Source organism: Pseudomonas sp. ENNP23 (assembly GCF_001728945.1).
Lineage (GTDB): Bacteria > Pseudomonadota > Gammaproteobacteria > Pseudomonadales > Pseudomonadaceae > Metapseudomonas > Metapseudomonas otitidis.
Genome location: NZ_LYSP01000023.1, coordinates 1 through 55,426, shown reverse-complemented (window position 1 = coordinate 55,426; position 55,426 = coordinate 1). Strand labels below are relative to the sequence as shown.

The 55,426-nt window shown below is 65.6% G+C and carries 51 protein-coding genes (1 of these 51 cut by a window edge); 24 read left to right on the top strand and 27 right to left on the bottom strand.

From position 1 onward, the window contains the following. From rpsO to A9G05_RS14350, 5 genes are all read left to right on the top strand, one after another. Window positions 1–171: the 3' portion of a 30S ribosomal protein S15 gene (gene rpsO, locus A9G05_RS14370; protein WP_044413751.1), read on the top strand. It extends 99 nt beyond the left edge of the window; 171 of the gene's 270 nt are visible here — the last part of the coding sequence; the start codon falls outside the window, past its left edge; its stop codon occupies window positions 169–171. A 164-nt stretch (window positions 172–335) separates the two neighbouring features. Beyond that, window positions 336–2,444 carry a polyribonucleotide nucleotidyltransferase gene (pnp, locus tag A9G05_RS14365; protein WP_069561628.1) on the top strand — a complete coding sequence of 703 codons (2,109 nt, stop codon included), beginning with the start codon at window positions 336–338 and terminating at the stop codon, window positions 2,442–2,444. Between the two features lie 95 nt (window positions 2,445–2,539). Next, the gene (locus tag A9G05_RS14360) at window positions 2,540–3,949 is read left to right on the top strand and encodes a DUF4013 domain-containing protein (protein WP_069561627.1); all 1,410 of its coding nucleotides are present in this window, start codon (window positions 2,540–2,542) and stop codon (window positions 3,947–3,949) included. 195 nt (window positions 3,950–4,144) lie between these two features. Next, complete coding sequence (locus A9G05_RS14355; protein WP_069561626.1) at window positions 4,145–4,501, top strand: BON domain-containing protein; 357 nt, start codon at window positions 4,145–4,147, stop codon at window positions 4,499–4,501. Between the two features lie 48 nt (window positions 4,502–4,549). Continuing rightward, window positions 4,550–4,747: a CsbD family protein gene (locus A9G05_RS14350; protein ID WP_069561625.1), complete on the top strand. Its 198-nt coding sequence runs from the start codon at window positions 4,550–4,552 to the stop codon at window positions 4,745–4,747. Between the two features lie 54 nt (window positions 4,748–4,801). On the opposite strand, the gene A9G05_RS14345 is transcribed toward A9G05_RS14350, so the two are convergent. The 19 genes from A9G05_RS14345 to dksA form a co-directional block, all read right to left on the bottom strand. Next, window positions 4,802–6,256, bottom strand: coding sequence for a rhomboid family intramembrane serine protease (locus A9G05_RS14345; protein WP_069561624.1), 1,455 nt, complete (start codon window positions 6,254–6,256; stop codon window positions 4,802–4,804). A 40-nt stretch (window positions 6,257–6,296) separates the two neighbouring features. Next, window positions 6,297–6,593, bottom strand: a complete 297-nt coding sequence (locus A9G05_RS14340) for a DUF2845 domain-containing protein (RefSeq protein WP_069561623.1) — start codon at window positions 6,591–6,593, stop codon at window positions 6,297–6,299. A gap of 61 nt (window positions 6,594–6,654) precedes the next feature. Next, complete coding sequence (locus A9G05_RS14335) at window positions 6,655–6,978, bottom strand: DUF2845 domain-containing protein (protein WP_083265604.1); 324 nt, start codon at window positions 6,976–6,978, stop codon at window positions 6,655–6,657. A 111-nt stretch (window positions 6,979–7,089) separates the two neighbouring features. Continuing rightward, on the bottom strand, window positions 7,090–10,014 hold the full coding sequence (locus A9G05_RS14330) for a DUF748 domain-containing protein (RefSeq protein ID WP_069561622.1): 2,925 nt from the start codon (window positions 10,012–10,014) through the stop codon (window positions 7,090–7,092). A 100-nt stretch (window positions 10,015–10,114) separates the two neighbouring features. After that, complete coding sequence (locus tag A9G05_RS14325; RefSeq protein WP_069561621.1) at window positions 10,115–11,134, bottom strand: class I SAM-dependent rRNA methyltransferase; 1,020 nt, start codon at window positions 11,132–11,134, stop codon at window positions 10,115–10,117. A 113-nt stretch (window positions 11,135–11,247) separates the two neighbouring features. Next, on the bottom strand, window positions 11,248–12,426 hold the full coding sequence (locus A9G05_RS14320; protein WP_069561620.1) for an acetyl-CoA C-acetyltransferase: 1,179 nt from the start codon (window positions 12,424–12,426) through the stop codon (window positions 11,248–11,250). Window positions 12,427–12,514: 88 nt separating this feature from the next. Further along, the gene (locus A9G05_RS14315) at window positions 12,515–13,390 is read right to left on the bottom strand and encodes an oxygenase MpaB family protein (protein ID WP_069561619.1); all 876 of its coding nucleotides are present in this window, start codon (window positions 13,388–13,390) and stop codon (window positions 12,515–12,517) included. 117 nt (window positions 13,391–13,507) lie between these two features. Then, the gene (acs, locus tag A9G05_RS14310) at window positions 13,508–15,445 is read right to left on the bottom strand and encodes an acetate--CoA ligase (protein WP_069561618.1); all 1,938 of its coding nucleotides are present in this window, start codon (window positions 15,443–15,445) and stop codon (window positions 13,508–13,510) included. A 356-nt stretch (window positions 15,446–15,801) separates the two neighbouring features. Then, window positions 15,802–17,466: a glucose-6-phosphate isomerase gene (gene pgi, locus A9G05_RS14305; RefSeq protein ID WP_069561617.1), complete on the bottom strand. Its 1,665-nt coding sequence runs from the start codon at window positions 17,464–17,466 to the stop codon at window positions 15,802–15,804. Window positions 17,467–17,548: 82 nt separating this feature from the next. Beyond that, window positions 17,549–17,929, bottom strand: coding sequence for an aspartate 1-decarboxylase (gene panD, locus A9G05_RS14300; protein ID WP_003457244.1), 381 nt, complete (start codon window positions 17,927–17,929; stop codon window positions 17,549–17,551). Between the two features lie 50 nt (window positions 17,930–17,979). Then, window positions 17,980–18,840, bottom strand: coding sequence for a pantoate--beta-alanine ligase (gene panC, locus A9G05_RS14295; RefSeq protein ID WP_044403341.1), 861 nt, complete (start codon window positions 18,838–18,840; stop codon window positions 17,980–17,982). After that, on the bottom strand, window positions 18,837–19,637 hold the full coding sequence (gene panB, locus A9G05_RS14290) for a 3-methyl-2-oxobutanoate hydroxymethyltransferase (protein WP_044403339.1): 801 nt from the start codon (window positions 19,635–19,637) through the stop codon (window positions 18,837–18,839). Before panB ends, panC begins: the two co-directional genes overlap by 4 nt. Window positions 19,638–19,740: 103 nt before the next feature. Continuing rightward, window positions 19,741–20,250, bottom strand: coding sequence for a 2-amino-4-hydroxy-6-hydroxymethyldihydropteridine diphosphokinase (gene folK / locus A9G05_RS14285; RefSeq protein ID WP_069561616.1), 510 nt, complete (start codon window positions 20,248–20,250; stop codon window positions 19,741–19,743). 1 nt (window position 20,251) lies between these two features. Further along, complete coding sequence (locus A9G05_RS14280; RefSeq protein ID WP_069561615.1) at window positions 20,252–21,652, bottom strand: polynucleotide adenylyltransferase PcnB; 1,401 nt, start codon at window positions 21,650–21,652, stop codon at window positions 20,252–20,254. Window positions 21,653–22,338: 686 nt separating this feature from the next. Further along, window positions 22,339–23,757 carry a sigma-54 dependent transcriptional regulator gene (locus tag A9G05_RS14275; protein ID WP_069561614.1) on the bottom strand — a complete coding sequence of 473 codons (1,419 nt, stop codon included), beginning with the start codon at window positions 23,755–23,757 and terminating at the stop codon, window positions 22,339–22,341. A gap of 23 nt (window positions 23,758–23,780) precedes the next feature. Continuing rightward, window positions 23,781–26,735, bottom strand: a complete 2,955-nt coding sequence (locus A9G05_RS14270) for a sensor histidine kinase (RefSeq protein ID WP_069561613.1) — start codon at window positions 26,733–26,735, stop codon at window positions 23,781–23,783. Continuing rightward, on the bottom strand, window positions 26,719–26,895 hold the full coding sequence (locus A9G05_RS27270; protein WP_139131162.1) for a hypothetical protein: 177 nt from the start codon (window positions 26,893–26,895) through the stop codon (window positions 26,719–26,721). Before A9G05_RS27270 ends, A9G05_RS14270 begins: the two co-directional genes overlap by 17 nt. 62 nt (window positions 26,896–26,957) lie before the next feature. Continuing rightward, the gene (gene gluQRS, locus A9G05_RS14265; protein ID WP_069561612.1) at window positions 26,958–27,845 is read right to left on the bottom strand and encodes a tRNA glutamyl-Q(34) synthetase GluQRS; all 888 of its coding nucleotides are present in this window, start codon (window positions 27,843–27,845) and stop codon (window positions 26,958–26,960) included. A 54-nt stretch (window positions 27,846–27,899) separates the two neighbouring features. Next, window positions 27,900–28,343 carry an RNA polymerase-binding protein DksA gene (dksA, locus tag A9G05_RS14260; RefSeq protein ID WP_069561611.1) on the bottom strand — a complete coding sequence of 148 codons (444 nt, stop codon included), beginning with the start codon at window positions 28,341–28,343 and terminating at the stop codon, window positions 27,900–27,902. A 194-nt stretch (window positions 28,344–28,537) separates the two neighbouring features. Here dksA and A9G05_RS14255 point away from each other — a divergent pair, with 194 nt between their 5' ends. Further along, entirely contained in the window at window positions 28,538–29,716 is a 1,179-nt protein-coding gene (locus A9G05_RS14255) for a pyridoxal phosphate-dependent aminotransferase (protein ID WP_069561610.1), read from the top strand. Continuing rightward, window positions 29,713–30,420 carry a DNA/RNA nuclease SfsA gene (gene sfsA / locus A9G05_RS14250; RefSeq protein WP_069561609.1) on the top strand — a complete coding sequence of 236 codons (708 nt, stop codon included), beginning with the start codon at window positions 29,713–29,715 and terminating at the stop codon, window positions 30,418–30,420. Before A9G05_RS14255 ends, sfsA begins: the two co-directional genes overlap by 4 nt. On the opposite strand, the gene A9G05_RS14245 is transcribed toward sfsA, so the two are convergent. Continuing rightward, complete coding sequence (locus A9G05_RS14245; RefSeq protein ID WP_069561608.1) at window positions 30,404–30,739, bottom strand: Rieske (2Fe-2S) protein; 336 nt, start codon at window positions 30,737–30,739, stop codon at window positions 30,404–30,406. The genes sfsA and A9G05_RS14245 overlap by 17 nt on opposite strands. Before the next feature lie 80 nt (window positions 30,740–30,819). Beyond that, window positions 30,820–33,012 carry a TonB-dependent hemoglobin/transferrin/lactoferrin family receptor gene (locus tag A9G05_RS14240; RefSeq protein ID WP_069561607.1) on the bottom strand — a complete coding sequence of 731 codons (2,193 nt, stop codon included), beginning with the start codon at window positions 33,010–33,012 and terminating at the stop codon, window positions 30,820–30,822. 351 nt (window positions 33,013–33,363) lie between these two features. On the opposite strand from A9G05_RS14240, the gene A9G05_RS14235 reads away from it, so the two are divergent. From A9G05_RS14235 to deoD, 8 genes are all read left to right on the top strand, one after another. Next, window positions 33,364–33,957 (top strand): energy transducer TonB, encoded by a 594-nt coding sequence (locus A9G05_RS14235; RefSeq protein ID WP_165670578.1) that lies wholly within the window; start codon window positions 33,364–33,366, stop codon window positions 33,955–33,957. Window positions 33,958–33,975: 18 nt separating this feature from the next. Further along, entirely contained in the window at window positions 33,976–35,040 is a 1,065-nt protein-coding gene (locus A9G05_RS14230; RefSeq protein ID WP_069561605.1) for a hemin-degrading factor, read from the top strand. Between the two features lie 85 nt (window positions 35,041–35,125). Beyond that, a complete protein-coding gene (locus A9G05_RS14225; RefSeq protein WP_069561604.1) occupies window positions 35,126–36,025 on the top strand; it encodes a hemin ABC transporter substrate-binding protein in 900 nt (299 codons plus the stop codon). Next, the gene (locus A9G05_RS14220; RefSeq protein WP_069561603.1) at window positions 36,022–37,059 is read left to right on the top strand and encodes an iron ABC transporter permease; all 1,038 of its coding nucleotides are present in this window, start codon (window positions 36,022–36,024) and stop codon (window positions 37,057–37,059) included. The genes A9G05_RS14225 and A9G05_RS14220 overlap by 4 nt, the downstream gene beginning before the upstream one ends. Continuing rightward, window positions 37,059–37,826, top strand: coding sequence for a heme ABC transporter ATP-binding protein (locus A9G05_RS14215; RefSeq protein WP_069561602.1), 768 nt, complete (start codon window positions 37,059–37,061; stop codon window positions 37,824–37,826). The genes A9G05_RS14220 and A9G05_RS14215 overlap by 1 nt, the downstream gene beginning before the upstream one ends. A 21-nt stretch (window positions 37,827–37,847) precedes the next feature. Next, a complete protein-coding gene (locus A9G05_RS14210; RefSeq protein WP_069561601.1) occupies window positions 37,848–38,744 on the top strand; it encodes a ChaN family lipoprotein in 897 nt (298 codons plus the stop codon). A gap of 30 nt (window positions 38,745–38,774) precedes the next feature. Continuing rightward, complete coding sequence (gene deoC / locus A9G05_RS14205; RefSeq protein WP_069561600.1) at window positions 38,775–39,554, top strand: deoxyribose-phosphate aldolase; 780 nt, start codon at window positions 38,775–38,777, stop codon at window positions 39,552–39,554. Window positions 39,555–39,593: 39 nt separating this feature from the next. Beyond that, window positions 39,594–40,301 carry a purine-nucleoside phosphorylase gene (gene deoD / locus A9G05_RS14200; RefSeq protein WP_069561599.1) on the top strand — a complete coding sequence of 236 codons (708 nt, stop codon included), beginning with the start codon at window positions 39,594–39,596 and terminating at the stop codon, window positions 40,299–40,301. A gap of 291 nt (window positions 40,302–40,592) precedes the next feature. Here deoD and A9G05_RS14195 read toward each other — a convergent pair whose 3' ends face one another. The 4 genes from A9G05_RS14195 to A9G05_RS14180 all read right to left on the bottom strand — a co-directional run bounded on the left by A9G05_RS14195 (window position 40,593) and on the right by A9G05_RS14180 (window position 43,867). Then, entirely contained in the window at window positions 40,593–41,393 is an 801-nt protein-coding gene (locus A9G05_RS14195) for a Crp/Fnr family transcriptional regulator (protein WP_069561598.1), read from the bottom strand. Between the two features lie 102 nt (window positions 41,394–41,495). Then, window positions 41,496–41,768 carry a TfoX/Sxy family protein gene (locus tag A9G05_RS14190; protein ID WP_044403307.1) on the bottom strand — a complete coding sequence of 91 codons (273 nt, stop codon included), beginning with the start codon at window positions 41,766–41,768 and terminating at the stop codon, window positions 41,496–41,498. A gap of 113 nt (window positions 41,769–41,881) precedes the next feature. Further along, window positions 41,882–42,229 (bottom strand): pentapeptide repeat-containing protein, encoded by a 348-nt coding sequence (locus tag A9G05_RS14185; protein WP_069561597.1) that lies wholly within the window; start codon window positions 42,227–42,229, stop codon window positions 41,882–41,884. Window positions 42,230–42,307: 78 nt separating this feature from the next. Beyond that, window positions 42,308–43,867: a bifunctional aminoglycoside phosphotransferase/ATP-binding protein gene (locus tag A9G05_RS14180; RefSeq protein ID WP_069561596.1), complete on the bottom strand. Its 1,560-nt coding sequence runs from the start codon at window positions 43,865–43,867 to the stop codon at window positions 42,308–42,310. Between the two features lie 115 nt (window positions 43,868–43,982). Here A9G05_RS14180 and mrcB point away from each other — a divergent pair, with 115 nt between their 5' ends. Genes mrcB through A9G05_RS14165 form a run of 3 tightly spaced genes read left to right on the top strand, consistent with a single transcriptional unit; the run spans window position 43,983 to window position 47,402 of the window. Then, window positions 43,983–46,301, top strand: a complete 2,319-nt coding sequence (gene mrcB, locus A9G05_RS14175; protein WP_139131160.1) for a penicillin-binding protein 1B — start codon at window positions 43,983–43,985, stop codon at window positions 46,299–46,301. Between the two features lie 16 nt (window positions 46,302–46,317). Beyond that, window positions 46,318–47,073: a tetratricopeptide repeat protein gene (locus tag A9G05_RS14170; protein ID WP_083272586.1), complete on the top strand. Its 756-nt coding sequence runs from the start codon at window positions 46,318–46,320 to the stop codon at window positions 47,071–47,073. Then, entirely contained in the window at window positions 47,073–47,402 is a 330-nt protein-coding gene (locus tag A9G05_RS14165) for a YqcC family protein (RefSeq protein WP_044403298.1), read from the top strand. The genes A9G05_RS14170 and A9G05_RS14165 overlap by 1 nt, the downstream gene beginning before the upstream one ends. A gap of 16 nt (window positions 47,403–47,418) precedes the next feature. On the opposite strand, the gene A9G05_RS14160 is transcribed toward A9G05_RS14165, so the two are convergent. Then, complete coding sequence (locus A9G05_RS14160; protein ID WP_069561594.1) at window positions 47,419–47,898, bottom strand: DUF4124 domain-containing protein; 480 nt, start codon at window positions 47,896–47,898, stop codon at window positions 47,419–47,421. A 408-nt stretch (window positions 47,899–48,306) separates the two neighbouring features. Here A9G05_RS14160 and A9G05_RS14155 point away from each other — a divergent pair, with 408 nt between their 5' ends. Together A9G05_RS14155 and ilvN are read left to right on the top strand one after the other, a co-directional pair. Beyond that, the gene (locus tag A9G05_RS14155; protein WP_069561593.1) at window positions 48,307–50,031 is read left to right on the top strand and encodes an acetolactate synthase 3 large subunit; all 1,725 of its coding nucleotides are present in this window, start codon (window positions 48,307–48,309) and stop codon (window positions 50,029–50,031) included. 2 nt (window positions 50,032–50,033) lie between these two features. Further along, on the top strand, window positions 50,034–50,525 hold the full coding sequence (ilvN, locus tag A9G05_RS14150) for an acetolactate synthase small subunit (RefSeq protein WP_044403291.1): 492 nt from the start codon (window positions 50,034–50,036) through the stop codon (window positions 50,523–50,525). 52 nt (window positions 50,526–50,577) lie between these two features. On the opposite strand, the gene ilvY is transcribed toward ilvN, so the two are convergent. Next, window positions 50,578–51,459 (bottom strand): HTH-type transcriptional activator IlvY, encoded by an 882-nt coding sequence (gene ilvY / locus A9G05_RS14145; protein WP_069561592.1) that lies wholly within the window; start codon window positions 51,457–51,459, stop codon window positions 50,578–50,580. Between the two features lie 124 nt (window positions 51,460–51,583). Between ilvY and ilvC the strand changes: the two genes are divergently transcribed. The 4 genes from ilvC to msrQ all read left to right on the top strand — a co-directional run bounded on the left by ilvC (window position 51,584) and on the right by msrQ (window position 55,256). Further along, window positions 51,584–52,600 carry a ketol-acid reductoisomerase gene (gene ilvC, locus A9G05_RS14140; RefSeq protein ID WP_044403288.1) on the top strand — a complete coding sequence of 339 codons (1,017 nt, stop codon included), beginning with the start codon at window positions 51,584–51,586 and terminating at the stop codon, window positions 52,598–52,600. A 146-nt stretch (window positions 52,601–52,746) separates the two neighbouring features. Beyond that, window positions 52,747–53,562 carry a CDP-diacylglycerol--serine O-phosphatidyltransferase gene (gene pssA, locus A9G05_RS14135; protein WP_044403286.1) on the top strand — a complete coding sequence of 272 codons (816 nt, stop codon included), beginning with the start codon at window positions 52,747–52,749 and terminating at the stop codon, window positions 53,560–53,562. A 63-nt stretch (window positions 53,563–53,625) separates the two neighbouring features. After that, the gene (gene msrP, locus A9G05_RS14130; protein ID WP_069561591.1) at window positions 53,626–54,630 is read left to right on the top strand and encodes a protein-methionine-sulfoxide reductase catalytic subunit MsrP; all 1,005 of its coding nucleotides are present in this window, start codon (window positions 53,626–53,628) and stop codon (window positions 54,628–54,630) included. Further along, the gene (gene msrQ, locus A9G05_RS14125) at window positions 54,630–55,256 is read left to right on the top strand and encodes a protein-methionine-sulfoxide reductase heme-binding subunit MsrQ (protein ID WP_069561590.1); all 627 of its coding nucleotides are present in this window, start codon (window positions 54,630–54,632) and stop codon (window positions 55,254–55,256) included. Before msrP ends, msrQ begins: the two co-directional genes overlap by 1 nt. The last annotated feature ends 170 nt before the right edge of the window (window positions 55,257–55,426 follow it).

The following is a 55,426-nucleotide window of genomic DNA, read 5'->3' as shown; positions in this document are numbered from 1 at the left end:
GCCAACATCAACAAGCTGCAGGATCACTTCAAGGCCAACGGCAAAGACCACCACTCCCGTCGTGGTCTGATCCGCATGGTTAACCAGCGTCGCAAGCTGCTGGACTACCTGAAGGGTAAGGACACCACTCGTTACAGCGCCCTGATCGGTCGTCTGGGTCTGCGTCGCTAAGACGCATTCGAGCTGGAAGCTGGAAGCCGGAAGCTGGAAGCAGGACATCGCGCTTGCTTCCAGCTTCTGGTTTCCAGCTTCAGGCTTTTTGAGGAAGACGGCGGGTCCGACTCCCGCGCCTTTCGCAGATTTCCCCCAAGGCAACAAAAGAGAAGGAAAACACCGTGAACCCGGTAATCAAGAAGTTCCAATTCGGTCAATCGACCGTCACCCTCGAGACTGGCCGTATCGCCCGTCAAGCCAGCGGCGCCGTTCTGGTCACCGTTGATAACGATGTCACCGTCCTGGTGACCGTGGTTGGTGCCAAGCAGGCCGACCCGGGCAAGGGTTTCTTCCCGCTGTCCGTGCACTACCAGGAAAAGACCTACGCCGCCGGGCGCATCCCTGGTGGTTTCTTCAAGCGTGAAGGCCGGCCCTCCGAGAAAGAGACCCTGACCTCCCGCCTGATCGACCGCCCGATCCGCCCGCTGTTCCCCGAAGGCTTCCTCAACGAAGTGCAGGTCATCTGCACCGTCGTCTCCACCAACAAGAAGACTGATCCGGACATCGCTTCCATGATCGGTACTTCCGCTGCCCTGGCCATCTCCGGCATCCCGTTCGCCGGCCCGATCGGCGCGGCTCGCGTGGCTTACCACGAGAGCACCGGCTACCTGCTGAACCCCAACTACGAGCAGCTCAAGGCCTCCAGCCTCGACATGGTCGTGGCCGGTACCCAGGACGCCGTGCTGATGGTCGAATCCGAAGCCGATGAGCTGACCGAAGACCAGATGCTGGGCGCCGTGCTGTTCGCCCACCAGGAATTCCAGGCCGTCATCAATGCCGTCAAGGAATTCGCCGCCGAAGCGGGCAAGCCGACCTGGAACTGGACCGCTCCCGCCGAGAACACCGCCCTGCTCAGCGCCATCAAGGCCGAGTTCGGCGAGGCCATCTCCCAGGCCTACACCATCACCATCAAGCAGGACCGCTACAACCGCCTCGACGAGCTGCGCGACCAGGTCGTCGCTCGCTTCGCTGGCGAGGAAGCCGGCCAGTTCCCGGTGGGTGAAGTGAAGGATGCCTTCGGCCTGCTGGAATACCGCACCGTTCGCGAGAACATCGTCAACGGCAAGCCGCGTATCGACGGCCGTGACACCCGCACCGTCCGCCCGCTGAAGATCGAAGTCGGCGTACTGGACAAGACCCACGGTTCCGCCCTGTTCACCCGTGGCGAAACCCAGGCCCTGGTCGTTGCCACCCTCGGCACCGCCCGTGACGCCCAACTGCTGGACACCCTGGAAGGCGAGCGCAAGGACGCCTTCATGCTGCACTACAACTTCCCGCCCTTCTCGGTGGGTGAGTGCGGTCGCATGGGCAGCGCCGGTCGCCGCGAAATCGGCCACGGCCGCCTGGCCCGTCGTGGCGTCGCCGCCATGCTGCCGAAAGGCGACGAGTTCCCCTACACCATTCGAGTGGTGTCCGAGATCACCGAATCCAACGGTTCCAGCTCCATGGCTTCGGTCTGCGGCGCCTCCCTGGCCCTGATGGACGCCGGTGTGCCGATGCGCGCTCCGGTGGCCGGTATCGCCATGGGCCTGGTGAAGGAAGGTGACAAGTTCGCCGTCCTGACCGACATCCTGGGTGACGAAGACCACCTGGGCGACATGGACTTCAAGGTGGCCGGTACTGCCAAGGGCGTCACCGCCCTGCAGATGGACATCAAGATCAACGGCATCACCGAAGAGATCATGGAGATCGCCCTGGAGCAGGCACTGGAAGCACGCCTGAACATCCTCGGCCAGATGAACCAGGTCATCGCCGAGTCCCGCAGCGAGCTGTCCGAAAACGCCCCGACCATGCTGGCCATGAAGATCGACTCGGACAAGATCCGCGACGTCATCGGCAAGGGCGGCGCCACCATCCGCGGCATCTGCGAAGAGACCAAGGCCTCCATCGACATCGAAGACGATGGCAGCGTGAAGATCTTCGGCGAGACCAAGGAAGCCGCCGAGGCCGCCAGGCAGCGCGTTCTGGCCATCACCGCAGAAGCGGAGATCGGCAAGGTCTACGTCGGCAAGGTCGAGCGCATCGTTGATTTCGGTGCCTTCGTCAACATCCTTCCCGGCAAGGATGGCCTGGTGCACATCTCGCAGATCAGCGACAAGCGCATCGACAAGGTCACCGACGTCCTGCAGGAAGGCCAGGAAGTGAAGGTCCTGGTGCTGGACGTGGACAACCGCGGCCGCATCAAGCTGTCCATGAAGGATGTCGAGGCTGCTGAAGCTTCCGGCGTCTGATAACCGGTCGGCTGTATGAAAGAGGGCCCCTTGCGGGCCCTCTTTCGTTTCTCGGAGAATGGCGCGCCGCCAGTCGCCCACAAGGATTCCAGGTCATGGAAAAGACCTACTGCAAGTACCACCAGGCCCAGCCTGCCACCTGGCACTGCCCGGCCTGCGAGCGTCACTTCGGTGACTGCTGCATCCCCCTCAATGCCGAACGCCCGGACGAATCCCCGGCCTGCCCGCTGTGCCGCGCCCAACTGCACTTCCTGGGCGCCGCCAACACCGCCCAGCCGTTCTGGGAGCGTATCCCGCAGTTCTTCCTCTACGGCCTGCAGACCGGCCCCCTGGCCTTTGCCGCCGTGCTCGGCCTGGCCAGCCTGTTCATGCCGCGCTCGATCATCCTCTGGGTCGCGCTGTTCAGCATCGCCACCAAGTACTTCCACAGCGTCATCGAAGCGGCCAGCGAAGGTTCCCGCGAGGCCCCCGGGCTGGCCACCGCCTTCGTCGGTGAGGGCTTCCTGCTGTTCATCAAGCAACTGGTGGTGTTCCTGGTGGCCTTCGCCGTGCTCTGGCTGGCTGCCGATTTCCACAGCGAGGCCCTGTTCTGGGCCGTGAACATCGGCCTCATGCTGCTGATGCCGGCGAGCATCATCCGCCTGGCCCTGAACAAGGAACTCGGTGCCGCGCTGAGCCCCGAACAGCTCGGCGATGTGATCAAGGCCATGGGCTGGCGCTACCTGATCCTCTGCGTGTTCCTGTTCATCCTCTGGCAGTCGCCCGGTTACGTCACCGTGCTACTGGCCCACGGCCTGCCGCGCGTGGTGCTGATGCCCATCGCCGCCTTCCTGTTCGGTTATTTCGGCGTGGTCATGTGCGCCATGATGGGCTACGCGGTGTTCCAGTATCAGGGTGCCCTGGGCTTCGCGATTGCAGAAGAGGGCGGGCATGAGGGGTACCCCGAGCCGGAGTGGCGCCGCCGCCGCGCCCTCGCCGAGGCCGAGGTGCGGGTGAAGGAGGGGCAGAGTGCCGCCGCGCTGGAGACCCTCACCGCGGCTCTGGAGCGGGACCCGAACGACCTGCGCCTGAACGAGCGCTTTCACCAACTGCTGTTCGGCCTCAACGAAACCGCCCGCTGCCTGCGCCACCTTGCCCACTACCTGCCCATCGCCGCCCGCGAGAACCCGGCGCTGGGGGCCACCGCGCTGCTCAATGCCCGCCGGCTGAAGGCGGACTACCTGCCGGAGGACCCGCAGGTCTGCGAGCGCATCGCTGCGGCCCTGGTGGATCGCCACAAGGCCAAGGAAGCCATCAGCCTGTTGCGCAACCTGCACCAGCGCTTCCCGGACTACCCCAACGTCCCCCGTGCCTATTTGCTGGCAGCCCGGGCTTTGGCCGAACAGCTCGGCCAGGTGGAGCAGGCCGGCAAGCTGCTCGCCTTCATCCGGGCCCGCTACCCGGCCACGCCGTTGCTCGGCGAAGTGACGGCGCTGGAGTCCACCCTGGCCCGCCTGGCGGGCTGAGCAGTCGTGCAAAGTGCACGCGCCGCTTGGCTGCATCCTGCAATCTGCAAGCCGAGCGGTGCTTTGACTTATTTTTAAGTAATTGATTTAAAAGGATTAATTTTGTTCTGCAAGGCTGGCACAGGCCTTGCGATACCTACAGTGACTGCAGACAGGACAAGGCTGCAGAACAGTGTGAGTAACAGGAGAATCCTCATGAAAAAGTCCTTCCACAGCGTCACCCTTGCCGCCGTAGCTGCCGCCGCCCTCAGCCTGCCCCTGGCCGGCAATGTCTTCGCCGCCCAGGCCGCCCCGATCCAACTGGCGGCCAACACCGTCGACAAGGCTGAAGAAGCCGTGTCCGACACCTGGATCACCAGCAAGGTGAAATCCAGCTTCCTGGCCGACAAGAACCTCAGCGCCCTGGACATCAAGGTCGAGACCAACAAAGGCGTGGTCGCCCTGTCCGGCGTGGTGGCCAGCGATGCCGAGCGTGACCTGGCCATCAGCACCGCCAAGTCCATCAAGGGCGTGACCGCTGTCGCTGCCGACGGCCTGAAGTCCGCTGAATGATTCCTGGCGCCGCCCTGCAGGGCGGCGCCCACCCGAGGAGGCAATGCCATGAACGCTGACATCATCAAAGGCAAGTGGAAGCAACTCAGCGGCCGCATCAAGGAGCGCTGGGGCAACCTGACCGATGACGACCTGGATATCGCCGAAGGCCACAGCGAATACCTGGTGGGCAAGCTCCAGGAGCGCTACGGCTGGAGCAAGGAGCGCGCGCAGGACGAGCTGCGTGACTTCAGCAGCCGCCTCTGAGCCTGATCCGTACACATCGATCCCCGCTTCGGCGGGGATCGTCGTTTCCGGGGTTCAGCGGGCCAGGTGAGCGCGGTAGAGGCCAAGCTGCCGGGTCTGCTCGGCGTCGGGGAAGGCCTTGTTGAGGAAGGCGGCCAGCTCCGCAACGCCCCGCAGATCCTGGCGTTGCCCCAGTTGCTTGGCCAGCGCCAGGGTCATCACCGGCAGTTGTGCAGGGGCCGGTGTCTGCCGGGCGATCACCCGCCACACCCCCAGGGCGGCCGGGCCTTCGCCCAGCTTGAGCAGTCGCTGCAGCAGGTTGGCCAGCACGGCCGGGTGTTGCAGCCACTGCTGTTCGGGAGTGCTGAGGTCCGTGGCCATCTGCAGCAGCAGGCCCCGTGCAGGCGTTGGGTCCGGCAGCGCGAAGACCTGTTTGAGCACGGCGCTGGCCAGAGGCTTGTCCTTGCGGGTGCGGGCAACCGGATAGAGGCGCTCCAGCAACGCCACCCGACCCGGGTAGCGGGCCAGCAGGTCCAGCCCGCGTTCTGGCACCTGGTCCAGGGCGAAACGCCCGATCAGGGCGTCCAGTGCGGCCAGTTCGCGCTTGAACGGTGCGTCCGGGTCTTCCTTGGCCAGGTACTGCTCGTCCACCTTCAACGCGCCGATGCGCCGGGGCAGCCAGGTGCCGAGGAAGCCTGAGGCGAGGCCCCCCAGGTGGGCGTAGTAGTTGACGTGGTCATTGGCCAGCAGCAGCCCGTAGAGTTCCTTGCCCATCCAGATGGGCAGGATCCACAGAGCGGGGGCCTTGAAGTAGCCCATCATCGGGCCGAGCCAGTAGAAGAAATTGATCCGCCGCAGGGCGTAGACGCCGATGTACATCCCCATCAGCCCCGCCACTGCGCCCGAGGCGCCGATACCGGGCACCCAGCCCGGGTCCATCGCCCACCACAGCAGGTGCGAGGCCAGGCCGCTGGCCAGGTACAGCCCCAGGTAGGCCGCGGCACCCAGCGCGCGCTCCAGGGCGAAGCCGCAGATGAACAGGAAGATCATGTTGCCCAGCAGGTGGTCGAAGCTGCCGTGGAGGAACATCGCCCCGAACAGCCCTTCCACCGTGAAGCGCTTGGGGATGAAGCCGAAGCGGTAGCTGCTCAGGCTGTTCCGCGCGGCCTCGGCGGGCGCCCGCGCGCGCTGCCAGGCCGGGTCGGCCTGGAAGGCGGCCGAACGGTGCAGTTCGTCTTCGAACTCCAGGTCCCGCAGGGCGTAGAGCGCCAGGTCGTGCCGGCGGGCGGAGTCGAGGGCGCGGCGTTCCTCCGGGTCCAGTTCATGGCGCTTGCTCAGGCTCTCGACGAACAGCGCGCGCTCGCGGTTGAGCAGGCCGGCGTCGAGATACGCCTGCACCGCCTCCTCGGAACGCGTCGCGTCGCCACCCTGGTAGACGAAGTAGATCAGGGCGTTGAGTACGACGAGGAACAGCGTGACGACCGGCGGGCGTTTCCAGTCCAGGGGGTGTTCGGCGGGGAGGATGACCAAGCGTGACGTCCTTGTCGCGTAGAGGGTTCAGTCGAGCGGGTCAGTCCCGCTTGCTCTCGACAGTGCTGAGGCGGCCGCCGACGAAGTCGAGGTAGTAGTACATGCCGTTCACAGGGCCATAGACCCACTCTTCCACTTGCATTTCCTGGCGGCCACTGCGCGTTTCGGAGTAGCCGATGAGGTTGCGCGAAGCGGGCTCGCCGCACTTGCGCAGCACCTCCACGGCGCGGTCGCCTTCGCTGACCAGGGCGCTGCCGCAGCGGAAGGTCGCTGCCGAGGCATCGAGGCTCGCCACGGCGAAGGGCAGGGCGAGCAGGGGGAGCAGACGTCGAATCATGGTTGGGCATCCTGTCCGGTTGAAAAAGGCGGCAGAGCCTAGCACTGCCGGTTCTGGGCTGTCAGTCGCCGCGCTTGCTCTCGATCTTGCGCAGCTTGTTCCCCTCGAAACGCAGGAACTGGTACATGCCGTTGCGCGGCCCGTAGACCCATTCCTCCACCAGCACTTCGCTCTCCTGGCCGTAGCGGTCCACCACGTTGCGGTAGCCGAGGCTGTTGCGGCTGGCGGGGTCGCCGCACTTGCGCAGGACCTGGGTGGTGCTGTCCTCCAGGCTGATCAGCCCGCCGTTGCCGCAGCGGAGGGTGGAGGAGGCGTTGGCATGGGCTGCGCTCAGCAGCAGAAGGGGCAGGGCAAGCAGGTATCGGGCTTTCACGAAGGGTTCCATCCAGTTGAACGGGGTCCAGCCTACGCCGCCCTTGTGCGTCTGTCAGCAGGGCGGCGTGTGCGGAGGGTCACGCCTGGCTGTTGGACTGCGCAGGCGGCACCGAATTCCGCGTCATTCGGTGCCCAGATGCAGGGGCGTGTCCACGCGGCCATCCTGGCCGGCTTCACCGAGGCTGACGTCGAGCAGGTAGACCCGCTCGTCCTGCAGGCCGCCACGGTCCACCAGGTAGGCCTTGATCGCCGCTGCACGGGCCTGGGCCAGTTGACGCAGCAGCAGTTCGCTCTGGGCCCAGGAACCGATCACCGCTTCGCGCATCTTTGCCGTGCGCTCGTCGCTGTCCAACTGGGCCCATTCGGCCGGTGGCTGCTGCTTGAGGCGGGTGCGGTAGATGCCTTCGAGCATCGGCGGCTTCTCGCTGTCCGGCACTTCCATCAGTGAGGCGTCGGCGGGGACCTTGTCGCCGCGGCGCTGGGCGATCTTGTAGTAGGTGCGCTGGTACTCGCGCTCCAGTCGGGCAGCGGCCAGCAGCGGCCCGTCCACGGCGGTGGCGCTCATGCCTTCGATCTCCAGGCGCAGGGCGGGGCGCTCCTGCAGGGCCTGGGCCAGGGTGCTCAGGCCCTTCTGCGCGTCGGCGGAAAGCTCGTCGCTACCCGCATCGAAAGGCACGTTGCTGAGGTCGTGTTCGCCACCGCCGGAGACCAGCCCGGCGACGAACTTGAAGGGGGCCTGGGCGGCGCGCAGCACCAGGTTGCGCAGGGTCTGCCAGACGATGGGGGCGACGCTGAACTGCGGGTCGTTGAGGTTGCCGGCCACCGGCAGCTGGATGTCGATCTTGCCTTCAGTGTCTTTCAGCAGGGCCACCGCCAGGCGGATCGGCAGATCCACCGCATCGGGGCTGTCGACCCGCTCGCCGAGCTGCAGGTTTTCCAGCACCAGGTGGTTGTCGGCCTTCAGCTGGCCCTTCTCGATCTGGTAGTGCAGGTCCAGGTTGAGGCGGCCCTTGCGGATGCGGTAGCCGGCGAACTTGCCGGAGTAGGGGGTCAGGGTGGTCAGCTCGACGCGCTTGAAGCTGGTGGCGATGTCCAGGGAGTCCAGTGGGTCGAAGGGGGTCAGCGCGCCCTTGATGGTCACCGGCGCGTAGCGATCCACCTTGCCGTCGATGCTCATCTTGGCGGGGGTGCGGGTACGGGTGTCGAGGGTGCTGATCTCGCCGTTGAGTTGCTGGATGGCGGTGGCGAAGTTGGGGGTCAGGCTGAAGTCGGCGAAGTTGGCCGAGCCGTTGCTGATGCTCACGGCGCCGATGTGGATGTCCAGCGGCTTGCCGGCCGCCTCGGCCTTGGCCTTGGGATCGGCAGGCTGCTTGATCACCAGGTCGCTGACGTTGGTGGTGAGGTCCTCGTTGATGACGAAGCGCGCATAGGGCTGGCTGATGCCCACCTTGGCGATGCTCAGGCTGCTGCCGTGGCGGTAGTCGAGGTCCTCCACCAGCAGTTGCTGCCACTTTACGAAGTCGCGCTGCTTGAGGGTGTCCAGGGTGTGCAACTGGTTGACCAGGGCACGTCCGGTGATGGACAGAGCCAGCGGCTCGGTGCCGGTGAGGGCGACGTCCAGGTTGCTGTCGAGCATGCCGCTGCGCAGTTCCAGGCGGACAAAGGGGGCCAGGTAGGCCTGGGCCACCCGCAGGTCGATGTCGCGGCTCTCCACCTTCAGCTTGGCGGTGGTCGGGGTCAGTTGCACCTGGCCTTCGGCCTTGAGCTTGCCCTGCTTGCCGATGCCGGTGTCCAGAGCCAGTTGGAAGGGCGACTGGCCCAGGCTGTCGAAGTCTTTGAGGTCGAGGTTGAGCGGGCCGACGTCGATCTGCACGGCGTCTTTCTGTGCGCGGTCGGCGAGGTGGACCTTGTAGCCGCGCAGCTGGGTGTCACGCAGGAGCACCTGCCAGGGCTTGGCAGGCGCAGCGGCAGGGGCCGGCATGGCCGCCGCGTCGGCCGGTTTCGCGTCCGGGGTGGCAGGGGATTTCGCCGGGGCCTTGGCTTCGCTGGCGAACAGCTTCTGCCAGTCGAGCTGGCCGTCGGCTTCGCGGGCGGCCCAGGTCTCCAGGTTCTGGCTGCGGATCTTGCCGACCACCACCTGCTGCTTGGCCAGGTCCAGTGCGCTGTCGCTGACTTCCAGGCTTTCCAGGTTCACCAGCGGTCGGCCATCCGGCGCCTTGATGGCGAAGGGCGCCACCTTGATGGCTGTCTGCTCCAGCTTCAGTGCGGTGCCTTCGGCCAGGCTCAGGTGGTAGCGGGTGGACAGGCTGACGGTGCCCTTGTCCAGCACCAGCGGCACCGCGTCCCGCACGTAGGGCCAGAAGCCCTTCATGTTGCCGTCGGTGACTTTCAGCTCGCCTTCCGAGGTCAGCGGCAGCAGGCTCAGGCTGCCCTTCCAGTCGATGCGCCCGCCGTAGGGCCCGGTGGCCACCAGCAGCATGTCGGCGTTGTCGTCGCGCAAGGTGCTGAGGTTCTTCAGCTCCAGGTCGAGGGCGTCGTAGACGAATTCGATGGGCTCGCTCGGGCGCAGGTCCTGGAAGCGCACGCCGCCCTTGGCCAGGCGGATGCTGTCGATGCGCACCGGGAACGGATCGCCGGCAGGCGGTTCGTCGGCCTTGGGCTCGCTGGGGGGCAACTGGAACAGCTGGGTCAGGTTCAGCGTGCCGTCCTTGGCGAAGAGCACCTCGGTGGTGGGCTTGTCGAGATCGACGGCGGCCAGGTGCAGGGCGCCGGTCCAGAGGCTGTCCAGTTCCAGGTTGACGTACAGACGCTCGAAGCCCACCTGGCGCTTGTCGGGCTCGCCGATCCCGAGGCCCCAGAGGGTCAGTTCGAGGCTGAAGGGGTTGAGCTGCAGCCGCTCCAGGTGTGCCGGAACCTTGGCATAGGTAGCCAACTGCTGGTTGACGACGCGCAGGGCGATTCCCGGGAGGATCAGGAAGCCGAGCAGGGCGTAGAAGGCGAGGACGATCAGCAAGGCGCACGTGGCGCGTTTCAATCCTTTGTACATGGTGCGGCGTCGACTATCCCGGCGGAGGTGGGTTGGAGTATGGCACGCCCTTAAGGTTCCGACAGACGGCACCGATTGGAATCGTCGGCAGCTTCTCGGTTCAGAAACGCAGCACCAGGGTCTTCAGCGGCGGGCGCCCGTCCTGGGAGGGGAAGTCGGCGGCCGGCAGCAACTGCTCGCATTCGCGCACCGGGCGCCCGAGCTTGCTGGCGCAGCGCAGCACCTGGTCGCGCCATTCCTCGATCCCCACCTTCGCCAGGTTGTTGCAGCACACCAGCACGCCGTCGTCCGCCGTGACCATCAGGGCGGGCTTGAGCAGGCTCTGGTAGTCGCGCAGCAGGTCGACGGTGCCGAAGGCGCTCTTGGCCCAGGCTGGCGGGTCAAGGAACACCAGATCGAAGCGGTGTGCCTCCAGGCGCGGGTAGCTGGGCAGGCGCTGCCCGTGGCGCCGGGCGATGGGCAGGCCGGCCAGTTGGCGGATGGCCGGGAAGTAATCCGATTGCACGAACTGCATGGGCACCAGGCCGGGGTTGAGGGCGGCGTTCTCCCGGCCCACGGCCAGGTTGCCTTCGGCGAAGTCCAGGTTGCACACCTCGCGGGCGCCCCCGGCAGCGGCGGCCAGGCCGACCCCGCAGGTGTAGGCGAACAGGTTGAGCACCGACTTGCCGGCGCTGTTGGCCTTCACCCAGCCCCGGGCGTTGCGCAGGTCGAGGAACAGCAGCGGGTCCTGGCCGGGGTGACGGCCACGCACCCGGTAGGCCAGGCCCCATTCATGACCGACCTGGTCTGCCAGGGCCGCGTCGTCGGCCAGGTACACCGGGTCGCTGCGGTCGACGCGGGAGTTGTTGCCGGAGCGGTCGTTGTAGACCGGCAGCAGCGCCTCGCCCAGGTGGGCGTTGACCGTCTCGATCAGTGCCAGCAGGGCGTCGCGCTGCAGGGGCTGATGGAAGCTCTGCACCAACAACTGGGGGCCGTAGCGGTCCACGGTGAGGCCGGGGGCGCCTTCCTGGCTGCCGTGGAACAGCCGGTAGCAGTCGGTGCCCTGTGCTTTCAGTTCGGCCAGCAGCGGTTGGCGGGCGTCGAGGGCGGCGCGCAGCGCCGGGAGGAGAACGGAGGGCATGCGCGGCGTCTCGTGTAAGGGGCGCGCAGTTTAGCAAAAGGCGTGAGGACGTCGCGTTGGCGATGGGGCCCAGGGAGGGCGAAGCCGCTCCCTGGGGAGCGGCTTCGTGGCGATCAGCGCTCGATGGCCAGGGCCACGCCCTGCCCGCCGCCGATGCACAGGGTTGCCAGGCCCTTCTTCGCATCGCGCTTGATCATCTCGTGCAGCAGGGTCACCAGCACCCGGCAGCCGGAAGCGCCGATGGGGTGGCCGAGGGCGATGGCACCGCCGTTGACGTTGACCCTGGCCGCATCCCAACCCAGCTCCTGGCCCACGGACAGGGCCTGGGCGGCGAAGGCTTCGTTGGCTTCGATCAGGTCCAGCTCGGCCAGGCTCCAGCCGGCCTTCTCCAGGCAGCGACGGGTCGCCGAGACCGGGCCGATGCCCATGATCGCCGGGTCGACACCGGCGCTGGCGTAGCTGGCGATGCGCGCCAGCACCGGCAGGCCGAGGGCCTTGGCCTTGTCGGCGCTCATCAGCAGCACGGCGGCGGCGCCGTCGTTGAGGCTGGAGGCGTTGCCGGCGGTGACGCTGCCGTCCTTCTTGAACGCCGGCTTGAGCTTGGCCAGGGACTCGGCGGTGGTGCCGGCGCGGGGCTGCTCGTCGGTGGCGAAGGCGATGGGCTCGCCCTTCTTCTGCGGGATCAGGATCGGAGTGATCTCATCCTTGAAGCGCCCGCCCTCGATGGCCGCGCAGGCCTTCTGCTGGGAGGCGGCGGCGAAGGCGTCCTGGGCTTCACGGCTGATGCCGTACTGCTCCACCAGGTTCTCGGCGGTGATGCCCATGTGGTAGTCGTTGAAGGCGTCCCACAGGCCGTCCTGGATCATGGTGTCGACCAGCTTGGCGTGGCCCATGCGCAGGCCGGTTCGGGCACCGGGCATCACGTAGGGGGCGAGGCTCATGTTCTCCTGGCCGCCGGCGATCACCACCTCGGCATCGCCGCAGCGGATGGCCTGGGCCGCGAGGTGAAGGGCCTTGAGGCCGGAGCCGCAGACCTTGTTCAGGGTCAGGGCCGGCACGGCGTGGGGCAGCCCGGCGAGGATGGCGGCCTGGCGGGCGGGGTTCTGGCCGCTGCCTGCGGTGAGCACCTGGCCGAGGATGACCTCGTCCACCTGGGCCCCGTCGAGGCCGGTCTGGGCCAGCAACTGGCGGATCACAGCGGCGCCCAGCTCCGGCGCGGGGATGCTGGCCAGGGCGCCCTGGAAGCTGCCGATGGCGGTGCGGGTGGCGGCAACGATGACGACGTCTTGCATGTTTCAAGTCCTCGAATCAGCGGAGCAGATCAGTCTGTGACCGGAAGGGTCGCAATGGTCGCACAGCGAACGTGCGCCAACCAGCTACTCAGTACGTGGGCAGCCCCATGCGCCGACGGGCCTTGTGCGCGGCGCTGTCGCGCATGGCCCAGCGCACCATGGAGGCGGTGCGTTGCACGCCGCTGTGCACCAGCGGTCGCTGCCAGGCGGGCAGTTCCAGGCCCAGCAGCCTTTGTGCCCAGCCGGGCAGCAGGGCGATCCCGCCCTGCATCATCAGGTGGCCGACCGGCTTGGCCAGGGCGCTGGGGGCCGGGGCGTTGCGCAGCAGGCGGACCACCTCGCGGGTGCGCTCGTCGCACAGCAGTTGCGGGCGCATCCGCTCCAGGTAGGCGGCGATGGCCTGGCGCGAGCGCGGCACGTCGCGGGCGCCCAGGCGTTCGGCCACCAGGGCGATCTCGTCGTAGTAGTGGTCCTGGTCGGCCGGGGAGAGAGTCGGGTCGAGGTAGGCCAGGTAGCCCTGGAGGAAGCAACTGACTTCCGCTACGTGCACCCAGGTCAGCAGGTCGGGGTCGCTGGCGGCGTAGGAACGGCCGTCCGGGGCGGTGCCTGTCACCTGCAGGTGGATGGCCTTCACCTTCTCGATCAGCCGCTCGGCGTCTTCGCGGCCAGCGTAGGAGGTACCGGAGATGAACAGGCTGGTGCGGCGCAGGCGGCCGAGCATGTCCTCGCGGAAGTTGGAGTGGTCCCATACGCCGGCCAGCGCCAGGGGGTGCAGCATCTGCAGCAGCAGGGCGCTGATGCCGCCGGTCATCATCGAGGTGAAGTCGCCGTGTACCCGCCAGACCACGGAGTCGGGGCCGAACAGGCCGGGGTCGCCCCTGGGGTTCTCCAGGTCGAGCAGGCCGAGGGAGGCGCCGGTGAGGCTGTGGATCTGGCGTTCGATGCGGGTGCGTATGAGGTTCATGGCGGGCAACGCTACAGCGTACTCGCGCTCCGCTACAAGCAGCGGCATGTCGCAGGCTTGGTGCCGGAATGAAAGCGCCCGACCGTCTGGCGACGGCCGGGCGCGGGTGGCGTGGGGTCAGCGGTTGAGGCGGGCGTCGATCAGGTTCTGCACCACTGAAGGATCGGCCAGGGTCGAGGTATCGCCCAGGTTCTCCAGCTCGTTGCAGGCGATCTTGCGCAGGATGCGCCGCATGATCTTGCCGGAGCGGGTCTTCGGCAGGCCGGGAGCCCACTGGATCAGCTCGGGCTTGGCGAAGCTGCCGATCTCCTTGCTGACCAGGGCGAGTAGTTCCTTCTTCAGCTCGTCGCTGGGCTCCAGCCCCTTCATCGGGGTGACGAAGGCGTAGATGCCCTGGCCCTTGAGGTCGTGGGGGTAGCCCACTACGGCGGCCTCGGCCACGGCGTCGTGCAGCACCAGGGCGCTTTCCACTTCGGCGGTGCCGATGCGGTGGCCGGAGACGTTGATCACGTCGTCGATGCGGCCGGTGATCCAGTAGTAGCCGTCCTCGTCACGGCGAGCGCCGTCGCCGGTGAAGTAGTAACCGGGGTAGGCGGAGAAGTAGGTCTCGATCATCCGTTTGTGGTCGCCGTAGACGGTGCGGATCTGGCTCGGCCAACTGGCCTTGATGGCCAGGACGCCGGAGCCGGGGCCTTCGATCTCGTGGCCCTTCTCATCCAGCAGCGCCGGCTGCACGCCGAAGAACGGCCGGGTGGCGGAGCCGGGCTTGAGGGCGGTGGCGCCTGGCAGCGGTGTGATGAGGATGCTGCCGGTCTCGGTCTGCCACCAGGTGTCGACGATGGGGCAACGGCGTTCGCCGACCACGTTGTAGTACCACTCCCAGGCTTCCGGGTTGATCGGCTCGCCGACGCTGCCGAGCAGGCGCAGGCTGCTGCGGTCGGTGCGGCGCACCGGCTCCTCGCCTTCCCGCATGAGGGCGCGCAGGGCGGTGGGGGCGGTGTAGAAGATGTTGACCTTGTGCTTGTCGATCACCTGCCAGAAGCGCGAGGCATCCGGGTAGCTGGGCACGCCCTCGAACACCAGGGTGGTGGCGCCGTTGGCCAGCGGGCCGTAGACGATGTAGCTGTGGCCGGTGACCCAGCCGACGTCGGCGGTGCACCAGTAGATGTCACCCTCGTGGTAGTCGAACACGTACTTGTGGGTCATTGCCGCGCCCAGCAGGTAGCCGCCGGTGGTGTGCAGCACGCCCTTGGGCTTACCGGTGGAGCCGGAGGTGTAGAGGATGAACAGCGGGTCCTCGGCGTCCATCCATTCCGGTTCGCAGGCCTCGGCGGCGCCTTGCAGGGCCTCGTGGTACCAGAGGTCGCGGCCTTCCACCCAGCCCACCTCGCCCTGGGTGCGTCGCACCACGACCACGGTGGACACGTCCGGGCACTCCTTCAGCGCCTTGTCGACGTTCTGCTTCAGCGGCACGTACTTGCCGCCGCGCACGCCTTCGTCGGCGGTGATCACGGCACGGCAGTCGGCATCGAGGATGCGGTCGCGCAGGGAGTCCGGGGAGAAGCCGCCGAACACCACCGAGTGCACGGCACCGATGCGCGCGCAGGCCAGCATGGCGTAGGCGGCCTCGGGCACCATCGGCATGTAGATGCACACCCGGTCACCCTTCTTCACGCCGCGGGCCTTGAGCACGTTGGCCAGGCGGCAGACGTTGCTGTGCAGCTTGCGGTAGGTGATGTGGGCGGATTCGGTGGGGTTGTCGCCTTCCCAGATGATCGCGATCTGCTCGGCACGGGTGTCCAGGTGGCGGTCGATGCAGTTGTAGGCGACGTTCAGCTTGCCGCCCTTGAACCAGCGCGCTTCGCCCTTGGCGAGGTCGCTGTAGTGCAGCTCGTCCCAGGGTTTGAACCAGTGGAGGACGCGGGTGGCCTGCTCGCTCCAGAAGGTCTGGGGCTCATCCACGGATTGGCGATAGAGGCGCTGGTAGGTGTCGTTGTCGATATGGGCGCGTTGGCGCACGTCTTCAGGCACGGGGTGAAGGCTGATCTCGTACATGGCGAATTCCTTGTTGTTGTTTGCCGAGATGGCGACAAGGTTGCCTGCAACGCCGGGCCGCCTTCAAGGGGCGCGAAGGGGCTTGTAGGGATATTCCAGTTGGGCTGCAGTGGCGCTGCGATAGCGTGCGCGGATGTCGCCCAGCAGGATCCCGGGCCGGTTCGGAAAGGCTGGTGCTGCAGTTGCGGCTGGAAACGGGGGAGGGGCGTTGAGGCGGGTGGCGCTGGAAACCGGGTTCGGCAGTGAGTACAACCTGCGCCGCGCCTTCGTCCAGGCTCTGGGGGGGTACGCCCAGCGAGTACCGCGGGCGCTTCTGTCGCTGACACCCCGCCGCGCCGGGCGGCGGGGTGCTTCGATCAACCGCGGTGACGGCCGCGGAAGAAGTCGATCAGGCCCTGGGTGGAGCCGTCCTCGGCGGGGGCTTCTTCGCTGCCCACCAGGCGCGAGTAGACCGCCTTGCCCAGCTCCTTGCCCAGTTCCACGCCCCACTGGTCGAAGGCGTTGATGCCCCACAGCACGCTCTGCACGTACACCTTGTGCTCGTACATGGCGATCAGCGCGCCCAGGCGACGGGGGCTGATGCGCTCCATCACCAGGGTGTTGCTGGGGCGGTTGCCGGGGATGACCTTGTGCGGTGCCAGGCGCTGCACTTCGGCTTCGTCCAGTCCCTTGGCGCGCAGTTCGTTCTCGGCCTCCTCGCGGGATTTGCCGAGCATCATCGCCTGGCTCTGGGACAGGCAGTTGGCGAACAGCCACTGGTGGTGGTCGGCCACCGGGTTGTAGCTGGACACCGGGACGATGAAGTCCGCCGGGATCAGGTGGGTGCCCTGGTGCAGCAGCTGGTGGTAGGCGTGCTGGCCGTTACAGCCGACGCCGCCCCAGATCACCGGGCCGGTGCCGGCGGTCACCGGGGTGCCGTCCTGGCGCACGCTCTTGCCGTTGGACTCCATGTCCAACTGCTGCAGGTGGTCGGTGAAGTTGCGCAGGTAGTAGTCGTAGGGCAGGACCGCATGGCTGCGGGCGCCCCAGAAGTCGCTGTACCAGACGCCGAGCAGGCCGAGGATGACCGGGATGTTGCGTTCGAAGGGGGCGGTCTGGAAGTGCTGGTCCATGCTGTAGGCGCCGGACAGCAGTTCCTTGAAGTTGGAGATGCCGATGGACATGGCGATCGGCAGGCCGATGGCCGACCACAGCGAGTAGCGCCCGCCGACCCAGTCCCACATCGGGAAGATGTTCTCTTCGCGGATGCCGAAGGCCAGCGCGGCCTCCTTGTTGCTGGAGACGGCGATGAAGTGGCGGTACAGCTCCTGCTCGCTGCCGCCCTGGGCCAGGTACCAGGCGCGGGCGGCCTGGGCGTTCTTCAGGGTCTCGAGGGTGCCGAAGGATTTGCTGGAGACGATGAACAGGGTGGTTTCGGCGTTGAGCTTGCAGGCCAGCTCGCGGAATTCGCTGCCGTCGACGTTGGCCAGGTAGTGGCAGCGCACGCCCTTCTGGGCGAACGGCAGCAGCGCTTCGGACACCAACTGCGGGCCGAGGAAGGAGCCACCGATGCCGATGTTCACCACGTCGGTGATGGGCTTCTCGGTGTAGCCGCGCCACAGGCCGTTGTGTACGTAGCCGACCAGTTCGGTCATCTGGTGCAGCACGCGGTGCACCTCGGGCATCACGTCCTTGCCGTCCACCTGGACCTTGTCGCCAATGGGGCGACGCAGGGCAGTGTGCAACACCGGGCGACGCTCGGAGGCGTTGATCATCTCGCCGCGGAACATGGCCTGGATGGCTTCACCCAGTTGCGCCTCTTCGGCCAGCTTCACCAGCAGGGTGAGGGTGTCGGGGCGCACCAGGTTCTTCGAGTAGTCCAGCAGCAGGCCGCAGGCGCTGAGGCTGAAGCGCTTGAAGCGCTCGGCGTCGTCCTGGAATGCCTGGCGCATGCTGAACCCGGCGAGTTGCTCGCGGTGCGCGCGCAGGGCACTCCAACTGTCCAGGCGGGTGACGTCGAGCGGTGTCAGGTGGTGGTTCATGAGGTGCCTTTCAAACAGTGATCGAGGGTATGAACACTAAAAAGCCCGGAGTGTTCCGGGCTTGGAGTCTAGCGTGTGGGCGTCAGGCCACCTGGACGGGAATCGCATTGCTGGTGTGGCTGAGCTCGTTGCCCGGGGCCATGTACAGCATGCGCGGCTTGAAGTTGGCCAGCTCGGCCTCGCTGTAGTGGGCGTAGGCGCAGATGATGACGCGGTCGCCCACCTTAGCCTTGTGCGCGGCGGCGCCGTTGACCGAGATCATCCGCGAGCCGTTCTCGCCACGGATGGCGTAGGTGGTGAAGCGCTCGCCGTTGTCGACGTTGTAGATCTGGATCTGTTCGTACTCGCGGATGCCGGCGAGGTCGAGCCACTCGCCGTCGATGGCGCAGGAGCCTTCGTAGTCGAGGACGGCATGGGTGACTTCGGCACGGTGCAGCTTGGCCTTGAGCATGATGGCGTGCATGGTGTTTTCCTTGTTTATCCGGTGGGCCCTCGGGCGGGGCCCTGCACGGGTCAGGCGTTGTCGTCGAGGTTGAAGGCGAGGTTGTCGATCAGCCGGGTGTTACCGAGGTAGGCCGCGGCGAGGAGCACCAGGTGACGGTCGCCGGGCTGGGCGGTGCGCAGGGTATGCGATTCGCGCAGCTCCAGGTAGTCGGGACGCAGGCCGGCGCCGGCGAGGGCGCTACGGCCTTCCTCCAGCAGGGCGGCATGGTCGCTGCGACCGGCGCGGACGCCCTCGGCCAGCTGGCGCAGAGTGGCGTAGAGGGTCGGGGCGATGGCGCGCTGGGCGGCGTCCAGGTAGCCGTTGCGGGAGGACAGCGCGAGGCCGTCCTCGGCACGGACGGTGGGCTCGCCGATGATCTGGATGGGCATGTTCAGGTCGCGCACCAGCTTGCGGATCACCGCCAGTTGCTGGAAGTCCTTCTCGCCGAACACGGCCAGGTCCGGCTGGACCATGTTGAACAGCTTGCTGACCACGGTGGCGACGCCTTCGAAGTGGCCCGGGCGACTGGCGCCACACAGGCCCTCGGAAACGAGGGGGACGTTGACGCGGGTCTGGCCGTCCATGCCGTCGGGGTACATCTCTTCCACGTCGGGGTGGAACAGCAGGTGGCAACCGGCGGCCACCAGCTTCTCCTGGTCGGCGGCGAGGGTGCGCGGGTATTTGGCGAGGTCTTCGCTGGGGCCGAACTGCAGCGGGTTGACGAAGATGCTGGCGATCACGAAGTCGGCGCGCTGGCTGGCCTTCTCCACCAGGGCGACGTGGCCCGAGTGCAGGTTGCCCATGGTGGGCACGAAGCCGATGCGCTTGCCTTCGCTGCGGGCACGGGCGACGGCCGCGCGCAGTTCACGGACGGTCTTGACGGTGATCATGCGGCGAATCCGTGCTCGGCGGCGGGGAAGGTGACGTCCTTGACGGCGCGGACGTAGGCGGCGAGGGCGCCCTGGATGCTGGTCTGGCCTTCCATGAAGTTCTTCACGAACTTGGGCGTGCGACCGGTGAGGGACAGGCCGAGCATGTCGTGCAGGACCAGCACCTGGCCGTCGGTGGCGCTGCCGGCGCCGATGCCGATGACCGGGATCTTCACCGACTGGGTGATTTCAGCGGCCAGTTCGCTGGGCACGCATTCCAGCAGCAGCATGGCGGCGCCGGCCTGTTCCAGGGCCATGGCGTCGGCACGCAGCTGGCGCGCCTGGGCTTCCTGGCGGCCCTGCACCTTGTAGCCACCGAGGATGTTCACCGCCTGGGGGGTGAGGCCGAGGTGGGCGCAGACCGGGATGCCGCGTTCGGCCAGCAGGCGGATGGGCTCGGCGAGCCAGGCAGCGCCTTCGAGTTTGACCATGTGCGCACCGGCCTGCATCAGCGCGGCGCAGTTGGCGAAGGTCTGCTCCAGGGTGGCGTAGGCCATGAACGGCAGGTCGGTGATGATCAGCGAGCCCTGGTTGCCACGCTTCACGGCGGCGGTGTGGTAGGCCATGTCGGCGACGCTGACGGGCAGGGTGCTGTCATGGCCCTGCAGGACCATGCCGAGGGAATCGCCCACCAGCAGGACGTCGGCGCCCGCCTGGCTGGCGGCCTGGGCGAAGGTCGCGTCGTAGGCCGTGAGCATGGCGATTTTCTCGCCTTTCTGCTTCAGCTCTTGAAGGGTGGTCAGGGTCACATCAGGCATGAAAACGTCCTCATCGGTACCGATTCTGCACCGGTACGGGGCAACGGGACGCTTATAGTCCCGATGGGGGGGCATGGTGTCAATTGCAGGTGTTACCGAGCTGTTACGGCGTTACCGCCAGCGCGGAAAGGCCCTCGATGCGCTCCAGCCCGGCGTAGGGGCAGGCGTCCAGCAGGGCCTGGAGCGGCCGGCCGTCGGGCAGTTGCAGGTCGGGTGCGATCTCGGCCAGTGGATACAGCACGAAGGCGCGGGCGTGCATGTGGTAGTGGGGGACCTGCAGGCGCGGCTCGTCGATCTGCCGCTGGCCGAACAGCAGGATGTCCAGGTCGAGGGTGCGCGGGCCCCAACGCTCGTCCTTGCGTACGCGCCCCTGGGACAGTTCGATGGCTTGCAGGGCGTCGAGCAGGTCCAGGGGGGCGAGGTCGGTGTCCAGCGCGGCAACGGCATTGCTGTAGCGGGGCTGGTCCGGTGGGCCGAGGGGGTCGCTGCTGTAGAGGGACGACACGGCGCTGAGCTGCGTGCCGGGGAGGGCGGCCAGGGCCGCCAGGGCATTGCGCAGCTGGCTGGCTGGGTCCGACAGGTTGCTGCCCAGCCCGATGTAGACGCGCTCCATCTTATTCGCCAGCCGGGGCGCTGCCTTCGCTGCGGGGGCCGCGCTTGCGACGACCGCCGCCACGGCGACGCTTGCGCGGTGCGGCACCGCCTTCGTCGCGGCTGCTGAGGTCGCGGATCATGGCGCGGCGTTCGCTGTCGCTGGCGTCCTGGTAGTCGGTCCACCAGTCGCCCAGGCCGCCGGTTTCCTCGCCTGCGCTTTCACGCAGCAGGAGGAAGTCGTAGCCGGCGCGGAAGCGGGGGTTCTCCAGCAGCAGGTCGGCACGCTTGCCGCTGCGGCGGGGCAGGCGTTCCTGCATGTCCCAGATTTCGCGGATCGGGATGGTGAAACGCTTGGGAATGGCGGTGCGCTGGCACTGTTCGAGGATCAGGCCGTGGGCGGCTTCCTGAATCGCCGGGATCGGCGGCATGCCCTTTTCCTGCAGCAGGGCGGCACGGACGGGCAAGGCCGGCCAGAGCAGGGCGGCGAAGAGGAAGGCCGGGGTGACCGGCTTGCCGAGGCGGATGCGCTCGTCGGTGTTGGCCAGGGCCTGGCGGATCAGGGCGCCAGCGTACTCGGGGTCGCGCTCCAGGGAGGCGGCAGCCGCCGGGAACAGGGGGGCGAAGAGGTCGTACTCCAGCAGCAGTTCGAAGGTGCGCTCGGCCTTGCCGCCGAGGAACAGCTTGAGGATTTCGTCGAACAGGCGTGCGGAGGGGATGTCCCGCAGCATGGGGGCCAGGCGGCGGATCGGCGCGGCGCTGTGCTTCTCGATCTCGAAGCCCAGCTTGGCGGCGAAGCGCACGGCTCGCAGCATACGCACCGGGTCTTCCAGGTAGCGCTGCTCGGGGTCGCCGATCAGACGGATCAGGCGGTTGCGGATGTCGTGTACGCCGTGGGCGTAGTCGAGCACGCGCTCGGTGACCGGGTCGTAATACAGGGCATTGATGGTGAAGTCGCGGCGTTGCGCGTCTTCTTCCTGGTTGCCGTAGACGTTGTCACGCAGGATGCGGCCGCTTTCGTTGCGCGAGGACTGGTTGCTGTCTTCGTCATCACCCTGGGGGTGGTTGGCGCGGAAGGTCGCGGTCTCGATGATTTCCCGCCCGAAATGCACATGGACCAGCTTGAAGCGGCGGCCGATCACCCGGGCATTGCGGAACTCGGCACGCACCTGCTCGGGGGTTGCGTTGGTGGCGACGTCGAAGTCTTTGGGGTCCAGGCCCAGCATGAGGTCACGGACGCAGCCGCCGACCAGGTAGGCCTGGTAGCCCGCCTTCTGCAGGCGTTCCACGACGTTCACCGCGTTACGGCTGATGTCCGCGCGGTCCAGCGCGTGCTGGCGGTTGCTCAGGACTTCAGGTGTGCTGCGGGGATGCTGGGTGCGGCGCAGGGGAGAGCGAAAGGACTGGATCAGCTTCTTCAGCATGGGAGGCACTGTGTGTGGGATGGGCGGCCGGAATGAATGAGAGACCGCACGATGGGCGCGGATTCTAGCACTGGGCGGGGGGATGGTGAAGGAAGCGGCGGGAGTGTGTCAAAGCTACTGGGGGAGCCGAAGCTCCCCCCCAAACTGGTGCGTGCTTTGTTTTTATTATTGAGCCGGGCTTGCTGTTCTTGTTGTTTGACCCGTACCAGCAGATTCGTGATCTCTGGATATGCCCTCGAATCGAGGGTCAAGAGCAAACGGATTGCTTTGGATGCTGATGGTGCCGTGATCATTCGATCCAACCAGTTCGGGTACTGCCTGAGTAAGCAGTTTTATTGTTCTCTGCCTGGTCGTGGGGCAAGCCCCAATGGCAACTCCTCTCCAAAAGAATCAGTTAGCTGCGCCTCCGCGGTTTTGTTCTTGTTGTGCTGGAGTCGGTGCGTATTGTTCTTGTTGTGGGGTTACTACGGTTTTTATTGTTGTTGTGCCAGAGATAAAGCAGTTGCCGTGCCAACTTTTGCAAATCCTTTTAAATCAATGACTTACGGAAAACAGGGCATGGCGATGAGGTAGAAAAAAGCCGGGTTTCCGTTACCGACTCACCCGGCTTTTGTTACGAGAGGTTTTTGCGGTAACAGCCTGGGGAACTCCTAACCGTTCCCACTGTCACGCGCAACCTTGGGCGGTCAGGAGGTGGCAGCCCCCGATTTGCGCCGCGGGATGCCCAGGCGCTGACGGCGTTCCCACAGGCATTTGCGGCTGATGCCCAGCTTGCGGGCCAGCTCGGTCTCGGTCATGTGGTCCTGGTGCTCGAGGACGAAATGCTGGAAGTAGTCCTCCAGGGACAGGTCTTCCGTGGGTTCATGGGGGCTGGCGGCTGTGGCTTGGGTGGGGCCGTCGAGGAAGTCGTCGTCCTCCAGGTCGGCCAGCTCGATGTCGATGCCCAGCAGGTCCGCCGAGATATCCGGGCTCTCGCAGAGGATCACCGCACGCTCGATGGCGTTCTCCAGTTCCCGCACGTTACCGGGCCAGGAGTAGTGGCGGATGGCTTGTTCCGCGTCATGGGCGAAGCGCAATTCGTCGCGCCCCATTCGAGTGCACTGGCGCGCCAGGAAGGCGCGGGCGATCTCGATCACGTCGTTACCGCGTTCGCGCAGCGCGGGCAGTCTCAGGGAGATGACGTGAAGGCGGTAATAGAGGTCTTCGCGGAACTGGCCGGTCTTGGCCAGCGTCTTGAGGTCGCGGTGGGTGGCGGCAATCAGGCGCACATCCACCTTCTGCGACTGGACCGAGCCGACACGGCGGATCTCGCCTTCCTGCAACACCCGTAGCAGGCGCGCCTGGGCTTCCAGGGGCAGCTCGCCGATTTCGTCGAGGAACAGCGTGCCGCCGTCGGCTGCTTCCACGAGGCCGGCTCGGCCGGCGGTGGCGCCGGTGAAGGCGCCCTTCTCGTGACCGAAGAGTTCGGATTCGATCAGGGTCTCGGGAATGGCCGCACAGTTCACCGAGATCATCGGTGCTTTGGCGCGCCGGGAGAGGTTGTGCAGGGCACGGGCCACCAGTTCCTTGCCGGTCCCGGATTCGCCCTGGATGAGCACCGTGGAGTCGGTGGGGGCGACCTTGCGGATCTTGCTGTAGAGCTCTTGCATGGCGGAGCAGGAGCCGATGATGCCGATCTCACCGTCGGCCTGGGGGGCGCTGCTCTTCTCCTGGGCGCGGGTGGGCGCGCGTTCGGTGGGGGCTGCCTTGTTCTCCTGGCGGTCCTTGATGATGCGTGCGACGGCCTGGAGCATCTCGTCGTGGTCGAAGGGCTTGGCGATGTAGTCCACCGCGCCCATCTTCATCGAGTCCACCGCCGAGCGCAGGCTGGCGTAGCTGGTCATGATCAGCACCGGGGTGCCCTGGGCCAGCTTGATCAGCTCGGTACCGGGCGCGCCGGGCAGGCGCAGGTCGCTGACGATGAGGTCGAAACCGGGGATGCTGTAGCGCTCCTGGGCCTCCTGGACAGACCCGGCTTCACTGACCTGGTACTGGTTGCGCTCAAGCAGGCGGCGCAAGGCGGAACGGATGATGGTTTCGTCTTCGACGATCAGGATATGTGACATTCGGTTCAGCTCTCTCGACAGTCTCAGATGGCAGCGCTGGGCGCTTCGGCGAAGCGTGGCAGTGTCACCCTGAAACGGGTGCCGCGCTGCTGCTCGGGGTCGGCCGGGCTTTCTATGGTGATGTGGCCATAATGCTCTTCCACGATCGAATAGACCAGCGCAAGCCCCAGCCCGGTGCCCTTGCCAGGGTCCTTGGTGGTGAAGAAGGGCTCGAACAGGCGGTCCATGATCGCCTTGGGAATCCCGCTGCCTTCGTCCTCCACGATCAGCTCCACGGCGTGGTCGGAGATGGCGCTACGCACGCGGATCGCACCGCCTTCGGGCGAGGCGTCGCGGGCGTTGGACAACAGGTTGATCAGCACCTGGGCCAGGCGCTGGGGGTCGCCCTCGGCGATGTGGTGCGGATCGCAGAGGTTGAAGAACTGCACATCGATGCTGCGCCTGTTCAATGACAGCAGGCCGATGGCTTCCTGGGCGACGTCCGCCAGGCACACTGGCTCCGTGGCCTGCTGGCGGGCGCCGGCGTGGGCGAAGCTCATGAGTGACTGCACGATGCGGGACACTCGCTTGGTCTGCTCGAGAATCTGTCCGCTGATCTCGGTCAGTTCGGGGTCGCCCTCGCGCTCTTCCCGCAGGTTCTGCGCCAGGCAGGCGATGCCGGTGATGGGGTTGCCGATTTCGTGGGCGACGCCGGCAGCCAGGCGACCGATGGATGCCAAGCGTTCGGAGTGCACCAGCTTGTCTTCCAGCAGCAGGGTGTCGGTCACGTCTTCCACCAGTACCACCAGGCCGCTGTTACCAGGTGCCAGCGGCTCGTCGATGGCGGCCTTGTGCAGGTTCAACGAGCGCACCTGACCCTCCAGCGGCAGGCGCTGCTTGTGCAGGTGTTCGTCGGGTTGGCCGATGAAGCTTTCCAGCAGGCCCCGCCAGGGATCACTGATGGCTGAAAGCCGCGAGCCGACCACACGCTGGGCGGGAATCTCGGTCAGTTCCTCCATGGCCCGGTTCCACATGAGGATTTCCTGGTCCTTGGCCAACGAGCACACTCCCATCGGCAACTCCTGCAGAGTGCGGCGGTGGTAGCGGCGCAAGGCGTCCAGCTCGGCGGCCAGGCCGGTGAGTCGGGAGTGGTAGTCCTCCAGGCGACTCTCGATGAAGTGGATGTCCTCGGTGACGTAGCCCTCGCTGCCGGACTTGTACGGCAGGAAGGTCTCCACGATGTCCTGGGCCACGCTCGGTCCCATCAGCCCGGAAAGGTTGGCCTCAATGCGGTCGCGCAGGCGGCGAAGAGCGTAGGGGCGGCGTTCGTCGAACGGCAGGTGCAGGTCACGCAGGGCCTGTTCCACCTCCTTCTGCGCCGTCTTTGCGCCCAGGGGCTTGGCCAGTTGTTCGGAGAACTCCTGGGGCGAGGTCGCCACCAGTTCGCGGCGTTGCGGTCGGCGCACGTTGTCCACAGCGCAGGCCTCGGCTGCCCCGCGTTCCTCGGGGCTGGCCTCGGTGAACAGCGAGACCAGGGTGAACACCAACACGTTGGCGGCCAGTGAGGCGATGGCCGCGATGTGCCAACTGTTGTCGTCGAGTACGTAGATGGCGTTGAACAGCGGAACGTAGATGCCCTGCAGGTTGCCCAGCAGGGGCAGCAGCATGGAGAACAACCACACACCGATGCCGGCCATCAAGCCGGCGATGAAGCCCCGCCGGTTGGCAGTCGGCCAGTACAGCACCGAGAGCGCGCCGGGGAGGAATTGCAGGGTGGCGACGAAGGCGACGATGCCCAGGTTCGACAGGTCCTGCTCGGCGCCCAGCAATAGATAGAAACCGTAGCCGGCCATGATGATGGCGAAGATCAGCGCCCGGCGTGTCCACTTCAGCCAGCGGTAGATGTTGCCTTCCGACGGTGGTTGGTAGAGCGGCAGCACCAGGTGGTTCAGCGCCATGCCGGAGAGTGCCAGGGTCAGCACAATGATCAGGCCGCTGGCCGCCGACAGGCCGCCGACATAGGCGAGCAGTGCCAGGGCATCGCTGTTCACGGCGATGCCGAGGCCCAGGGTGAAATATTCCGGGTTGGTGGTGGCGCCGAGCTTGAGGCCGGCCCAGAGGATCAGTGGCACCGCCAGGCTCATCAGCAGCAGAAACAAGGGCAGGCCCCAGCTGGCACTGACCATGGCGCGGGGGTTGAGGTTCTCGGTGAAAGTCATGTGGTACATGTGCGGCATGACGATGGCCGAGGCGAAGAACACCAGCAGCAGCGTGCGCCACGGGCCTTCCTGCAGCGGCGTGTGCAGCGTCGAGAGTGCCGCCTGGTTCTGCAGCAGCCATAGCTCCAGCTCATGGGGGCCGCCGAACACGCCATAGAGCGCATAGAGTCCGATGCCGCCGAGGGCGGTCAGCTTCACCAGCGACTCGAAGGCAATGGCGAACACCAGGCCCTCGTGCTTCTCCCGCGTGGCGATGTGGCGTGCGCCGAAGAGGATGGTGAACAGCGTGATCAGCGCGCAGAAGCCCAGGGCGACCCTGTCGTGCACCGGCTCGCGGGTGAGGATGCCGATGGAGTCGGCCACCGCCTGGATCTGTAGGGCCAGCAGGGGCAGGACGCCGATCAGCATGAACAAGGTGGTCAGCGCTCCGGCCCAGGTGCTGCGGAAGCGGAAGGCGAACAGGTCGGCCAGGGACGAGAGCTGGTAGGTACGAGTGATCCGCAGGATCGGGTAGAGCAGCACCGGCGCCAGCAGGAAGGCCCCGGAGATGCCCAGGTAGCTGGCCAGGAAGCCGTAGCCGTACTGGTAGGCCAGCCCCACCGTGCCGTAGAAAGCCCAGGCGCTGGCGTACACGCCGAGGGAGAGGGTGTAGGTGAGCGGGTGGCGGACGATGCGGCGCGGAACGAAACCGCGATCACTCAACCAGGCGACCCCGAACAGGGCGAAGAGGTAGGCCGCGCTGATGAGGATCAGCTGGCTCAGGCTAAAACTCGTCAGCATCGCGTTGACTCTGCAGGATGAAGGTCACCACGATCAGGATCAGCCAGAGCAGATAGGGGCGATACCAGGCCCCGTTGGGGTCGATCCACCAGTCCATGATGGCCGGGGAAAACAGGTAGATCCCCACCACCAGGAGCAGTACCAGTCGGTAGATATACATGCCGCATCTCACATCGAGGGTGCGGCGATGGTAGCGAATGCCCCGTGTCGGTGCGAGTGCGCTCAGCGCAGCTGGGCTTCGGCCAGGGTGCGGGTACGCGGGATGCGCGTGGCGTCCCAGTGGGCGATGCCCCAGTCCAGGGCTTCGCGGGGCGTGCCGTCGGCGAGGCCTTCCGGTGGCTGCTGGCCGAGGGCGCGCAGGGCGCGGGCCAGCAGCGGCGTGGCACGGTCGGCCGGCAGGGGAGGCGAGCGGTAGGACTTGCCGAGCTTGTGGCCGTCCGGCTGGATGATCAGCGGTACGTGCAGGTAGCGTGGTTGCGACAGGCCCAGCAGTTCCTGCAGGTACAGCTGGCGCGGCGTGGAGTCCAGCAGATCGGCGCCGCGTACCACGTCCGTGATGCCTTGCCAGGCATCGTCCAGCACCACGGCCAACTGGTAGGCATAGAGCCCGTCGCGACGGCGGATGACGAAGTCCCCCACCTCGCGCCCCAGGTGCTGTTGATACAGGCCCTGCACCCGGTCGGTGAAGCGGTAGACAAGCTCCGGCACGCGCAGACGGATGGCAGCGTCGGCCTGGGGGTGGCAGGCATTGCGGCAGAAACCGGGGTAGATGCCGTGATGGCCTTCGAGCTGCTTGCGCGAGCAGGTGCAGGCGTAGGCCAGCCCCTGGGCGAAGAGCCGGTCGATCACCTGGGCGTAGGCGTCATGACGGTCACTCTGGCGCACCAGCTCGCCGTCCCATTCGAAGCCGTAGGCCTCCAGCGTGGAGAGGATCGCCGCCTGGGCACCTGGTGTCTCGCGAGGCGGGTCCAGGTCTTCCATGCGCAGCAGCCAGCGACCGCCAACGGCACGGGCATCGAGGTAGGAGGCGAGGGCGGCAACCAGGGAGCCGAAGTGCAGGTAGCCGCTAGGGGTGGGCGCGAAGCGGCCGACGTAGGAAGACGGAGGCATGCGGGCGTGAGCCTGTTGAAACGAAACGGGGCGCCGTAGCGCCCCGTTCTGGGATCAGGAACCGAGTTGCTTTTCCTTGATTTCCGCCAGGGTCTTGCAGTCGATGCAGAGAGTGGCGGTGGGGCGTGCTTCGAGGCGGCGGATGCCGATCTCGACGCCGCAGGAATCACACCAGCCGTACTCGTTGTCTTCGATCAGCTGGAGGGTTTCGTCGATCTTCTTGATCAGCTTGCGCTCGCGGTCACGGGCACGCAGTTCCAGGCTGAATTCTTCTTCCTGGCTGGCGCGGTCGGCCGGATCAGGGAAGTTGGCCGCCTCGTCCTGCATGTGGTGGACGGTGCGGTCGACCTCTTCCATCAACTCGACTTTCCACCTGTTGAGGATGTTGGTGAAGTGAGCGCGCATGCGGTCGCTCATGTACTCCTCACCCTTGGTTTCCTGATAGGGCTCGAAACCACGGATCAGTTGGCTGCTCGGTTGCTTTGCTTTGGTGGGCATGAATGGCCGCCTCTCACTTTCTCTAATCCATTTCGCAGGAAGCTGGTCCGTCGCCGACACTGCCGGCCCTGCGGCTGCAAGCGGGCGAACTTACCAGAACGATTCAGGCCACGCCACTCCCAGTTATCGCGGTTGCTGCGGGCGTCCCGAAGCATTGGTTAGAATCCGCGCTTTGTGTCGATGAGGGAAGGCCGATGGCCCAGTCATACAGTGCACGCAGCCGTGCCATAGAACCCTTCCACGTCATGGCGTTGCTGGCCCGCGCCAATGAGTTGCAGGCCGAAGGGCACGACGTGATCCACCTGGAGATCGGCGAGCCGGACTTCACCACCGCCGCCCCCATCGTCGAGGCCGGGCAGGCCGCGCTGGCTGCCGGTCATACCCGTTACACCGCCGCCCGTGGCCTGCCGGAGCTGCGCCGTGCCATTGCCGGCTTCTACGGCCAGCGCTACGGGCTGGATATCGACCCCGAGCGTATCCTCATCACCCCCGGCGGCTCGGGCGCGCTGTTGCTGGCGTCGAGCCTGCTGGTCGACCCGGGCCGGCACTGGCTGCTGGCCGATCCCGGCTACCCCTGCAACCGGCACTTCCTGCGCCTGGTGGAAGGCGCGGCCCAACTGGTGCCGGTGGGCCCCGAGACCCGTTACCAACTGACCCCGCATCTGGTGGAGCGCCATTGGGATGCCCAGAGCGTCGGTGCGCTGGTGGCATCACCGGCCAACCCCACGGGCACCTTGCTGCATCGGGACGAGCTTGCGGCATTATCCGACAGTCTCCGGGGATTGGGCGGACACCTCGTGGTGGATGAGATCTACCACGGCCTTACCTATGGCGTGGACGCCGCCAGCGTACTGGAGGTGGATGACAATGCCTTTGTGCTCAACAGCTTCTCCAAGTACTTCGGCATGACCGGCTGGCGCCTGGGCTGGCTGGTCGCTCCGCGGGAGGCGGTGCCGGAACTGGAAAAGCTGGCGCAGAACCTCTACATCAGTGCGCCCTCGATGGCCCAGCACGCCGCGCTGGCCTGCTTCCGCGAGGACACCCTGACGATCCTGGAGGCGCGTCGCGCCGAGTTCGCCCGCCGCCGCGACTATCTGCTGCCCGCCCTGCGCGAGCTGGGTTTCGGCATCGCCGTCGAGCCGAAGGGTGCCTTCTATTTATATGCAGACGTTTCAGCCTTCACCCAGGACGCCTATGCGTTCTGCCAGCACTTCATCGAGACCGAGCACGTCGCCTTCACCCCGGGCCTGGATTTCGGCCGGCATCTGGCTGGCCAGCACGTGCGCTTCGCCTATACCCAGAGCCTGTCGCGCCTGGAGGAGGCTGTCGCGCGCATCGCCCGTGGCCTGCAGAGCTGGGCGGCGCGAGCGTGAGGTTCGATCCGCCGCTTGAAGAGGGTCGGCTGCTGCGGCGCTACAAGCGCTTCCTGGCCGACATCGAGACTGCTCAGGGGGAGCAACTGACGATCCACTGCCCGAACACCGGTTCGATGCTCAACTGCATGAGCGAAGGCTGTCGGGTGTGGTTCAGCCGCTCCAGCGATCCCCGGCGCAAGTTGCCGGGCACCTGGGAGTTGGTGGAGACGCCCCAGGGCCGCCTGGCCTGCATCAACACTGCACGGGCCAATCCGCTGGTGGAGGAAGCCCTGCTGGCGGGGCGGATTCCCGAACTGGCGGGGTTCACCGCACTTAAGCGGGAAGTCGCTTATGGCATGGAGAACAGCCGAGCCGACTTCCGCCTCGATTACCCCTCGGCCGCGCTCTACGTCGAGGTGAAGAGTGTCACCCTCGGGTTCGAGGGGACGCCCGTTGCGGCCTTCCCTGATGCGGTCACTACCCGTGGGGCCAAGCACCTGCGGGAGCTGGCGCACCTGGCGCGAGAGGGGACCCGTGCCGTGCAGTTGTACTGCGTGAACCTCTCCGGAATCGACGCGGTGCGGCCGGCACGGGAAATCGACCCGTACTACGCCCAGGCTCTGGCCGATGCACAAGAGGCCGGGGTCGAGGTGCTGGCCTACGGTGCAGAGCTGAGCCTCGAGGGCATGGTGTTGACCCGTCGCCTCAACCTGCAGCTGTAGGTGCACCATCCAGCCAGATGCCCTGACCGTCTTCCCGGCAGGGCAGGGCGCGCAACGCCTGGCCCACGCAGGGGCCGGTGACGCATTCGCCGGTCTCGATCAGGAACAGCGCACCGTGGGTGGCGCACTGGATCAGGCTGCCGCTGTCGTCGAGGAAACGGTCCGGTTGCCATTCCAGGGGAATGCCACGGTGCGGGCAGCGATTCTCATAGGCATGGACCCGCCCCTTCCGGCGCACCAGCAGCAGCTTCAGGTCATCGATCAGAAAGCCCCGGCTCTGGCCTTCGGCCAACTCGTCGGGGCGGCATAGCAGAATCATCGGCGTCTCCACGGCAGGCGGGCATTATCCCGCGCTGCCGTGGATTGCCAAGAGGGGGCGCGTCCTTGCGCTGAAAGGGGTCAGATCTCCCAGATCAGGTTGACCGCGGCGTGGCGCCCAGGCTGGGTGTAGCGCTGCAGGCTGGGACTGTTCTCGCTCAGTCCGCGTACATCGCTCCACTGCCAGTAGTCCTTGTCGGTGATGTTGAACAGCCCGGCGTTGACCGAGAACGCCTCGGTGACCTGCCACCAGCCATTCAGGTCCAGCAGGCCGTAGCCCGAGGGCTGGTACTGGCCGGCGGTCTGGGTGCGGTCGATGCGCTCCTTGGCTGCTACCAGGGTCCAGCTCAGGTCGCCGCCGAACTTGCCATTGGGCTGCGCATACCCCATGCCGAAGACGCCCTTGAGCGGGTCGACGCTGTTGAGCGGCTGGCCGGTGCCCTCGTCCTTGCCGCGTGCGTAGGCCACGGAGCTCATGGCGCGCCAGCCGGCCGGCATGCCGAATTTGTCGAGGAAGAGCTCGCCCTTGGCCTCGAAGCCACGGATGGTCACCCGGTCGCGGTTGACGTACTGGAATTCGCCGAGGGGAAAGCCCGGCACGCTGGAGGGGCGGGATACCTGCTCGATGAAGTCGTCGTAGCGGTTGTAGAACAGCGCGGCGCCGAAGCTGCCGATCTCGTACTTGCCGCGCAGGCCCAGCTCGAAGCTGTCGCTGGTCTCGGCCTTGAGGTTGGTGTTGGCCAGGGTGCGGTACATGCCCGGATTGACGAACTCGCCGAATATCTCGATCGCCTGCGGAGCACGGAAGCCGGCGGCGTACTGACCGTACACGCTGTGCTGATCGTCGACCTGGTAGGTCACGCCGAACTTGGGCGATACGGCCGAGTCGGTGAAGTCGCTCGGGTTGGCGTCGGTCGCCTGGCTGTTGAGGTAGCGCGTGGTGGCGTGGGGCTTCATGGCGTAGTAGTCGTAACGCAGGCCCGGCAGCAGGGTCCAGCGGCCGATCTCGATGCTGTCCTGGATGAAGGCCGCGTACTCGTTGGTGGTCGGGTCCGGGAAGTCGCTGGTTGGCAGCACCGGCGTGTTGACCCCGGTGGCGATGACGGTCTCGCCGCCTGTTCGCAGGTCGGTGTTCTTCAGGCGCTTGAGGTCGGTGCCGTAGACCAGGGTGTGTTGGCTGCCGGCGATGCTGAAGGACTTGTCCAGCTTGCTGTTGAGCACCCAGAGCTTCTCCTCGTAGTGGGAGTCGCGGGTGCGGAAGCGGGGCGAGCCGCTGACGACACGGTTCTCGTAGGTGCGCTGGCGGGTCTGGCTGTCCTGGTAGCTGAGCTGGTTCTGCAGGTTGTCCGCCAGCGGGCTGTCCAGCTGCAGGGTGTGCAGCAGCGAATAGCGCTCACGGTCGACGCTGTCGCGCGCGTCCTGGGTACGGATGGTGGCGGTGTTGCTGTAGTTGCTCAAAACCTTGGTGTCGGTGTCGTCCTGGTAGCGCTCGTAGGTCAGCTGCAGGCGCTGGCCTTCGGCGTAGTCCCAGCCGAGCTTGGTCAGCAGGTTGTCGGTGGTGTAGTCGACCGGGTTGGCTTCCTCGCGCGTCGCGCCGATGCCGCCGATATCACCCTGGGTGTCCAGTGCCTGGCCGGTGCGACGGCCAATGTGCAACAGGGCATCGACGTTACCTTGGCGGGCGGCGAGGGTGGTGCTGCGCAGCCAGCTGTCGTCGGAGCCGTCGTAGCCGGTCTTCAGGCGGGCGTAGGTGTCATCGCCTTCGTCCAGGTAGTCGGCCGCGTCCTTGGTAATGAAGCTCACCGCGCCGCCGATGGCGTCGCTGCCGTACAGCGAGCTGGCCGGCCCCCGGATGATCTCCACCTGCTTGAGGGTGTCCGGGTCCACGTAGTCGCGCTGTGCGCTGAGGAAGCCGCCGAAGGAAAAGGCGTCCGGCATGCTCACGCCGTCCACCTGCGTCAGCACGCGGTTGCCGCCGATGCCCCGGATGGTGAAGCCGGACAGGCCGAAGCGGCTGCCCGTCCCGCCGACCGATACACCCGGCTCGTAACGCACCAGGTCCCGAATATTTTTTACGTTCTTCTGGTCGATCTCTCGTTCAGTCATTACCGACACCGTGCTCGGCACCTGGTCGAGCGTCTGCTCGCTGCGGGTGGCGGTTACCGTGACGGTGTCGAACTGGGTCGCGGTCTTTTCCGCAGCCAGAGCGAGGGAGGGCGACAGGAGCAGCAGGGCCAGCCAGGAGCGGCGGGCGAAGGGGGGACGAGGCGACATGGGCGGACTCCCGGGTTCAAGGCGCGTCCAGGGGCCGGCCGGGCACTTCTGGTGTGGCAGGAAGCCACGGGCGTCATGCCGCAGGTGCCTTTCCCGATGACCGTCCTGGTCATCGCTTTCGCCGGCCTCTCTGGTGATCGCAGGTTGGCATCGGTGGCGAACATAATGAGGTTGACAGCCAAATGTAAACAATTATCAAATTGATTCGTATTTGTGAATTCGGGCTTGAACATGCCGCGTATTCCACTCTGCCTCGCGCTGTCGCTTATCGCGCACGGGGGGCTTGCATGGCTCCTGCACGATCTGCGGGCGGAGCCGGCTATCGCCCGGGGAGAGGCCCGGGCGGACGTGGTGCACCTGGTCAGCCTGGTCGAACCGGCGCCTGCCGTGGCTGAGCCCGTGGCGCGCCCGGTACCGGCTCCCCGCAAGGTGGAACCACAGAACCACCCGGTCGCGGAAGCCAAGCCCGTTGCCGTAAAGCCGCGCCTGGTCAGTCCTGAAGTGCCCGCGCGCAAGGTCGTGCGCAGTGAGCCGCAGCCGCACCCACAGTCCCGCTCCAGCAGCGAGCCGAGCGTGGCGCAAGTGGCACCTTCGACGCCCAGCGCGGCCCCGCAGTCGGCACCTGCCCGGCAGGCCGCCAAGTCGCCGAAGGCCGAGGTGGTCATCGACCAGCCTTCCTTCCTTGTACCGCCCAAACCCCCGATCTACCCGGCCCAGGCGCGCCGTCGCAACCAGCAGGGCGTGGTCCTGGTGGAGGTGCGCCTGGACGAGCGCGGTGGGCTGCGGGACCTGAAATTGCTGCGCTCGTCAGGCATCGAGAGCCTCGACGAAGCGGCCATGAACGCGGTCGCCAGCTGGCGCTTCCGTCCTGAGGTCCAGGACGGCGAGCCGGTGCCGAGCCGCGTGAGAATACCCATTGAATTCGCCCTTACGGCGAGCCGTTGATCCTGAAGGAGTGACACCATGACTGCCCTCAACCAAACCGCCACGGCGGGCCCCGCCCTGTACCAGGCCTGGCAGACGCTGCGTGGCGAGGAGCCGCGCCTGCGCGCCCGTGACGCCGCCGAGCGCCTCTCGGTCAGCGAGGGCGAGCTTACCGCCAGCCGCCTGGGCGTGGATGCCGTGCGCCTGCGCCCCGAGTGGGCGAGCCTGCTGCCCGCGCTGGGTGAGCTGGGCCACATCATGGCGCTGACCCGCAACGAGCATTGCGTGCATGAGCGCAAGGGCGTGTACCGCGAGGTGTCGGTGATGGCCAACGGGCAGATGGGGCTGGTGGTGTCCGCCGACATCGACCTGCGCCTGTTCCTTGGTGGCTGGTCCAGCGTGTTCGCCGTGGCCGAAGAAACCCCGCGCGGCACTCAGCGCAGCATCCAGATTTTCGACAGGCAGGGCGTGGCCGTACACAAGGTGTTCCTCACCGAGCGCAGCGAAGTCGCCGCCTGGGCGCCGCTGGTCGAGCGCTTCCAGGCCGAGGAACAGAGCGCCGAGCTGGATCTGCAGCCGCTGCCCGCCGCCGAGCCGGTCAGGCCCGATGCCGAGATCGACGTCGCCGGCCTGCGTGAAGGCTGGTCAGCCCTCAAGGACACCCACCACTTCTTCGCCCTGCTGAAGAAGCATGGCGCGGCCCGCACCCAGGCCCTGCGCCTGGCCGGCAGCGAGTGGGCCGAGAAGCTGGACACCGCCGAACTGCCGCGCCTGCTGGAGGCGGCGGGGGAGAAGCAGATCCCCATCATGGTGTTCGTCGGCAACCGCCACTGCATCCAGATCCACAGCGGCCCGGTGCAGAACCTGAAATGGATGGACACCTGGTTCAACGTGCTCGACCCCGAGTTCAACCTGCACCTGAAGACCCCGGGCGTGACCGAGCTGTGGCGGGTACGCAAGCCCAGCAGCGACGGCGTGATCACCAGTTGGGAAGCCTTCGATGCCGAAGGCGAGCTGGTGCTGCAACTGTTCGGCGCGCGCAAGCCGGGCATCCCGGAGCGGGAAGACTGGCGTGCCCTGGCCGAGACCGCTCCGGCGCTCTGACGCCTGGCCGAGCCCCGGCCCGATCCACCCCGACGCCCCGCCCCTGCCGGGGCGTCGTTCCGCCTGAATCTGAAGGAGTCATAGGATGCGTGTTGCTGTTTCCCTTGCCGGCCTGTGCGCCGGCCTGTTCCTGAGCCAAGCGGCGCATGCCGCCGATCCGTTGCCGCAACGCTGGGTCAGCGCCGGGGGCTCCCTCAGTGAATGGGTGGTGGCGCTGGGTGGCGAGAGCAAGCTGGTGGGCGTCGACACCACCAGCCTCCATCCCGCCTCGCTGAAGTCGCTGCCGAGCATCGGCTACCAGCGCCAGTTGGCCGCCGAGGGCATCCTCTCGCTGCGCCCGGACATACTGCTGGGTACCGAGGAAATGGGCCCGCCGCCGGTGATCGAGCAGGTCAATGCAGCGGGGGTGCGCATCGAACTGCTGCCGTCCAGGGCCGAGCTGCCGGTGCTGGAGAAGAACCTCACGCTGATCGGCGGCCTGCTGGGTGACGAGGCCCGCGCGCAAAAGGTCTTCGCCGACTACAGCCAGCGCTTCGAGCAGCAGGCCAGGTGGGTCGCTGAGACCCGGCGCACGCAGGAGGCGCCGCGCGTCCTGCTGCTGCTCGGCCATGCCGGCAGCAACCCCAAGGCCGCCGGCAAGGACACCGCCGCCGCTTGGATCATCGAGCAGGCCGGTGGCCGGAACATCACCGATCATCTCGGCTACAAGGCGATCTCCAACGAGGCGCTGGCGGCGCTGGACCCGGACGTGGTGGTGTTCGCCGATCGCCGCCTCGAAGGCGAGGAAGCCAAGGCCGCGCTGCTCAAGCAGAACCCCGCTCTGGCCATGACCCGTGCCGGCAAGCAGGGCCGCCTGCTGCCGCTGGACCCGACCCTGCTGGTGGGCGGCCTCGGCCCGCGCCTGCCGGATGGGGTGGCCGCGCTGTCCGCGGGCTTTTATCCTCAGGCACCGGCCCTGACCGCCAACAGCCAGAACCAGCCATGACCCCCGCTGTACATTCGCGCCCCCTGTTCATCGCACTGGGCGCCTTGCTCGCGCTCGCCCTGTGGCTGTCCCTGGCCCTCGGCCCGGTGAGCCTGCCCCTGGGCGACACCCTGCGCGCGGCCCTGCGCCTGGCCGGGATGCCGCTCGCGCCCGCAGGCCTGGAGCAGGCCGAACTGATCCTCGGGCAGATCCGCCTGCCGCGCACCCTGCTGGGCCTCGCCGTCGGCGCGGTGCTGGCGCTGTCTGGCGTGGCCATGCAGGGCCTGTTCCGCAACCCGCTGGCGGACCCCGGCCTGGTCGGCGTTTCCAGTGGCGCGGCCCTCGGCGCGGCGGTGGCCATCGTCGGTGGTGCGGCCCTCGGCGGGCTGCCCGAGAACATCGCGCCCTACCTGCTGTCCGCCTGCGCCTTCGCCGGTGGCCTGGGAGTGACGGCGCTGGTCTACCGCCTCGGCCGGCGCGACGGGCAGACCAGCGTGGTGACCATGCTGCTCGCCGGCATCGCCCTCAACGCCCTGGCTTTCGCCTGCATCGGTTTGTTCACCTACCTGGCGGACGACGCCACGCTGCGCACCCTGACCTTCTGGAACCTGGGCAGCCTCAATGGCGCCAGCTATGCGCGGCTGTGGCCGCTGCTGCTGATCACCGGGGCGGTGGCGCTGTGGCTGCCGCGCCGGGCCAAGGCGCTGAACGCCTTGCTGCTGGGCGAGTCCGAGGCGCGCCACCTGGGCTTCGAGGTGGAGAAGCTCAAGCGCGAACTGGTGCTGTGCACGGCGCTGGGCGTCGGCGCCGCAGTGGCCGCTGCCGGGCTGATCGGCTTTATCGGCCTGGTGGTGCCGCACCTGGTGCGCCTGGTCGCCGGGCCGGATCACCGTGTCCTGCTGCCGGCCTCGGCACTGGCCGGTGCCAGCCTGCTGCTGTTCGCCGACCTGGCCGCGCGCCTGGTGCTGGCGCCGGCGGAGATGCCCATCGGCATCGTCACCGCGCTGATCGGCGCGCCCTTCTTCCTTTATCTGCTGCTGCGGGGGCGTCACTGATGCTGCGTGTCGAACAGCTTGAAGTGCACCGTGGCAGCACCGTGGTGCTGGCGGGCGTGGACCTGGAGCTGCGCCCCGGCGAAGTGCTGGGCGTGCTCGGCCCCAACGGCGCGGGCAAGAGCACCCTGCTCGGCGCCCTGAGCGGCGAGCTGGGCCTGGCCGCTGGCCAGGTCAGCCTGGAGCGCCGCCCGCTTGCCGAATGGGCCGGCCCGCAGCGTGCCCAGCGCCTGGCGGTGTTGCCGCAGAGTTCCACCCTGAGCTTCGGCTTCCGTGTCGAGGAAGTGGTCGGCATGGGCCGCCTGCCCCACGCGACGGGGCGGGTGCGGGATGCCGAGATCATCCGTGAGGCCCTGGAGGCGGCCGATGCCGCGCACCTGGCCGGGCGCAGCTACTTGGCGCTCTCCGGCGGCGAGCGCCAGCGCGTGCACCTGGCACGGGTGCTGGCACAGTTGTGGCCGGGCGCGCAGGGGCAGCACCTGCTGCTGGACGAGCCCACCTCCATGCTCGATCCCCTGCACCAGCACACCACCCTGCAAGCGGTGCGTGATTTCGCCGGGCGTGGCGCCGCGGTGCTGGTGATCCTCCATGACCTGAACCTGGCGGCGCGCTACTGCGACCGCCTGCTGCTGCTCTGCGACGGGCGCCCCCATGTGCTGGGCACGCCCGACGAGGTGCTGCAACCCGAGCCGTTGAAGGCCGTGTTCGGCCTCGACGTGCTGGTGCAGCGCCACCCGGAACGCGGCCATCCCCTGATCGTCGCGCGCTGAACGAACCCGAGGAATCCATCCATGCGCCTGCTTCTCCTGCTCGTCATCGCGTCCCTGGCGGCGTGCCAGGCCACCCCGCCCTTGCCGCAGTGGCAGAGCCCGGAGGCCCGCCAGCATGCCGATCTCGGTGTCATCCGCGACCTGCGCAGTGGCCAGACCCTGAGTCCACGGCAATTGCTCGACCGCCTCGCCGAGGCGCCGCGCGTGCTGGTGGGCGAACAGCACGACAACCCCGACCACCACGCCCTGCAGTTGTGGTTGCTAGAGGCGCTGGAAGGCCGTCGCAGCCAGGGCAGCCTGCTGCTGGAAATGCTCAACCCCGACCAGCAAGCCAAGGTGGATGCCGTGCACGCACTTATCCGTTCCGGCGCCGATGAAGGTGAGCTGGAAAGCGCGCTGGCCTGGCAGAGGAGCTGGGACTGGGCGCTGTACGGCCCGATCGTGCGCCATGCGCTGGCCCAGCCCTACCCGCTGCTGGCGGCGAACCTGGATCGCAGCGAGATCATGCGCATCTATGGTGAGCAGCCAGCGCTCAGCGGCACCGCCTCGACCACGGCCACCGTCCAGGACGCTCTGCGCGAGCAGATCCGCGAATCCCATTGCGGGCTGCTGCCGGAGAGCCAGTTCCCGGCCATGCTCGCCGTGCAGCAGCAGCGTGACCGGCGCATGGCCGAGCGCCTGCTGGCGGCCCCGCAACCGGCGCTGCTCTTCGCCGGTGCCTTCCATGTGCGCCGCGACCTGGGCGTGCCGCTGCACCTGGCTGATCTCGGAGCGGGGGAGGGCAGTGCGGTGCTGATCCTCGCCGAGGCCGGCAAGACCGTGGAGCCGGGCAGTGCCGACTACGTCTGGTACACCGCCGCAGTCACTCCGGTTGACCATTGCGCCGAGATGCGCAAGCAGATGCACACGCGCCCTTGAATCCATCCTGTTGTCGATTTCGGAGTCCGTATGGCTGAACTGAACGATCCTGAGCTGGCCGCTCTGGCGGTCCGCCTGCTCGACCTGACTTCCCTCAACGACACGGATGACGAGGCGGTCATCGACACTCTTTGCACCCGCGCGCTGACGCCCGTCGGAGCGGTGGCTGCCGTCTGCGTCTACCCACGCTTCATCGGCTTTGCCCGGCGGCGTCTCGATGCGCTGGGCGCCGAAGCCGTGCGCGTCGCCACCGTGGCCAACTTTCCTCAGGGTGGCGTCGATGTACGGCGAGCGCTGGAGGAAACCCGGGCTGCCGTGGCCGATGGGGCGGACGAGGTGGACCTGGTCTATCCCTATGCTGCGTTGCTGGCGGGCGATGCCCAGCCGGGGCGCGATCTGGTGGCTGCATGCCGGGAAGCCTGCGGGGAACGGGCGGTGCTCAAGGTGATTCTCGAGACCGGGGCGCTGGCGCAGCCGGAGCTGATCCGCCAGGCCAGCCGCGATGCGATCGCGGCGGGTGCCCAGTTCATCAAGACCAGCACCGGCAAGGTGCCTGTCAACGCAACGCCGGAGGCGGCAGCGCTGATGCTCGGGGTCATTGCCGAGCAAGGCGGTACGGTGGGCTTCAAGGCGGCCGGCGGCTTGCGGACCCTGGCGGATGCGCGCTGCTACATCGAGCTGGCACGGACGACGCTCGGCGCGCACTGGGTAACCCCCGAGCATTTGCGGCTCGGTGCTTCAGGCTTGCTGGCCGAGCTGCTGAAGACCCTGGGTGCTGCGGGCGAGCCTGTAGCAAGTGCTGGCTACTGACTCATCACGACCTTCCCCACGTCCCCACGCGAGGCTGTCATGACCACACCCCACATCAATGCACAGCCGGGTGACTTTGCCGAGACCGTACTCATGCCCGGTGACCCGCTGCGGGCCCGGGCAATCGCCGAAACCTTTCTGGAAGACGTGCGGGAGGTGAACACCGTGCGCAACATGCTCGGCTATACCGGCCGCTACCGGGGGCAACGCGTTTCGGTGATGGGGTCGGGCATGGGCATCCCCTCCATCTCGCTTTACGCCCATGAGCTGTTCAGCCAGTTCGGCGTGCGGCGCATCATCCGCGTGGGCAGTTGCGGGGCCTTGCAGCCGGACGTCCACCTGCACGACCTGGTGATCGCTCAGGGCGCGTCCACCGATTCCGGCGTCAACCTCAAGCGTTTCGGCGGCTTCGACTTTGCCGCGCTGGCGGCTTACCGCTTGTTGGCGCGTGCCGTGAGCCGAGCCGATGAAATGGGGATGACGGTGCACGTGGGCAATGTGTTTTCCGCCGACCTGTTCTACGAGCCGACGGCCGATTGGATGGCGCCCATGAGCCGGATGGGCATCCTCGCCGTGGAGATGGAGGCGGCGGGGTTGTACGGCGTGGCGGCGGAGCTGGGGCGCGAGGCGTTGGCCGTATTGACGGTGAGCGACCAGTTGCTGACGGGGGAGCGCCTCGGATCGCAGGCGCGCCAGGAGGGGCTCCACGACATGACCCGGCTGGTGCTTGAAAGCGTGATCGACTGAGGGCGGTAGGCCCAGGTGGGACGTGGCTTTCAGCGGTTTTCTGCAGGCAAAAAAAGACCCGGCAAACTGCCGGGTCAATAACCGTGATTAGCCTGATGAGGAGATAATCTGAAGAGTCCGACTGCTTGGTCTCTCAGCTTACCGGCTGATCTCGCGACCAGTTGTGGTAATAATAACAATTCTCATTTCGTGGTCAAGTGCAGGATGTAAAAAAATTCGTCAGAACAGGATGAACGGTCATCAGGCACGAAAAACCCGGCATTTGCCGGGCTTTTTGTAGGGTTGTGTGGATCAGCCTTCCGGGTTCGCCTGGCGCTGTTGGGTGATTTCCTTGTTCAGCAGGTCGATGCGCCGGGCCATGCTCTCGATGAGGCTGTGGGCGATGCGTGGGTTGCTCTGCATCAAGCTGAGGAACTGATCCTTTGGGATCACCATCACGGTGCAGGGCTCGCTGGCGACGACGGTGGCACTGCGCTTCTCGCGGGTGAATACCGCCATGGCGCCGAAAATTTCGTCCTTCTGCACGTCGCCGACCTTCTGGCCGTCGACGAAGGCTTCGGCATGGCCTTCGATGATGATGAAAACGTGGTCGGCGTCGTCGCCCTGGTGGATCAGCTCCTCGCCGGCGGCGAAATGCTGGAAGCCGGTGGAGGGGCGGATCTCCGGCTGCTTCAGTCGAGCCAGCGCGTCCGAGAGCAGGGCGGTGTGACCGATCAGGTACTGGATGAACTGCTCCTGGCGCTGCTCGTCGGCATAAATGTGCTTGAACACAGCGCTGCGGGAGTAGGGGGTGAGGCTTACAGGCTCGTCGCTGCGGTAGCGGCAGCTTGGCAGCTCGATGCCTTGGCGCAGACCTACCAGGTCGCCTTCCTGGAGGTAGAAGAGGGGGCGTTCGTCGACCAGGGCGTGCAGCAAGCCATTCTCGATGATGAATAGCTGATTGCCAGGCAACTCCCGGTTCAGGTCCTCGACCGACTCGAAGGAGAGCGGGGGGCCGGAAGGTTCGAGCCCGTCGAGCAGCTGGCTGGGAATGCTTTGCAGTCGGTTGATCAGCTGGTCGGCGTAAGCAGGTTGCTCCCCGAGTAGGTACATGTCGGTAATTCCTTGGACTGGCTGGGCTTGGACGCACGAACGTCCCTGAAACAATAGGGCGCATCGGTACGAACGTAAATCACCGAGCGCTGGTGTTGTGAGCTAGCTCCTGTTGTTCTGCGGAAAAGACTCGAGCTCACCGTTGAGTTGGGCCTTGTGGCCCGGGGGCAGCTCGTTCCAGTGCACGTCCAGCAGGGCCCCTTCAATGGCGTACAGAAGCACCTTGGAGGCGCGAAAGCCACGGGCCTTTACCGCTCTATAGGCGCCTACAGCCCCCAGGCGGCGAAGGTCGGACGCATTGTGTATACCCACCGCGTGCAACCATTGTGCCGAGGTCTTGCCGAGGTTCTTCAGGTTCTGCAATTCATCGTTCATCGAGCCTCCTTGCAATGGGTGCGCGAGAGGACAGGTTTCCCGGTGTCGCGCCCAAGAGTGTAGCGGGCGGTCAGGCGGATGTGGCCGCATGACATCACTCGTTCGACGGTTGGTCAGCGGTGGGTGTTGTAGCGCAGGCGGGTGCCGAAATTCACCGACATGAGCAGCTCGTCCGCAGCCAGTTCGGTGGGGAAATAGGCGCCCGAGATCTGTGCGTGGGCGATGCTGGCGCCCTGCAATTGGGATTCGCGGAAGTCGATGCCGCGCAGGTCGGCCCCCCTGAAGTAGGCGTCGGTGAAGTCGACGCCACGGGCATCCAGGCCGCGCAGGTCGATGCCGCGAAAGTCACCGCCGCGCAGGTCGACGGTGCCGTCGGCTGGTTTCCGGGCGTTGAAGCCCGCGATGTCGTCGTTACGCAGGAGGAGGTAGAGAGGCGAGTCGAGCTGATGGGGAAGTGTCATGGCGGGGCTCGTCCGTTGAGGGTTCCCCGGGAGTATAGAAGGTGCGGCAGGAATTCCCTGCCGCACCTTGGGAGGGGCTTAGAGTCCCGGCAGGAACTGGCGGATGCGCTCGACCAGGGTGTCCAGGCTCTTGGCCTGGTGAGTGTCGACGCGGGTGCTGTGGGCCTGCTCTTCGCTGTCGAGGGGCTCGCGGCTGACGTGCTGCGCTTGTACCACCTCCAGGGTGGCGTCGGAGGGGTCAGTGCCCTGCTGGCGGCGCTGCTCCAGCCAACTGCCGATAACCGCATCCGGTGCCTGGCAGTCGAGAATCAGGAACGCGGTGCCGGCCTTCTCGGCCACGGTGCGAGCGCCCTGACGCTGGGTGCGCTTGAGGTAGGCGGCGTCGAGTACCACCGGGAAGCCGGCGCTCAGCACCTGCTCGGCCAGATCGTGCAGGCGCTGGTAGGTGGCCTCGGTGGATTCGGGGCTATAGATGCCGCTGTTCAGTTCGCCGTCTTTCCCCGGCTGTTCGCCGAACAGGCGCTTGCGCTCCACGTCCGAACGCAGGCGGATGGCGCCCAGGGCGTCCACCAGGCGCAGGGCGACGTGGCTCTTGCCGACCGCCGAGACGCCGTGGGTGATGGCGAGGAAGCGCAGCGGGATGGTGCTGTAGCTCTCTGCCAGGTTGGCGTAGTTGCGGTACTGGCGCAGGGTGGCGGCGCGCTGCACGGCGTCGGTCTGGTGGGCGAGGCTGAACAGGGCGACCTTGGCGCGCACCAGGGCGCGGTAGGCCTTGTAGAAGTTGAGCAGAGCCAGGCCACGGTAGTCGCCGGTTTCCTCGAGGTAGCGGCTGACCAGGCGGCGGGAGAGCGACTTGAGGCCACGGTCTTCGAGGTCCATCGCCAGGAAACCGATGTCGGCATAGACGTCAGTGAAGCGGAAGGGCTCGTTGAACTCGATGCAGTCGAACAGCACCACTTCGCCATTGATGAGGGTGGCATTGCCCAGGTGGATATCGCCGTGGCACTCACGGATGAAACCGTCGCGCTTGCGCTCGGCCAGCAGCGGCTTGAGGCGCTCGAAGCTGCTCTGCGCCCAGGCTTCCAGGGCGTCGAGTTGCTGCAGGTCGGCCTTGGCTTCGAGCATCGGGCGGATCTGGTCGAAGTTCTGCTGCACCGGCTGCATCACGGCTTCGGGCGTGCCCAGCGGGTGCTTCTTGTCCACGCGCGGGGCTTCGAGGTGGAACCGGGCAATCTGCTCGGCCAGGGCGTCGACGTGGGCCGGGCTCAGTTCACCACGGGACTGGATCTCGCTCAGCAGGTTGCTTTGCGGGAACTGCGCCATGCGGATGGCGTACTCGATCACCGGGCCTTCGCCTCCCAGGCGGGGGGCCGACTCGCTACCGGTGATGGGCACTACATCCAGGTAAAGGTCATGGGTGAGGCGTTGGTTGAGACGGACTTCCTCGGTGCAGAAGTGCTGGCGGTCTTCCAGGCGGGTGAAGTCGAGGAAGCCGAAATTCACTGGCTTCTTGATCTTGTAGACGTAGGGACCGGTGAGCAGCACCCAGGAGATATGGGTTTCGATGACGCTGAAGGCTTCCACCGGATGGGGGTAGAGGCTCGGGTCCTGAAGGGCTTGGATCAATTGTTGGCTCACGGTCGTTCCTTGTTCTGGCACGTGCAGAGGCGGGCATTATGGGTGCTGTGCGCCACTCTGCAAACCATCAGGGGGCGCCTACTGGCGCTGGGCAAAGTGCGTATAATGCGCCGCCATGACTCGTTCCCGATCCCCCCGCTCCCGTAAGAAACCCCGTTCCAGTGGCTTGCGCAGGCTCTTCGGCTGGGCTTTCAAGCTCAGCCTGGTGGGCCTGGTCATCCTGGCGGGCTTCGCCGTCTATCTGGATGCCATCGTCCAGGAAAAATTCTCCGGTAAGCGCTGGACCGTGCCGGCGAAGGTCTATGCACGGCCCCTTGAGTTGTTCGTCGGGCTGAAGCTGGCCAAGGACGACTTCCTCAAGGAGCTCGACGCCCTCGGCTACCGTCGGGAGAGCGCCTCCAACGGGCCGGGTTCGGCCTCCGTGGCCGGCTCGACGGTGGAGCTGAACACCCGTGGCTTCCAGTTCTACGAAGGGGCTGAGCCGGCGCGTCTGATCAAGGTGCGCTTCTCCGGTGACTACGTGGCGGGGCTCAGCCAGGGCAGCGGTGCCAACCTGGCGGTTGCGCGCCTGGAGCCGCTGCTGATCGGTGGCCTCTACCCTGCTCACCACGAAGACCGGATTCTCATCAAGCTGGACCAGGCGCCGCCTTACCTGGTGGATACGCTGGTTGCGGTGGAGGACCGAGAGTTCTTCAACCACTGGGGCGTCTCGCTGAAGTCCATCGCGCGGGCCATCTGGGTCAACGCCACCGCCGGTCAATTACGCCAAGGCGGTAGCACCCTGACCCAGCAGTTGGTGAAGAACTTCTACCTGACCAGCGAGCGCAGCATCACCCGCAAGGCCACCGAGGCGATGATGGCGATGCTGCTGGAAATGCATTACGACAAGCGCGAGATCCTTGAGGCCTACCTGAACGAGGTGTTCCTCGGCCAGGACGGCCAGCGCGCTGTGCACGGCTTCGGCCTCGCCAGCCAGTATTTCTTCAGCCAGCCGCTTTCCGAACTCAAGCTGCATCAGGTGGCGTTGCTGGTGGGGATGGTCAAGGGGCCGTCCCAGTTCAATCCGCGCCGCAATCCCGAGCGCGCGCTCGAGCGCCGGAACCTGGTGCTGGACCTGCTCGCCGAGCAGGGCGTGGTCACGGCCGAGGAGGCCGCAATGGCGAAGGCCAAGCCACTGGGTGTGACGCCTCGCGGCAGCATGGCCGACAGCTCCTATCCGGCCTTCCTCGATCTGGTCAAACGCCAGTTGCGGGAAGATTACCGAGACGAGGACCTGACCGAGGAAGGGCTGCGCATCTTCACCAGCTTTGACCCCATTCTCCAGTCCAAGGCCGAGACGGCACTGGAAGAGACGCTCAAGCGCCTGGCAGGCCGCAAGGGCGTGGATGAGGTGGAGTCCGCGATGGTGGTGAGCAATCCGGAGACCGGCGAGATCCAGGCCCTGATCGGCAGTCGCCAGCCCCGCTTCGCAGGCTTCAATCGGGCCATTGATGCGGTGCGTCCGGTCGGCTCCCTGATCAAGCCCGCTGTCTACCTGACGGCGTTGGAGCGGCCCAGCCAATACACCCTGACCAGTTGGGTGCAGGATGAGCCCTTCTCGGTGAAGGGGCAGGATGGCCAGGTCTGGACGCCGCAGAATTACGACCGCCGAGCCCATGGCACGATCTTTCTCTACCAAGGGCTGGCCAACTCTTACAACCTCTCCACGGCCAAGCTGGGCTTGGAAATTGGCGTGCCCAACGTGCTGAAGACCCTGGAGCGCCTGGGCGTGTCCCGCGAGTGGCCGGCGTATCCGTCCATGCTGTTGGGCGCCGGGGCGCTCAGTCCGATGGAAGTGGCGACGATGTACCAGACCCTGGCCAGCGGTGGTTTCAATACCCCGCTGCGGGGTATCCGCAGCGTGCTGGCTGCGGAGGGCGAGCCGCTCAAGCGCTACCCCTTCCAGATTCAGCAGCGCTTCGATCCGGGGGCTATTTACCTGGTGCAGAACGCCATGCAGCGCGTGATGCGTGAGGGTACGGGGCGCTCCGTCTACAGCCAGTTGCCAGCGTCCCTGACCCTGGCAGGCAAGACTGGCACCACCAACGATTCGCGTGATAGCTGGTTCGCCGGTTTCAGTCAGGATTTGCAGGCCGTGGTCTGGCTCGGCCGCGACGACAACGGCAAGACGCCGCTGACCGGTGCCACGGGTGCCCTGCAGGTGTGGACCAGCTTCATGCGCAAGGCCGATCCGTTGCCGCTCGACATGCCCATGCCGGAGAACGTCGTCCAGGCCTGGATCGATCCGCGTACCGGCCAGGGCTCCGATTCGAGCTGCCCAGGGGCTGTACAGATGCCTTATATTCGCGGCAGTGAACCCGCTCCTGGCCAGGCCTGTGGAGCGGGTGCGCCGGTGGACTCGGTGATGGACTGGGTCCGCGGCTGGGTGCAATGAACGAAGAGGACCTGATGTGAACAAAGGCTGGATTCCTGCGGTTACCGTCGCGCTCATGCTTGGTGGTTGCGCCACCCCTCAACGCAATGCAATTCCTGTCGTCGACTCCGGTGGCCCGATGTCCGAGCAGGAAGAGGGCGCGGGCGGCTATCGGGCACCCGTGCAGGCTGCCCAGCCTCGCTATGAGCCGCAGGATGCGGGCGTCGTGGTGATGGTTCCGGGGGCTACTTCCGGTTCGTCCGCGCAGGCCATGCCGGCACCGAGTGCGCCCATCAGTGGTTCGGTGACCTCTGGTCCGATCACTCCGGGACCGCTCGTCACCGGCCCGGCAGCAGGCGTTTCGGCACCTGCCGCCAGCCCCAATTACGGCAGCACCTATTCCGCCCCGACCGCGCCGTCCATGCCGAGCGGCATCCCCTCCAGTGGTGGCCTGGCTGCCGACGAGCAACTGGATGGCCCGGTGCTGGCCTTGCTGACCACTGCCCAGCAGCAACAGGGTGGTGGTGATCTCAACGGTGCTGCGTCCAGTCTCGAACGTGCGCAGCGCATCGCTCCTCGTGAGCCTCAGGTGCTCTACCGCCTGGCGGAGGTTCGCCTCGCCCAGGGGGACGCTGCCCAGGCCGAGCAACTGGCCCGGCGTGGTCTGAGTCTTTCCAACGGGCGTCCCTCCCTCCAGGCGGGCCTTTGGGAGCTGGTGGCCAAGTCCCGCGAGCGTCAGGGTGATCCGGCAGGTGCTGCCCAGGCACGTCAGCGCGCTCGGGTCAGCTCCTGATGGACGTGCGCCTGGCCGAGGTGGCTGATCAGCTGCTGCTGATCGAGCGCGAGCTCCGCCTGCTCGGCTGGTGGGCGGAGCAGCCGCCCAGTGCCGAGGCGCTGGCGAGCCAGGCGCCGTTCTGCGTCGACACGATGGCGTTCGAAGAGTGGTTGCAGTGGATCTTCCTGCCGAGGATGAAGGTGATCCTCGAAGCCGGCGCCGAGTTGCCTCGGGTATCCGGCATCCTGCCCATGGCCGAGATGGCCTATCAGGAACGTGCAGGGAACGTGCGGGGGCTTCTCGAAGCGCTCGGCGCTTTCGATCGGTTGATCGGCAGCGCCGGCTGAGCAGGTCGGGCGTGCGTTACTGGCAGTTCTCGGCGATGGCCTTCTGGGTTTCCTTGAGGCGGGACTGACGTTCTTCTTCAGTCAGGCGGCGAACCTCTCCCTTGTCTTCCACGCGCAGGCGCGGGTTGTTCTGCATCTGTGCCAGGTTGGTGCGCAGCTGGGTGCAGTATTCCTTGCGCTCGGCTTCCTGCTTGGCGACGTCCTTCTTCACTTTCTCGTCGATGGCCTTTTGCTCGTCCTCGCTGGCGGGCTTGGCCTGGGCGGGCGCCTTGGCTGGCTCTTCGGCTTTGTTCAGAACGGGGTAGGGGTTCTCGAAGCTCGCCTTCGGCTCCTTGGGCTCGGCCTTGCCGGTGGAGACCTGGGTCGAATCCTGGCCCTGCGGAGGTTGTGCGCCGAAATGCGTGACACCCTGGGCATCGACCCACTTGTAGACCTGGCCGGCCATGGCCGAGGTGCTGAGGGCGAGAACCAGGCCTGCGAAAATCATGCGATGCATGGGGGTTCCTTAATAAGAAGGGGAGTCCGGCGGTAACTATAACCAAAGTCCCGTGGCTGTGATCCAGCGTGTGTCACAGCATTTCGCGCGATATTCCGTTAGGGATGACTTGACTTGAAGGGCTCTAATCCGAAGAATCCAGGGTTCGCTGTTCCAGTGGGCCGGCCGCAAGTCGGAAGCTGTAGCAGTCGATGAGGTGCACACCCGCGCCGACCCGCATCACCCTGCAACGCGTTACCTCGCGCTGGGTGGGAAAGCCCCGCAACAACTCTCAGGGGCCGCCCCAATGCTTGTTCTGCCAGTGGCTGACGTAGTCGGCGACCACCAGTCGCTCATGCCCTGTGGGCGAGCAATCCTTTCAGGCTGTCCGGTCGCGGGCAGTATTCTGGCGTTCTAGAGGTGATAAACGTGGAGCTCTTATCTGGCGCTGAAATGGTCGTCCGCTCCCTGCGTGACGAAGGCGTTAAGTACATTTACGGGTACCCGGGCGGTGCCCTCCTGCATATCTACGATGCCCTGTTCAAAGAAAGCGACGTGACCCACATCCTGGTCCGTCACGAGCAGGCTGCTACCCACATGGCTGACGGCTATGCCCGCGCCACCGGCAAGGCCGGTGTGGTGTTGGTCACGTCCGGCCCCGGCGCAACCAACGCCGTTACCGGCATTGCCACCGCGTATATGGACTCCATTCCGATGGTGATCCTGTCCGGCCAGGTGCCGAGCAACATGGTGGGTACCGACGCATTCCAGGAGACCGACATGGTCGGTATCTCCCGCCCGATCGTGAAGCACAGCTTCATCATCAAGCACCCGTCCGAAATCCCCGAGGTGATCAAGAAGGCGTTCTACCTCGCCCAGTCGGGTCGTCCGGGGCCGGTCGTGGTCGACATTCCCAAGGATATGGGCGACCCGACCCAGAAGTTCGAGTACAGCTACCCGAAGAAGGTGAAGCTGCGCTCCTACAGCCCGGCTGTTCGTGGGCACTCGGGGCAGATCCGCAAGGCTGCCGAGCTGCTGCTGGCTGCCAAGCGCCCGATCCTCTATTCGGGCGGTGGCGTCATCATGGGCGGCGCATCCGAGCCGCTGACCGAGCTGGCCAAGATGCTCAACCTGCCGGTAACCAACACCCTGATGGGGTTGGGCGCGTTCCCGGGCATGGACCGTCAGTTCGTCGGCATGCTCGGCATGCACGGCAGCTACACCGCGAACCTGGCGATGCACCACGCTGACGTCATTCTGGCCGTGGGTGCCCGCTTCGATGATCGCGTGATCAACGGTGCGAGCAAGTTCTGCCCGAACGCCAAGATCATCCACATCGACATCGATCCGGCGTCCATTTCCAAGACCATCAAGGCCGACATCCCGATCGTGGGGCCGGTCGACAGCGTGCTGACCGAGATGGTCGCGATCCTCAAGGAGATCGGCGAGACGCCGAACCGCGAGACCGTGGCCAGTTGGTGGAAGCAGATCGACGAATGGCGCGGGGATCGCGGCCTGTTCCCCTATGACAAGGGCGACGGCAGCATCATCAAGCCGCAGACCGTCATCGAGACGCTGTGCGAAGTCACCAAGGGTGATGCCTACGTCGCATCCGACGTGGGTCAGCACCAGATGTTCGCGGCGCAGTACTACCGTTTCAACAAGCCCAACCGCTGGATCAACTCCGGTGGCCTCGGCACCATGGGCTTCGGCTTCCCCGCTGCGATGGGTGTGAAGCTGAACTTCCCGGATGCCGACGTGGCCTGCGTGACCGGTGAGGGCAGCATCCAGATGAACATCCAGGAGCTGTCGACCTGCCTGCAGTACGACCTGCCGGTGAAGATCGTCAACCTCAACAACGGTGCGCTGGGCATGGTCCGCCAATGGCAGGACATGCAGTACAACAGCCGCTATTCCCATTCCTACATGGAATCGCTGCCGGACTTCGTCAAGCTGGTCGAGGCCTATGGCCACGTGGGCATGCGCATCACCGATCTCAAGGACCTGAAGCCGAAGATGGAAGAGGCGTTCGCCCTGAAGAACCGCCTGGTGTTCCTCGATATCCAGGTGGATCCGAGCGAGCACGTCTATCCGATGCAGATCCGGGATGGCGCCATGCGCGATATGTGGCTGAGCAAGACGGAGCGGACCTGACCATGCGACACATCATTTCCCTGTTGCTTGAGAACGAGCCCGGAGCCCTGTCTCGCGTCGTCGGCCTGTTCTCCCAGCGCAACTACAACATCGAAAGCCTGACCGTAGCGCCGACCGAGGACCCGACCCTGTCTCGTCTGACCCTGACGACCGTGGGCCAGGATGACGTGATCGAGCAGATCACCAAGAACCTCAACAAGCTGATCGAGGTGGTGAAGCTGGTCGACCTGTCGGAGAGCGCGCACATCGAGCGCGAGCTGATGTTGGTGAAGGTGAAGGCCACTGGCGCCCAGCGCGCCGAGGTCAAGCGCACCACCGATATCTTCCGTGGGCAGATCGTCGACGTGACCAGCAGCGTCTACACGATCCAGCTCGCCGGTACCAGCGACAAGCTCGACAGCTTCATCCAGGCGATCGGTACCAGTTCGATCCTCGAAACCGTGCGCAGTGGCGTGACCGGCATTGCTCGCGGCGACAAGGTGCTGAGCATCTGATTGCTGTTGAATGGAAAACCCCGCCTTATGCGGGGTTTTTTATTGCCTGGATTTACTGGCGGCGATTCCAGAAGGCGGCGATCAGTGGATCCTTCAGGCGCTTTTCCAAGGCGAACAGGCCGATGTCGTAGGCGGCCAAGGGCGGCTGGATATCGTAGAGGCGTATGCGTCCGGCCAAAGGGCTGTTGTCGAGGACGATCTGCGGGACCACGCCAATCCCGAACCCAAGGCTCACCATGCTGACGATGGCTTCGTTGCCGCTGACCTGAGCATAGATGTTGGGCTTGATGCCATGGCTTTTCAGCCAGCGGTCGGTACGGGTCCGGGCGAGGCCCTCTTCCGAGAGAATCATCGGTACGTCCTTCCAGCTTTGCGCCGTAGGCTGATGCAGTTGTTCCTCGGTCAGCAGCTGGGGTGACTGTGGGCCGATGAAGCGCAACTCGGAGCGGGTGATCGACTGGAAATCGATGCCGGCTGGCAGGTTGTCGGGCCGGGCGCCGATGGCGAGGTCTTCCAGCCCCTGTTGCACCCGTTCGACTGCCTTTGCCGGGTCGCCGGTGTGCAGCTTCATCTCGATGCGCGGGTAGTCCTGGCGGAAGCTGCTGAGGATGTCGTAGAGGAAGCTGTAGCTCGCCGTTACCGAGCAGTACAGCGACAGCTCGCCGTTCAGGTCCTGCTGGTCCTGCATGAGGCGCTGGCGGATGGCATGCCAGCCGCTCATGACCTCGCAGGCGTATTCGCGGAACTGCTGGCCCTCGCGAGTCAGTTGCACCGACCGGCTGTCGCGCACGAACAGGGGGGCACCCAGTTCATCCTCGAGCTGCTTGATGCTGCGGCTGAGTGCAGAGGGGCTGACATGCTGCTCTCGGCTGGTTTTGCCGAAGTGCAGGTTGTCTGCCAGAGAGAGAAAGAGCCTGAGGGCGTGGCTGTCCATGTGTGTTTCATTTATCGGCACGTTGCGTTGCGAATATATCATTTTACGCAACGAGACGGATCGCTTAATGTGCCCTTGTCACGGTGTGCGCACCCCCATCCCTTTCGTTATAAGAGCCAGAAACATGAAAGTTTATTACGACAAAGATTGCGATCTCTCCATCATCCAGGGCAAGAAAGTCGCCATCATTGGTTACGGCTCCCAGGGCCACGCCCAGGCCTGCAACCTGAAAGACTCAGGTGTCGACGTCACCATCGGTCTGCGCAAGGGTTCCGCCACCGTCGCCAAGGCTGAAGCCCATGGCCTGAAGGTCACCGACGTTGCCAGCGCTGTTGCAGCGGCTGACTTGGTGATGATCCTGACCCCGGACGAATTCCAGGGCCAGCTGTACAAGAACGAGATCGAGCCGAACATCAAGAAGGGTGCCACCCTGGCCTTCTCCCACGGCTTCGCTATCCACTACAACCAAGTTGTGCCGCGTGCCGACCTCGACGTGATCATGATCGCGCCGAAGGCTCCCGGTCATACCGTGCGCTCCGAATTCGTGAAGGGCGGCGGTATCCCTGACTTGATTGCCATCTACCAGGACGCTTCCGGCAATGCCAAGAACGTTGCCCTGTCCTACGCCTGCGGCGTGGGCGGCGGCCGCACCGGCATCATCGAGACCACTTTCAAGGACGAAACCGAAACCGATCTGTTCGGTGAGCAGGCCGTTCTGTGCGGTGGCTGCGTCGAGCTGGTCAAGGCCGGCTTCGAAACCCTCGTCGAGGCAGGCTATGCCCCCGAGATGGCCTACTTCGAGTGCCTGCACGAGCTGAAGCTGATCGTTGACCTCATGTACGAAGGCGGTATCGCCAACATGAACTACTCGATCTCCAACAATGCCGAATACGGTGAGTACGTGACTGGTCCTGAGGTCATCAACGCCGAGTCCCGTGCTGCCATGCGCAACGCTCTGAAGCGCATCCAGAACGGCGAATACGCGAAGATGTTCATCCAGGAAGGCGCATCCAACTACGCCTCCATGACTGCTTACCGTCGTAACAATGCTGCTCACCCCATTGAGCAGGTTGGCGAGCGTCTGCGCGCGATGATGCCGTGGATTGCCTCCAACAAGATCGTCGACAAGGCCAAGAACTGAGTTCAGGTCTTCGTATGAGGAAGCGCGGCTAAGGCCGCGTTTTTTCATTGGGGTGCCCGCATCTGGTATAAAGCCACATCGCCGGGCCCAGCGGCTCCCCCTTTGGTCCGGCCAAATTCATCTGCATATCTGCAAGGATGTTGTTCATGAGTGACCGTCCCGAAGAGCCCGGCAAGGCTCCAGAACCTGAAAGCCTCCTGCCCATCGACGAGCATGTCGAGGAAGGGCACGACGACCAGGGGCGCAAGGTTCGCCATCGCGGTATCTACCTGCTTCCCAACCTGTTCACCACGGCCAACCTGTTTGCTGGCTTCTACGCCATCATCAACGCCATGAGCGGTAACTTCTCCGTTGCAGCGGCGACTATTTTTGTGGCGATGGTTCTCGATAGCCTGGATGGGCGAGTAGCCCGTCTGACCAACACGCAAAGCGCTTTCGGTGCCGAGTACGACTCGCTGTCGGACATGGTTGCGTTCGGTGTTGCTCCTGCGTTGCTGGCGTTCGAGTGGGCCTTGAGTGGCCTGAACAGCGTTGGACTTACCGTTGCCTTCATTTATGTCGCTGGGGCTGCATTGCGTTTGGCCCGTTTCAATACCCAGATCGGCAAGACCGACAAACGCTACTTCATCGGTCTCGCCAGTCCGGCGGCGGCGGGGGTGGTGGCCGGTACTGTGTGGGCGTTCAGTGACTTCGGCATCAAGGGTTCCAACATGTCGTTCATCGTCGCCATGCTGGTGGCGGCTGCGGGCATGCTGATGGTCAGTAATATCAAGTACTACAGTTTCAAGGATCTGGATCTGAAAGGGCGCGTACCTTTCGTGGCGATCCTCGTGGTGGTATTGGCCTTTGCCGTGGTCTTCAGTGATCCGCCGCGTATCCTGCTGCTGATCTTCCTGGCCTACGCCGCTTCCGGTCCGGTGCAATACTTGCTCCAGATGCGTCGCCGCCAGCACGTCGAGTGATGTAATTTTCCCGCGGCTCCGCAGTCTACTGGCCAAACCGAAGCCGTACTGCGGAGTCCCCCGATGCTTATCAAGGTTTCATCTCCCTCCATCGCTCGCGAGAGCGAGGTCACCCCTGAATCCGTCTATCTGTCCCGCCGCACTTTCATGGCAGGTGTGGGGGCTGCCGCTGCACTTGCTGGCTTGCCTGTACGCGCAGATGGGCCAGGCGACTATCCCGATGTAGAGCCTGGGCATGCCCCTGCCTGGTTCGAGGGAAAACTCTCGGATGTCCGTTGGCGAGCAAGTGTGCCGGGGAATGAGTCCATTACTCCATTCGTTGACGCTACTCACTACAACAACTTCTATGAGTTCGGTACCAACAAGGGGGATCCTGCCCGCTATGCGGGCGCACTGGCTGTTGAGCCATGGACAGTCAAGGTGGATGGCGAAGTTGGAAAGCCGGGCAGCTTCAGCCTGGAAGACCTGGTGAGTCCCCATCAGCTGGAGGAGCGTATCTACCGGCTCCGCTGTGTGGAGGGGTGGTCGATGGTAATCCCCTGGCTTGGATTTCCATTGGCGGATTTGTTGAGGCGGGTAGAGCCTACTTCCAAGGCGCGCTTCGTCCGTTTCGAGACACGTGTCGAACCTGAGCAGATGGCCGGCGTTCGCTCGGGGTTGTCTCTTATTGACTGGCCATACGTTGAAGGTTTGCGCCTTGATGAGGCCATGCATCCGCTTGCCTTGATGGCCGTCGGGATGTATGGGCGAGTGCTGCCTAACCAGAACGGGGCGCCATTGCGTCTGGTGGTCCCGTGGAAGTATGGCTTCAAGAGCATCAAGTCCATCGTCCGCATCAGCCTGCAGGAAGAGCAACCTTCGACGACATGGCAACTGATTGCGCCGAACGAGTACGGCTTCTATTCGAATGTGAATCCAGAAGTCGATCACCCCCGTTGGAGTCAGGCGCATGAGCGGCGCCTTCCGAGCGGCCTGTTCAGTCCCAATGTGATTCCGACACGGCTTTTCAACGGCTATGAGGAGGTCGCTGGCCTCTACGCTGGGCTCGATCTGCGGAAGAACTACTGATGCGTTATTGGCAGTGGCGATTCGTTGTCTTCCTGGGGGCTCTGGTGCCCCCCGTTCTATGGCTGTATCAGGCGTGGATCTTTGCCCTCGGTCCTGACCCGGGAAAAGCTCTTGTCGACAGGTTGGGCTTGGGTGTTCTCTGGTTGCTGCTCATCACGCTCAGCATGACTCCTCTGCAGAAAATAACAGGTTGGGGTGGATGGATTGCGGTCAGGCGCCAGCTTGGTCTGTGGACCTTCTGCTATCTCTGCCTTCACATTGCAGCCTATGCCGTCTTTCTACTGGGGCTCGATCTGCAGCAGTTGGTGAGCGATCTCGGGAAACGCCCCTATATATTCGTGGGGGCAGTAGCCTTTATAGGGCTTCTTATTCTGGCGCTCACATCCAACCGCTACAGCATCCGTCGGCTTGGGAGGCGCTGGAAGCTGATTCACCGGAGTGTCTATGGAATCCTGGCGCTTGGCCTGCTTCATATGCTCTGGGTCGTTAGGGCTGACATGACCGAATGGGCAGCGTACGCGCTGGTGGGGGCTCTGCTTATGGGGTTGCGGTTACCTGCCGTTGCGAGGCTTCTGCCGAAAGTGTTCCGGGGTGTGCTGCGAGTTGACGGAAATATTTCAAAATAGGTGTTGACGCCGTGGCTGAGGTCTCTATAATGCGCACCACTCCCACGGCGGACAACGAAAACTCCTTGAAAATCAATGAGTTAAGTTTTTTGAAGTGGGATGCGGTTCCGGAGTGGTTGCGGATTCGCGGCGATGATCTGCTAGTCAGGTTGATTGCTGAAAAAGGGGTG

What these genes read in the sequence shown, in the direction of transcription:
- pgi (WP_069561617.1), bottom strand. Translation starts at nt 17,466, where the DNA reads ATGAACCACCACCTGACACCGCTCGACGTCACCCGCCTGGACAGTTGG.
- acs (WP_069561618.1), bottom strand. Translation starts at nt 15,445, where the DNA reads ATGTACGAGATCAGCCTTCACCCCGTGCCTGAAGACGTGCGCCAACGC.
- A9G05_RS14245 (WP_069561608.1), bottom strand. Translation starts at nt 30,739, where the DNA reads ATGATTCTGCTATGCCGCCCCGACGAGTTGGCCGAAGGCCAGAGCCGG.
- ilvC (WP_044403288.1), top strand. Translation starts at nt 51,584, where the DNA reads ATGAAAGTTTATTACGACAAAGATTGCGATCTCTCCATCATCCAGGGC.
- ilvN (WP_044403291.1), top strand. Translation starts at nt 50,034, where the DNA reads ATGCGACACATCATTTCCCTGTTGCTTGAGAACGAGCCCGGAGCCCTG.
- msrP (WP_069561591.1), top strand. Translation starts at nt 53,626, where the DNA reads ATGCTTATCAAGGTTTCATCTCCCTCCATCGCTCGCGAGAGCGAGGTC.
- pssA (WP_044403286.1), top strand. Translation starts at nt 52,747, where the DNA reads ATGAGTGACCGTCCCGAAGAGCCCGGCAAGGCTCCAGAACCTGAAAGC.
- A9G05_RS14165 (WP_044403298.1), top strand. Translation starts at nt 47,073, where the DNA reads ATGGACGTGCGCCTGGCCGAGGTGGCTGATCAGCTGCTGCTGATCGAG.
- A9G05_RS14255 (WP_069561610.1), top strand. Translation starts at nt 28,538, where the DNA reads ATGGCCCAGTCATACAGTGCACGCAGCCGTGCCATAGAACCCTTCCAC.
- gluQRS (WP_069561612.1), bottom strand. Translation starts at nt 27,845, where the DNA reads ATGCCTCCGTCTTCCTACGTCGGCCGCTTCGCGCCCACCCCTAGCGGC.
- A9G05_RS14280 (WP_069561615.1), bottom strand. Translation starts at nt 21,652, where the DNA reads ATGCTGAAGAAGCTGATCCAGTCCTTTCGCTCTCCCCTGCGCCGCACC.
- A9G05_RS14185 (WP_069561597.1), bottom strand. Translation starts at nt 42,229, where the DNA reads ATGACACTTCCCCATCAGCTCGACTCGCCTCTCTACCTCCTCCTGCGT.
- A9G05_RS14270 (WP_069561613.1), bottom strand. Translation starts at nt 26,735, where the DNA reads ATGCTGACGAGTTTTAGCCTGAGCCAGCTGATCCTCATCAGCGCGGCC.
- msrQ (WP_069561590.1), top strand. Translation starts at nt 54,630, where the DNA reads ATGCGTTATTGGCAGTGGCGATTCGTTGTCTTCCTGGGGGCTCTGGTG.
- A9G05_RS14210 (WP_069561601.1), top strand. Translation starts at nt 37,848, where the DNA reads ATGCGCCTGCTTCTCCTGCTCGTCATCGCGTCCCTGGCGGCGTGCCAG.
- panC (WP_044403341.1), bottom strand. Translation starts at nt 18,840, where the DNA reads ATGATCACCGTCAAGACCGTCCGTGAACTGCGCGCGGCCGTCGCCCGT.
- deoD (WP_069561599.1), top strand. Translation starts at nt 39,594, where the DNA reads ATGACCACACCCCACATCAATGCACAGCCGGGTGACTTTGCCGAGACC.
- mrcB (WP_139131160.1), top strand. Translation starts at nt 43,983, where the DNA reads ATGACTCGTTCCCGATCCCCCCGCTCCCGTAAGAAACCCCGTTCCAGT.
- A9G05_RS14220 (WP_069561603.1), top strand. Translation starts at nt 36,022, where the DNA reads ATGACCCCCGCTGTACATTCGCGCCCCCTGTTCATCGCACTGGGCGCC.
- A9G05_RS14355 (WP_069561626.1), top strand. Translation starts at nt 4,145, where the DNA reads ATGAAAAAGTCCTTCCACAGCGTCACCCTTGCCGCCGTAGCTGCCGCC.
- A9G05_RS14225 (WP_069561604.1), top strand. Translation starts at nt 35,126, where the DNA reads ATGCGTGTTGCTGTTTCCCTTGCCGGCCTGTGCGCCGGCCTGTTCCTG.
- folK (WP_069561616.1), bottom strand. Translation starts at nt 20,250, where the DNA reads ATGGAGCGCGTCTACATCGGGCTGGGCAGCAACCTGTCGGACCCAGCC.
- A9G05_RS14350 (WP_069561625.1), top strand. Translation starts at nt 4,550, where the DNA reads ATGAACGCTGACATCATCAAAGGCAAGTGGAAGCAACTCAGCGGCCGC.
- panD (WP_003457244.1), bottom strand. Translation starts at nt 17,929, where the DNA reads ATGCACGCCATCATGCTCAAGGCCAAGCTGCACCGTGCCGAAGTCACC.
- A9G05_RS14160 (WP_069561594.1), bottom strand. Translation starts at nt 47,898, where the DNA reads ATGCATCGCATGATTTTCGCAGGCCTGGTTCTCGCCCTCAGCACCTCG.
- A9G05_RS14330 (WP_069561622.1), bottom strand. Translation starts at nt 10,014, where the DNA reads ATGTACAAAGGATTGAAACGCGCCACGTGCGCCTTGCTGATCGTCCTC.
- A9G05_RS14360 (WP_069561627.1), top strand. Translation starts at nt 2,540, where the DNA reads ATGGAAAAGACCTACTGCAAGTACCACCAGGCCCAGCCTGCCACCTGG.
- A9G05_RS14320 (WP_069561620.1), bottom strand. Translation starts at nt 12,426, where the DNA reads ATGCAAGACGTCGTCATCGTTGCCGCCACCCGCACCGCCATCGGCAGC.
- dksA (WP_069561611.1), bottom strand. Translation starts at nt 28,343, where the DNA reads ATGCCCACCAAAGCAAAGCAACCGAGCAGCCAACTGATCCGTGGTTTC.
- A9G05_RS14340 (WP_069561623.1), bottom strand. Translation starts at nt 6,593, where the DNA reads ATGATTCGACGTCTGCTCCCCCTGCTCGCCCTGCCCTTCGCCGTGGCG.
- A9G05_RS27270 (WP_139131162.1), bottom strand. Translation starts at nt 26,895, where the DNA reads ATGTATATCTACCGACTGGTACTGCTCCTGGTGGTGGGGATCTACCTG.
- A9G05_RS14230 (WP_069561605.1), top strand. Translation starts at nt 33,976, where the DNA reads ATGACTGCCCTCAACCAAACCGCCACGGCGGGCCCCGCCCTGTACCAG.
- panB (WP_044403339.1), bottom strand. Translation starts at nt 19,637, where the DNA reads ATGCCTGATGTGACCCTGACCACCCTTCAAGAGCTGAAGCAGAAAGGC.
- A9G05_RS14335 (WP_083265604.1), bottom strand. Translation starts at nt 6,978, where the DNA reads ATGGAACCCTTCGTGAAAGCCCGATACCTGCTTGCCCTGCCCCTTCTG.
- A9G05_RS14215 (WP_069561602.1), top strand. Translation starts at nt 37,059, where the DNA reads ATGCTGCGTGTCGAACAGCTTGAAGTGCACCGTGGCAGCACCGTGGTG.
- A9G05_RS14275 (WP_069561614.1), bottom strand. Translation starts at nt 23,757, where the DNA reads ATGTCACATATCCTGATCGTCGAAGACGAAACCATCATCCGTTCCGCC.
- deoC (WP_069561600.1), top strand. Translation starts at nt 38,775, where the DNA reads ATGGCTGAACTGAACGATCCTGAGCTGGCCGCTCTGGCGGTCCGCCTG.
- A9G05_RS14315 (WP_069561619.1), bottom strand. Translation starts at nt 13,390, where the DNA reads ATGAACCTCATACGCACCCGCATCGAACGCCAGATCCACAGCCTCACC.
- ilvY (WP_069561592.1), bottom strand. Translation starts at nt 51,459, where the DNA reads ATGGACAGCCACGCCCTCAGGCTCTTTCTCTCTCTGGCAGACAACCTG.
- A9G05_RS14325 (WP_069561621.1), bottom strand. Translation starts at nt 11,134, where the DNA reads ATGCCCTCCGTTCTCCTCCCGGCGCTGCGCGCCGCCCTCGACGCCCGC.
- A9G05_RS14240 (WP_069561607.1), bottom strand. Translation starts at nt 33,012, where the DNA reads ATGTCGCCTCGTCCCCCCTTCGCCCGCCGCTCCTGGCTGGCCCTGCTG.
- A9G05_RS14190 (WP_044403307.1), bottom strand. Translation starts at nt 41,768, where the DNA reads ATGAACGATGAATTGCAGAACCTGAAGAACCTCGGCAAGACCTCGGCA.
- A9G05_RS14195 (WP_069561598.1), bottom strand. Translation starts at nt 41,393, where the DNA reads ATGTACCTACTCGGGGAGCAACCTGCTTACGCCGACCAGCTGATCAAC.